The following is a 56,215-nucleotide window of genomic DNA, read 5'->3' on the forward strand; positions in this document are numbered from 1 at the left end:
CAAGCCCGCTTGTGTCTTGATCTGGGAATAAACTCTGAGGTGAGAGGGGTGGATGGCAAGCTGTAAGTCCGCAGTGCTAGAAGCACGAGTGGGAGCAAAGCTGCCATCCACCTTTCCACTCTGGCCCATAAGCCCGAACAGTTGAACGAGCGCCACTCGAATCACAAGCGTGGGCTAAGCCAGAGTGCTCTCACTCCTGAGTGTAAGAGGGTTTTGCCATGATTTCCTGGGTCGGCATCGATATATCCAAATCAAATCTTGTTGTCTGGGTTCAACCTCAGGGCGAAGGATTTGAGGTTTCAAACCTTTCTGAAGGCTTTGCTGAACTGATCAAACGCTTAAATATCCAAATCAAATCTTGTTGTCTGGGTTCAACCTCAGGGCGAAGGATTTGAGGTTTCAAACCTTTCTGAAGGCTTTGCTGAACTGATCAAACGCTTAGGATGCTTCGAGGTTGGCCGGGTGTTGCTTGAGGCTACGGGAGGCTATGAGCGCCAGGTTATGGCAGCGCTTCAGGAGGCAAATTTCAACGTACTCCGGANGGGTGTTGCTTGAGGCTACGGGAGGCTATGAGCGCCAGGTTATGGCAGCGCTTCAGGAGGCAAATTTCAACGTACTCCGGATCAATCCTCGCCGGGCCAGAGCCTTTGCCGTGGCAATGGGCAAGACGGCTAAAACTGATCCGATTGATGCGGCTGTTCTGGCCGATTTCGCCGAAGTTCTTCATAGCCAGAGCCTTTGCCGTGGCAATGGGCAAGACGGCTAAAACTGATCCGATTGATGCGGCTGTTCTGGCCGATTTCGCCGAAGTTCTTCATGGGTCTCGTGAAAAACGCATTTCGCCTGAGCGTGAGGCGCTGCGTGAACTGATTCAGTTGCGCGAGCACTTCGTTCAGCAGCGCGACGATAACAAGCGTCGGCTTCAGCAAGCCCAGTTGCCAGCGGTTGTCACGGCCACCCAAGACCATATTCGCTACCTAAAAACGCAGATTAAGGCACTTGAAAAATACATCACTCACAGCATGCTTGAGCTCGACGCGGAAAAAGCCAACCGACTTATGTCTGTGAAAGGCATTGGCATGGTGGCTGCTGCCAGTTTGCTGGTTTACCTGCCGGAGCTCGGTGAGCTTGATCGCAGGGAAGTTGCGGCCCTGGCGGGAATCGCGCCGTATAACGACGACAGTGGAAATCACAACGGAAAACGGCAAATTTACGGAGGAAGAGGCCGCGTACGACATGCGTTGTACATGTCTAGCTGGGTTGTGATCCGCTATCAAGCTGACTTCAAAACACGGCAAATTTACGGAGGAAGAGGCCGCGTACGACATGCGTTGTACATGTCTAGCTGGGTTGTGATCCGCTATCAAGCTGACTTCAAAACTCGCTACGAGGCTCTGCGCGAGAGAGGCAAGAGCGCGAAAGTCGCGCTCATTGCCTGCATGCGGATACTGCTTATCAGACTGAATGCCATGCTGCGTGACGGCACCGAATGGAGGATTGCCTGCATGCGGATACTGCTTATCAGACTGAATGCCATGCTGCGTGACGGCACCGAATGGAGGTGACGAATGGCATGTTGAAGACAGTTGCTCCCACATTTTTATCCGGTTTCGTCAGCCAGCTGCGGGGCAGAGCCGATCCGGGTCGTGGTCCGTATCCGCCCTTCCAGCCTACGCTTCAACCCCCGCGCCTCGATCACCAGCGTCGAGCCCTTGGCCGCATTGGCCCGCCCCCATTCCTCCAGCAACTCCAGGCACGAATGATCCACGTAACTCAGGTTATTGAGCGGCACATGCACCGTGGTCCCCGCCGGCACGCTCGCCAGCACCTGGGTCAAGGCAGGCACCTTGAGAAACGTCGCGGCACCAATCAGGCGCAACTCCATTTCACCGTCCTGGGGCAGGTCGATCAGGCTGACTTTCAAGCGTGAAGCCTTCCACGCCAGTTTCACCAGGGTCAGCCCGAAACCTACCAGTACGCCCGTCAGCAAGTCGGTCAAGATGATCGCCAGGGCCGTGGCCGCGTAGGTGAACATCGGCATCCGGCCATAACGCGCCAGGCCACGGAATGCCTTGAGGTCCACCAACTTGATCCCGGTGTATACCAGCACCCCCGCCAGGCTCGCCACCGGAATGCTTTGCAGCACGCTCGACAGCAACAGCACAAAGGCCAGCAGCCAGAGGCCATGGAACATCGCCGACAAGCGCGTGGTCGCCCCGGCCTGGACGTTGGCCGAACTGCGTACGATCACCCCGGTCATGGGCAACGCCCCCACCAGGCCGCAGAGCATGTTGCCTACACCCTGGGCGGACAATTCCTTGTCGAAGTCCGAGCGCTGGCCGTTGTGCATGCGGTCCACCGCCGCCGCCGAGAGCAACGTTTCGGCACTGGCGATAAAGGCCACCGCGAAGGCGGCGATCAACAGGCTGGGATCGGCCAGGTTCAGCAGGTCGCTGGGACGCAGCCAATCAATGGCATCGGCCAGGTTTTCCGGCACTTCCACACGCTTGACCTGCAAGGCCAACACCAGGCTGGTCACGGTCGCCAGGCCCACGCCCAGCAGCGCGCCCGGGACAAAGCGCAGTGTTTGCGGGCGGAACTTATCCCACAACCACATAACCAGAATCGTCGCCAACCCGAGCAGGCCGGCTTGCCAACCGAGCCCGCCACCCAGGCCGGGAATGGCCTGGGCCAGCGCAGCGGGGAAGGCCGCGAGGTTATCCAGCCCCGAGGGTTTGGGCACCCCATCGAGCATCACATGCACTTGCGACAGGACAATCAACACCCCAATCCCCGCCAACATGCCATAGACCACTGCCGGCGCCGTCACCCGGAACCAGCAGCCCAGGCGCAGGCGCCCGGCCACCAGTTGCAGAAAGCCCGCCAACAGCAGGATCGGCCCAAGCATCAGCATGCCGTGCTGGCGCACCAGCTCGAACACCAGCACCGCCAGGCCGGCCGCCGGGCCGCTGACTTGCAGGGGCGAGCCGGCCAGCCAGCCCACCACCAGGCCACCAATGATCCCGGTGATCAGGCCCTTGGCCGGTGGCATGCCCGAGGCAATGGCGATTCCCATGCATAGGGGCAGGGCCACCAGAAACACCACCACCGAAGCCAACAGCTCCCGTGGCAGCACTGTTTTTAATTGAGCTGCACGCATAATGACTCTCCCGAGGCATTCGCCGGGCGTGGCAAGGCCTGGCTGCATCCATGGCAGCCATCGCGTTACCCGGCAGGGAATGTTTTAGAAGCGCGCTTTTGGCGTCGCCGAAGGGATCGGTAGCGAACCGTTCAACGGCAGGAACGTAGCCTGGTCCGCATCGTAGGCTTTGATCTCGCTGGTCTCGATGTTGTAGATCCAGCCATGGATAAACAGTTGACCATTGGCCATGCGCGAAGCCACAGAAGGGTGGGTGCGCAAGTGTTGCAACTGGGCGATGACGTTTTCTTCGGTCAGCACCTGCATGCTTTCGCCTTCGTTGGCGCAATCACAGTTGTCCTGGACCATGGTCTTGGCGACCTCGGCGTGGCGCAGCCAGGCTTTGACCGTGGGCATTTTTTCCAGGCTCTGGGGGTTGAGCACCGCCCGCATCGCACCACAATCGGAGTGGCCACAGACAATAATGTGCTGCACGCCCAGGGCCAGCACCGCGTACTCGATGGCCGTGGACACACCACCGTTCATCTGCCCATAGGGCGGCACGACGTTACCCACGTTACGGGTGACGAACAGATCGCCCGGGGAGCTTTGGGTAATCAGTTCGGGAACAATGCGCGAGTCGGCACAGGTGATAAACATCGCCCGTGGGCTCTGGGCCGTGGCGAGCTTTTTGAAGAGTTCTTCCTGCTGGGGAAAGATCTCGTTATGGAAATGCAAAAAACCATCAACAATGTGTTGCAGCGCTGCATCGGCGGACTCCGCCTCGTGGGGGGCTGAAGCCGACGCAGCCAACGGCTGTTTATCCTTGTCACTCATGATTCATCCTCGCGGGGAGTTTTGCAGTTCAGGTCGACGCGCATAGCAGGGGAAACCACACAAAAAAGTGTCCCGCCTGCACCGCCGCCCCATCAGTCACTCGATGAACAAAGTACCTGCCGAAACTTAACTCAAACTGAATGAACCGCTCTATTTCGCGGGTTTCAGTGATGTCAAATCGCGACCACCCTGACAAGGCAACGCATATATTTGTGTCAGTCTACAACAAAGCCAGTTGCCTGCCGGGCGGGCAGAATGCACTGCAATCAAGATTGAACCCCTCCCGATGCTTGAGCCCCAAGCGCTTGATCGCTTTGGCAAATCGTTGTGCCAGCAAATCGGCAAACGGCCCCTCACCGCGCATACGTACACCAAAGCGGCTGTCATAGACTTCGCCACCGCGCACCTGACGCACCAGGCTCATCACATGGGCCGCCCGTTGCGGGTAATGGGCCGCCAGCCACTCCTCGAACAGCGGCGCCACCTCAAGGGGCAGGCGCAGCATCATATAGGCCGCGCTCTGCGCCCCGGCAGCATGGGCTTCGGCCAGCAGGCTTTCCAGTTCGCTGTCGTTGATCATCGGAATCATCGGCGAACACAGCACGCCCACCGGGATACCCGCCCCGCGCATCACCCGGATCGCCCGCAGCCGCGCCTTGGGCGCCGCCGTCCGGGGCTCCAGGATGCGCTTGAGCTCATCGTCCAGGCTGGTGAGGCTGATCATCACCGCCACCAGCCGCTGGCGGGCCAGCGCCGTGAGCAGGTCAAGGTCACGCAGGATCAGCGAGCCCTTGGTCACGATGGTCACCGGGTGGCGATAGCGCAGCAGCACTTCCAGGATCTGCCGGGTGATCGTGTATTCACGTTCGATGGGTTGGTAGGGGTCCGTGTTGGAACCCAGGTTGATCGGCGCGCACACATAGCCGGGCTTGGACAGTTGTTGCTCCAGCACCTGGGCGGCGTTGCTCTTGGCGATCAGTCTGGTTTCAAAGTCCAGGCCCGGGGACATGTCCCAATAGGCATGGCTGGGCCGCGCATAACAATAAATGCACCTGTGCTACGCTATAAGACACTCGAAAGCTCGGAGCGTCTAAAATGCAACGCAAATGCTACTCATACATACGTTTCAGTCATAAAAAGCAAGAGCTAGGCACTAGCTTCGCTAGACAGAGCGATATTCAGCATTTTGTTGATAAGCACAATCTTGTAGTAGATACGACCTTGGAAGATTTGGGCGTTTCAGCTTTTCGGGGTAAAAACTCTAAACAAGGTCAATTGGGTGATTTTATTGACTTGGTGGAGCAAGGGTTAATCGACCAAAATTCAATCCTACTAATTGAAAATTTCGACCGACTTTCAAGACAAAAAGTAATTAAATCAACACAGATTTTTCTTAACTTATTAAATAGAGGTATAGATATTGCTGTATTAGACACGGGAAAAATCTACTCAAAAGATACGCTTTTATCATCTGATTTTTTTATTGCAATAATTGAATTTGAACGAGCTAACGCAGAATCATCACGGAAAAGCGATTTTACAAGTTCTGCTTGGAATATTCATCGTGATGAAATGCGCAAGACCAAGGCTGTTAAAACCAAAAAAACACCATCTTGGATAGGTGTTTCCGGCGTCGTTAAAGCTCGACCAGGTGATGAACCAGCAAAGTTCTTTGTCATAGAAAATGAAGCTCGGAAAATTAGAAAAATTTTCGATTTAGCTTTATCAAAAGGTTTAAGCGAAACAGCAAGAACCGTTAATGATTGGCTTGGACCTGACGAAAAAAAATACTCAATCCATCAAATACAGTATTTACTAAAAAACAGAAAGGTTATTGGCGAACATCAACCCATGAAATTTCACGAAAGTGAAATGGGACAGATGAAGCTAATGCCAGAAGGTCCAACAATTCAAGACTATTACCCCTCAATTGTAGATAAAGCTATTTTTGAAGAAGTTCAAGAAAAAATATTGGGAAGAAAACCTTTCTCTGGACGATTCAATAAATCACGTTTGAATATTTTCCAAGGATTTATTACTTGTTATCATTGCGGCGGAACTGTTCGATTTATGGATAAATCAGGAACAAGCAGAGAAAACAAACAATACCTTGTTTGTACTAACAGCAAGACAGGAAAATGCACACTAGGTAAACGCCTCACCTACAACGCAAGTCAAGCAATGCAGTTTTTCTTTGAAAAAACGGACAGGCTAAATTTGTCCGAAATTTTTGAAAATGATGAAAATATTTTGCGTCTCAACAACTCAATCAAAGATGCTGAAAGAGCCTTAAAAAATACGAACCATCAGCTTGAACAGTTAAAGAAGCAAATCAGAGAAATGCTTCGCACTGGCAAACATATATCTGACACACTGAACGAAATGCTTATCGAGTTTGAAACGTTACAGCGTGAACAAACCAACACGCTCAAAAAGCTAAAAAATGAAAAAGAAACGTCAGTAGCACAGATTGAAGCATCTAAAAATTTCAACCAGGAAAATATTTTAGAGCTTCTCAATGACAAGAGTGATGAAGCAACACGAAAAAGAATTAATATTAACAATCATCTGAAACAGCTAATTGAGAATATCCAATTTTTTTGCCGTGGTTATTCAAAGAAAAACTCTATTACTGGCGTTGAAGATAAACGCTCCACTTTAACCCCCACAATGATAGTAAGATTTAAAAATGGAGCGGTGAGGGTTATTGTAGAAAGTGAGTTAATTAAGGACGTAGGTGAACAGTCAGGTGGTGCAGAACTTTATCTCCAAATCTTAGAAGATATGCATCAAAAAATGATTCTGAAATAGATACAGTGAGTCCTTTTAGTTGGACAATTGAAAATTGTCTAACCAAAAGGACTTCGATTCGAAAATGTTTCACGTGGAACTATTAAGCTTGTAACGTCTGCGATATGTAGGTCTTGTTACTTCCAAACCCTCTTTTTCAAGCTCTGAAACTTCTGCATCAATCATATTATCAACAAGCAGAATATTACTTTCATCAGCTTTATCACTTTCAACAATACGATTTGCTTTTTCCTCAACGTCTTGCCTGTTAATCAAAACATCAAGAGTCGAATCATTTCTTATGCTGTTCACCCAACAAATTAAACTCGATTTAAAATCATTAAACGCTTTTACGATGAAATTTAGTTTCGCTTTTTCAAGCATTATTTGAGATTTTTTATTGTCCAATTCAATCTCTTTAATCTCTAATTCTTTCAATTTTGTCTCTGCTTCTTTCTGTGCAAGAACCGCCACAGTCGTTACGTTCTGCGCTTCTAAAACGAGTTTTGAAGCGTTTTTAGCTTCTTCTTTTGCTTTGTCATACTCGTAACGTTGTGCAGTCTTACGTCTACCAATATTGACTCTCAAAGGCTTGTGGTGTGTATGATCGATATTACAATGCTTCAACACTGATTGATTAAACTGTAATTTCAATTTCGCTAAAACGTTCTTTCTATCTAAATCAGCCAATCTCTCCCCGGCAAAAATACGAGGTACAAGAAGGTTTAAGTGAGGATTTGCCTGGTCGTGTATATTCAAAAAACACGCTCGACCAAAACGATTCACGTCTTCTTTAATCTCTAATTCTTTGTGAATTGTATTGACCAAATCTTTTGATATTCTTGTCCATTGTTCAGCCGTAGGCTGATGGGGTGGCGGTAATATGAAATTAAAAGATTGAGCAAAAGACTCAACTTTTCTACCGCCTTTTTTATTTTTTGCGTCAAATGTAATCGTTTCTTGAATAGTGTTATTAAGAAACGTATTTACGTCAGAGTTAAACAGTGCGTAGATAGTCGTGTTTTTATGATTCTTGTGCTTCGCACTTGCTAAATAACTAGCATATTCAGACAATCCAACATCTTTGTTTTTGACACGCTCGGTAGTTACAGTCCAGTTTTTAATACTCATATCGAACCTTCAAATCTTGTTCGACATGTCTTACAAACAATTGAAAATCTTGGAACTTCAAAGTCTATTTCTACATGCCATAGTAAACCATGCTTTGTTTTTTTCTTACAGCTTGTACAGGGTAAATATAGGTTATTCATTTTAGTTTAAAGTTGTTATGCTTTTATAATAACATATCGTAACAACGAAATTTCATAGTTGTTCATCCGAATAAATCGAGTTCAAGATAGGACAACCCTAGCGGGTTGACGGCTAGCGCCTTCCTACTTGCCGGGGATACCCCGGACCCAAAAGCAAAAACAAAGGCAAAGGCAAAGGCAAAGGCAAAGGCAAAGGCAAAGGCATAGAATCAAAATCGTCTAAAAGATTTATCTCTATGTGTTTTTAAAATCCGCTGTTTTTCAACAGTCGATTTTAAAGCCACTTTACGAGAAAAAAATAGACGTACAACGTCGTTCACAATAAAAACCAAAGCAAGACGTTCAGACATATTGCTACGTTCTTGACCAAGAAAAATTACTTTCTTAATTATTTCTTGCTCTTTATTTTTCGAACTTGATTTATATGTTTCGACAAGTTCAATCAGCAAAAGTAGTTGCTGAATATCATTTGCATTATTCAACAATACTTGAAATGCGCTGATAACTTTCAAGTCTCTAATCGAGCTAATGAGACTTTCTGCTTTTGCTCTAACTTCTATTTCATTCATAGTAATTTGTATTTTCTATTATTATACAATTACGATGCTCTAACTTACCTTTTAACCCCCCTTGCGGGGGGAAGGGGGGAGAAGGTAAATAACGGCAGTACCTGCCGCAAACGAAAACAATCTAAAATCTGTATGTCTGAACATCAACAGCCTTTTTTTCAGTTTCAGAATCAGAGATATAGAAAAAATCTTCATTACCCTGCCCAACAATTTTACGTTTTGATATTGATTCTTTGCAAACAGCTACGTCTTTTTCAACCCACAAAAAATCATAGTAATGCGTTATCTTGATTGGCGCGCCTTTCCCACCCTCGATGTATTTTCTATCTCTACAATCAGCTTCTGCATTTGCAATTGCTTGTTTTTTAGCAATTGCTGCTTTTGCATAAGCTTCTTTTTGTGCTTTTTGCTGTGCAAGCTCTACTTGTCGCTTTTGAATCTCTTGTACATTAACTTTTCTATCTTCGCCGGACTGGTGCAAAAAGATAAAGACCAAACACAGTATGACGAAAACCCCAAATCCATTATCGCCGTTCATAGATTCAACATCTTCTTTATATTTTCATCAGAAACATTACTACGCTTTAGATTCTCAATTCTTTCTTTATCTAATGAGCTTGATAAGCCCTTTGTGCAAAAATTGGAATTAAAATAAATATGCCCGTTGTCTATAAGTACTTTTTTAGCAATAAGAACTTTCCACGCTCTATTAACAGCGCTTTTATCAAGTTTTAAATCTTTTGCAATTGTTGATTGTTTAAGACTTACTAAATTTCCATAATCCATCATTTTGAGAATATAAATTACGACTTTGAATTCAGTGGGTTTTAAATCAAGCTGTAAAAGATTTTCTGCAAAAACTATAAAGAACTGCCCCAAAATCACTTTTGGTTTATTTTTCTTCACATTTACATTGACACTAATATCGGCTTGCTCTTCGCTTAACAAGTCATTAACTGCTTCTAATGTTTTATCATTCAACTCTTTCTTTAAAAGCTCTTTTTGTAAAGCGCCGATACTTCCATCATCATCATTTTCTATTTCTAAACCGCCCATCGAATCATTCATTAATGCACCATATATTATGTTTATATAAATAGAGTAACATTTGAATTAATAAAAAGTAGACGTAAGTGAGAAATAATTGTTTTTTTTGAGAAAACTCTCTCAAAGCTTTATTTCTAGGTGAAATAGCCATTTTTAATAGTTGATTAAATCGTCAACTCTGGTTGATTAAATCGTCAACTTGCAGTTGATTAAAAAATCAACTTCGGTTGATTAAATCATCAACTTATATTTCTTGTAAGTATTGATTTTATTGGCATTGAGAGGTTCTTAAGATGTAAGACTTTAATAAGACCTTTAAGAGATGGGGTAATTTACTATGCAAATTGGATATAAAAGTGCTTTAACTAAACAGTAGCATTTTATTTTTTAAATTTTAATTGAATTGAAAATATCTTGAATTTTTTAGTTGTTTCCTATGCGGCAGGTACTGCCGTTATTTACTTTTATGTTTTGTGAAATCCCCCCCAAACCCCCCGGTTGGGGGCCAAAAGCCTTAAAAGCGATAAAAGCTATTCGGCTAGCCCTGCTGGATGATTCACCCATCTCTATGACCGTCGTGGTAAGCCCTACGGGCGACGGTCAAGGGGCAACCCGTGCCCAGACAGCGCCCACGACTACGCGTCGCTTGGGCGTGGGTCTTATCGCAGAATATATACAACCGTGCTCACAGCCCCGGTAAGGGTTGATGGAGCGGTCGAATGGCAGGTCCGGCGAGGTGTTGCGGGTGATGATGGTCTTCGCCGTCTCGATACGCACTTCGGTGCCCTGGGTTGGCGGTACTTCCTGATACCAGCCGTCGTCCTCGGCCACACTGACCGTGGGCGCGAAACGATTGTGCAGGTTGGTGGCGGTGCCTCGCCCGCGTGGTGGCATGGTGATAGACATGAAGATAGCCCCAATACTGTATATAAAAACAGTATTCGAGATTTCGCAGTGTGTACAGGGCCAACAGACGATTGGCGTGCGACCTTGGATATATATCCACCTGTCATCTCTGACAGTAGAAGCCATTGGCTCGCCAACGTACGGTAATCACGTCAGCCCACATCCGAGGCGTGAAACCATCATGACCCCCCATGAAATAACCAAAAGCATCATGGTCACCATTAACAAAGATGCGGCCGTGATTGAGTTCATAACCACAACGATGAACCCAGAAACGTTCTTACCGCAAATCCAGAGCTCATATGGCGTGCGTGTCTCGAAGAACCCTGCAACAGGGGAGTTCACAAAAGTCTCTGCCCATGGCGATATTGATCAAGACAACGACGTTGATGCTCAAGACAAAGCGCTGCTTATCGAACTTGCTACTGCCGCCTCAAAAATCAAACTGGATATGAGCAACTGAAACAGGCCCTGCGGGACGGCATTGGCACTGCCTGGCACCAATGCCGCCACCTGACTATGGCGCCTGCTTGCGCAGGTCGGCCACATCACCGGCCTTCACCGGCGCGCCCTGGTTACCCCAACTGCCACGGATGAAACTGACCACATCCGCCACTTCCTGATCCGACAGCCGCCAGGCAAAGGCCGGCATGGTGAAGGTAGAAGGCGCAGCGTGAGTGGCCGGCAGGGTGCCGCCATTCAACACAATGTTGATCAACGATGTGGCATCCGCCGTCTGCACCACCGGGTTGCCCGCCAGCGCCGGGAACACCCGGGTGTAGCCATGGCCATCGGTACGATGGCAGGCCGCGCAGTTATCGATGTACACCGCCGCGCCCGGCTGGCGGTCATCGCCTTTCCACAGCGCCTCGGCCACTTGCTTGTCGTATTGGTGCGGCTGATCCTTGGGGTCCACCGCCGGCAGGCTCTTGAGGTAGCGGGCGATAGCGTTCAGGTCGTCTTCAGACATGTACTGCATGCTGTGTACGACAACATCGCTCATACCGCCAAACACTGCGCTGCGATCACTGCGACCGGTCTTGAGAAACTGCACCAGTTGCTCTTCGCTCCAACTGCCCAGGCCATCCTTGTGGTCGCCGCGCAGGCTTTTGGCGATCCAGCCTTCCAGGGGCGTACTGCCGGACAGGAACGCCGCACCTTGCGACGCGCTCAAGGCCTTTTCCTGCATGGTCAGGGCCCGCGGGGTGTGGCAGGCGCCACAGTGGCCGAGGCCCTCCACCAGGTAGGCGCCCCGGCTGATCACCGGGTCGGCCCCGGCCGGGGCCTGATAGCCCGCCACCTCGGGCGCGAACAGCCAGCGCCATGCCGCCAAGGGCCAGCGCATGCTCAAGGGCCAGGGAATATCACTGTCCTGGTTCGCCTGGGCGACCGGTTCCACGCCGTTCATAAAGTAGGCATACAGCGCCTGCATATCGGTTTCGCTGACGCGTGCGTAAGACGGGTAGGGCATCGCCGGGTAAAGGGTACTACCGCTTTTGGCGACACCATGGCGCACGGCCTTATCGAAGTCTGCAAAGCTGTAGTCCCCCAGGCCGGTTTTGTCCGGGGTGATGTTGGTGGAGTAGATCACGCCGATCGGGGTTTCCATCGCCAGGCCACCGGCAAACGGCTTGCCGCCCTTGGCGGTATGGCAGGCCACGCAGTCACCGGCGCGGGCCAGGTATTCGCCCTGTTTGATCAGATCCGTTTGCGCGGCGCTCACCGAGCAACTGCTGAACAGGGCCAGGGTCGCGATAACAAATGCTTTCATGCTCGTCGCTCCTTATGCCTGAACCAGCGGGCCGGGATTTTTCAGGTACTGCTCGCGAATCGCCCGGGCCGACCAATAGGTCAGTGCCGCCACCAGGCCCGTAGGGTTGTAACCCAGGCCTTGTGGGAAAGCAGACGCCCCTGGGACAAACACGTTGTGCACATCCCAGCACTGCAGGTAGCGGTTCAATGCGCTGGTCTTCGGGTCGGTGCCCATGATCGCGCCACCGTTGAGGTGGGTGGTCTGGTAGGACGCGGTGTTGAAGTGCTCGCCGACTTTTTTGCCGAGCACGGCAATCGCCTTGGGGTTCATCGCTTCGGCGATCTTGCCCATTTTCTCGACCATGAAGCGGTTCATCTTGATGTCGTTTTCCTGCCAGTCGAAGGTCATGCGCAGCAGCGGCAAGCCGTAGGCATCGCGGTAAACCGGGTCCAGGTCGAGGTAGTTGCCCCGGTAGGATTGATGGGCACCGTGGGCATCCATCGACACCTGGTGGGTGTAGTAATCGGCCGTGGCGCGCTTCCACGCACTGCCCCAGGCCGGCGTGCCCGGTGGGTTGGAGGTGCCGGCAATCGGCCGGCTGCCCGCCTGGTTGACCCACATCGGCGAGCCGCCAACGAAGCCATGAGGACCATGGTCGAAGTTATCGGCGTTGAAGTCGTCCACCGCCACGCCATTGCCGCCGGCGCCGATAAAGTTGTTGGTGTGCACGTCTTTATCGAAGTAGGCCTTGATGGTGGCCATGTTCTGGTAGGCGAAGTTCTTGCCCACCACCCCTTCGCCGCTGATCGGGTCATAGGGTTTGCCGATGCCCGAGAGCAGCATCAGGCGCACGTTGTGGAACTGGAAGGCGCCGAGAATCACCAGGTCCGCCGGTTGCTCGATCTCGCGGCCCTGGGCGTCGATATAGGTCACGCCGGTGGCTTTGCGCTTGCTGCTGTCGAGATTGACCTTGAGCACGTGGGAATTTGGCCGCAGCTCAAAGTTCGGCACCTGGCGCAGGGCCGGCAGGATGTTCACGTTGGGCGAGGCCTTGGAGTACATGTAGCAGACATACCCACTGCAAAACCCGCAGAAGTTGCACGGGCCCATCTGCGCGCCATAGGGGTTGGTGTAGGGCCCCGAGGTATTGGCCGAAGGCAGGTTGTAGGGTTTGTAGCCCACGGCAGTGGCGGCCTGCTGAAACAGCTGCGCCGAGTAGGTATTTTTCTGCGACTCCAGTGGGAAATGGCTGGAACGATCCGGCGCATAAGGGTTGCCGCCCTTGCCTTCACCCACCAGTTGGCCCTTCACGGTCCAGGCCTGGCCAGAGGTGCCGAAGACCTTTTCGGCATAGTCAAAGAACGGTTCCAGTTCTTCGTAGCTGACGCCGAAGTCCTGGATGGTCATGTCCTTGGGAATGAAGTGTTTGCCGTAGCGCTCTTCGTAGTGGCTGCGCATGCGCAATTCGATGGGGTCCACCCGAAAATGCACGCCCGACCAATGCAGGCCCGCGCCGCCCACGCCATTGCCCGGCAGGAAGGCACCCAACTGCCGGTTGGGCAAGGCAATGTCATTCATGCTATGGCGAATGGTCACGGTTTCTTTGGAAATGTCCTGGAACAGCTTTTTGCGCACGCTGTAGGTCAGTTCATCGATCACTTGTGGGTAATTGCCGTCCGGGTAGGTGTCCTGCATCGGGCCGCGCTCCAGCGCTACCACGTGCAAGCCGGCTTCCGTCAGCTCTTTGGCCATGATCGCGCCAGTCCAGCCAAAGCCAACGATGACTGCATCGACTTTCTTCATGATGGTCGCCACGTTTATGCCCTCTCGCCACGGATGGAAACAGCCGGGAAGGGGTATTGCTCGTTGCGTTCCACCCAATCCATAAAATCGGCGCGGGCGCCGGGGAAGCCGATCATGGTCCAGCCAACCATGCCTTTGTTGCCGCCGTGGATCGGGTCGCAGAAGAACCCTTCCTTGGTGTTTTGCAGCAACAGGTTGAAGAAAATCTTCGGTGGAACCGCCGCGAAATGCTCGCCGGTTTCAGCACCGCCTGCCTCCAGGCGGCGCAGCAGATCATCCTGGGTAGCGCTGTCTTGCCCAGCAAATGCTTTACCGTTGAACGCTTTCGACCAGGCATCCGTGGCGGCAATACCCAGGCGATAGATCTCCTTGGGCACCAGTTTGCTCTGCCAGCCCATCTCGGGCGGAGCGTCGGCATTGAACGGGCCTTGCATAAACCACAGGGCGCCACTGGCGTAGGGGGTGTTCATCTGCCGGTCGATGTATTCCGGCGCGCCGGCTTCCAGGGCACCTGGGCCTTGGGCATCGGCGGGGATCAAGCGCGCGACGGCGGCGTTGATAAACGCCCACTCCTCAGTGGTGAAGTAACTGGGCTCGTAGGCCTTTTCGCTAGCAGGCGCCTTGGCCGGGCTGGCCTGGGCAGGTTCGGGCGTGGCCATCAGCATCGAGCCGCCAAGGCCGGTGCTGGCAACCGTGACCACCGGGATCAAGGTCAAGGATTTGCGCAAAAAGTCACGCCGGGGGTTGTCTCGATCTTGATCAGACATGGTGGCACCTCATCATGTGGTCACGGGCTTGAGCAGTCGCTTCATGGAGCGGCTTGTCGTTGTGGATGTAATCAATGGTTACAAATGATAGCAGGCTAAGGAACGGGAGAATCGTTTCAGCCAGGAAATTCGAGAAATGCGCGCAAAAAAATGTAGGAGCGAACCTGTGTGGGAGCGGGCTTGCTCGCGAATGCGGTGTGTCAGCTAACAAAAATGTCGACTGATACAGCGCTATCGCGAGCAAGCCCGCTCCCACACAAGCTCGCTCCTACAGTGGTTAGCGTCGCTTCTTTAGTCTTTTTTCAGCTTCGGATTAGGGAAGAACTGCACCGCCTGCACCTTGGGGTCGGCCGCTGCTTTCAACGCCGAGGTATTGACCCGCGTGCCCAATTCCTTGGGCACCGACAACCCCTGGTCATTAAGCGTGTCGGTATAACCACAGGCCACGCACTCGCGATGCGGCACGCTATCTTCGGTCCACATCTTCAGCTTGTCCGGCTCGCTGCACGCCGGGCACACGGCGCCGGCGATAAATTGCTTTTTGGTGATCACAGGCACGTCACTCATGCTGCCGCGTCCTCACTCAGGCCGCTGTGGCGCAAGAGTGCGTCAATCGACGGTGCGCGTCCGCGGAAGTCGACGAACAGCACCATCGGTGCCTGGGAACCGCCACGGGCCAGGATCGCCTCGCGGAAGGCCCGGCCAGTTTGGGCATTGAGCACGCCGTCTTCTTCAAACTTGGAGAAGGCATCCGCCGACAGTACTTCAGCCCACTTGTAGCTGTAGTACCCCGCCGCGTAACCCCCGGCGAAAATATGCGCGAAGCTGTTGGGGAAGCGGTTGTAGGCCGGCGGGCGCATCACCGAGACTTCGTCGCGCACGCCTTCGAGCACCTGCGCCACGCTGCGGCCATCGCCGTGGGTGGCGTGCAACTCAAAGTCGAACAGCGAGAATTCCAGCTGGCGCACCATCATCAGGCCGGACTGGAAGTTCTTCGCCGCGAGCATTTTTTCCAGCAGGTCCTGGGGCAGGGCTTCGCCACTTTCGTAGTGACCGGAAATCAGCGCCAGGCCTTCCGGCTCCCAGCACCAGTTCTCCATGAACTGGCTCGGCAACTCCACCGCATCCCAGGCCACGCCGTTGATGCCGGATACACCGGCGTGTTCGACGCGGGTCAGCAGGTGGTGCAGGCCGTGGCCGAACTCATGGAACAGGGTGGTGACTTCATCGTGGGTCAGCAGGGCAGGCTTGCCGCTGTCGGCCGGGGTGAAGTTGCACACCAGGTTGGCCACCGGGCTTTGCAGCACGCCTTCGGCGGTGCGCCGGCGGTCACGGGCACCGTCCATCCAGGCGCCGCCACGCTTGTTGGCGCGGGCATACAGGTCGAAGAAGAAGCGGCCGACGTGCTGGCCGTTTTCCTTGATTTCAAACAGGCGAACATCCGGGTGCCAGGTGTCGAAGCCTTTCTGCTCGGCGATCTCGATGCCGTACAGGCGCTGGACGATAGCAAACAGGCCGCCGAGCACTTTGTCGATTGGGAAGTAGGCGCGCAGGGCTTCCTGGGACACGCTGTAGCGCTGTTCGCGCAGCTTTTCGCCGTAGAAACCACTGTCCCAGCTTTGCAGGTCGGCACAGCCTTGTTCGGCGGCGTAGGCCTTGAGCTGTTGCAGGTCCTGGGCGGCAAACGGTTTGCTGCGCTTGGCCAGGTCACGTAGGAAACCAAGTACCTGGTCGCTGGATTCGGCCATTTTGGTGGCCAGGCTCAGTTCGGAGAAGGAGGCGAAACCGAGCAGTTGGGCCAATTCCTGGCGCAGGTCGAGGATCTGTTCCATCACCGGGCCGTTATCGTTCTGACCGGCATTCGGGCCCTGGTCCGACGCACGGGTGCAGTAGGCCGCGTAGACTTCTTCGCGCAGGGCACGGTCGTGGGCGTAGGTCATCACCGCGTAGTAGCTGGGGAATTCCAGGCTGATCAACCAGCCGTCGAGGCCTTTGGCCTGGGCCGCAGCGGCCATTTGCGCCTTGGCCGAGTCGGTCAGGCCGGCGAGGGCGGCTTCGTCGGTGACGTGCTTGGTCCAGGCCTGGGTGGCGTCGAGCAGTTGGTTGGAGAACTTGCTGCCCAATTCGGAGAGTTTGCTCTGCACTTCGGCATAGCGCTTCTGCTGCTCGGGCGGCAGGTCGATGCCCGACAGACGGAAATCGCGCAGTGCGTGCTCCAGAATGGTTTTTTGCGCCACGTCGAAACCGGCCGCTTGCGGGCTGTTGGCCAGGGCCTCGAAGGCCTGGAACAGCTCGCGGTTCTGGCCCATCTCGGTGGAATAGGCGCTCAATGCCGGCAGGCAGGCCTCGTAGGCTTCGCGCAGTTCAGCGCTGTTGCACACGGCATTGAGGTGGCTGACCGGGCTCCAGGCGGCGCCCAGGCGGTCGTTGAGCTCGTCCATGGCCAGGACCAGGCCGGCCCATGTCGGATTTTTTCCCTGGCTTTGCAGGATACCTTCGATGGCGACGCGGTTGTCGGCCAGGATCTGTTCGATGGCTGGTTGGACGTGCTCGGCACGGATCGCCGAGAACGGCGGCAGGTCGTAGGACTGCAAAAGAGGGTTGTTCGCGCTCACGGTTGGCACCTTGGCTGAAGAAACAGGTAAGACAAAGATGGGGCCATCTTAATTACAATCAACGTCCACCGCAGCTATCAACCAAACAGAGAGAGGCTATCGTGACCCTTCGCACCTATCAGAATCACACGCCAACCCTCGGCGCCGGGGCTTTCGTCGATGCTTCGGCGGTGGTGATCGGCGATGTTCAAATCGGCGCCGACAGCTCGGTCTGGCCGCTGACGGTGATTCGCGGCGACATGCACCGTATCCGCATCGGTGCGCGCACCAGCGTGCAGGACGGCTGCGTGCTGCACATTACCCACGCCGGGCCGTTCAATCCTGACGGTTTCCCGCTGCTGATCGGCGACGATGTAACCATCGCCCATAAAGTCATGCTGCATGGCTGCACCGTGGGCAACCGCATCCTGATCGGCATGGGCAGCATTGTGATGGACGGCGCGGTGGTTGAGGACGATGTGATCATCGGTGCCGGCAGCCTGGTGCCGCCGGGCAAGAAACTTGAAAGCGGCTTTTTGTATGTGGGCAGCCCGGTTAAACAAATTCGTGCACTTTCTGACAAGGAACGCGCCTTTTTCACCTACAGCGCCGCGAACTACGTGAAGCTCAAGGACCTGCACCTGGCAGAGGGGTTCGCCCAATGACCCTGGATTACCAGACGGTCCTGTTTGACCTGGACGGCACCCTGACCGACCCACGGGAAGGCATCACCCGCTCGATCCAGTACGCCCTGGCCAAGCTGGGCATCGATGAGCCGGACCTGACCAAGCTTGAACACTTTATCGGCCCGCCGTTGCTGCAGGCCTTTATGCAGTTCTACGACTTCGACGAGGCGCGGGCCTGGGAAGCGGTGAACTTCTATCGCGAGCGCTTCAAGGTCACCGGGCTCTATGAAAACCGGGTATTCGACGGGGTCATACCCTTGCTGGAAGCGTTGAACGGCCAGGGGCGCCAGCTGTATGTGGCCACCTCCAAGCCGTGGGAATTTGCCCGGGAGATCGCCCGGCATTTCGATTTCGCCAAGCACTTCAAGGTGATCTACGGCAGCGAGCTGGACGGCACGCGCACCAACAAAGTCGAGTTGATCGCCCATTTGATGCGTAAGGAAGGCATGGACCCGGCCACCACCTTGATGATCGGCGACCGCAAGCACGACCTGATCGGCGCACGCAGCAATGGCCTGGATGCGGCGGCAGTGGGGTATGGGTTTGGCAGCTTTGCAGAGTTGAGTGCCGAAGCGCCGCGCTGGCATTTTGAGACACTGGAGGAGATGCATCAGGCGTTTTTGCGGCGGGCTTGAGATGGCTATCGCTGGCAAGCCCGCTCCCACATTTTGATGTGTAAACACCGACCAATGTGGGAGCTGGCTTGCCAGCGATGAGACCCTAAAGGTCGCCACCGACCAACTGCCGCAACGCCAGTTTGCGCTGCTCCACAGGCAGCCTTCCCAATTGCTCCACGGCACCGTAGAACTTCAGCCAATCCCCGCCCTCCCGGTGAAACAATGCCGCAAACGCCGGCACCCACTGGTCATACAAACCAAATGGCAGCAAGCGCGCATTGTTCATCGGCTGATTGATCCAGGCGTCATAACGCGGGTCACCGGCCCACTGGCTGTCACGCAAGTGCCGATAATCACGGCGCAAGCGCTCGAACTCGGCCGCCTTGGCCTGGCGCATGGCATCTGCGGCCAACGGCTGCGCATACAGGCGCTCCAGGCGGCTGCGGGTGTCGAGGATCAGTTGGATAAATTGGTCGCGCTGCTTCAAGGTCGACTCGCTCGCAGGCGCAAGACCGCGGACCGCGCGCCATTGTCGGGTGCCTTCCTGTTCGACAAAGGTGGCAAACGACTCATTGAACTCGGTGTCGTCCTTCACATAAAAGCGCTGGTGCGCCAGCTCGTGAAAAATCACCGTGGCCAGGCGCTCTTCACCCCAGCGCATCATCGAACTCATGATCGGATCATTGAACCAGCCCAGGGTGGAATAAGCCTCGACCCCGCCAATCGACACATCCATGCCACGCCGTTGCAACAGCGCGGCCTCGCCCCGTGCCGCACCTTGAGTGTAATAACCGCGGTAGGCCACGCACCCGGCGATCGGAAAGCAATGGTTCTGGGGCAGCAAGGAAAATTCCGATGTAGCGAAGACATTCCAGACGACGTATGGCCGGCCGATATCGGCGTACAGGCGATAGCTCTGGTTGTCGGGCAGGTGCAGTTGTTGACTGGCGAAGGTGCGCGCTTTCTGGGATTGCGCCAGGTGATCGCGCAACACTTGCGGCCGCGCCGGATCGGCAATCACTGCGGCCACCGGTTCCCGCGCTCGCAGCAACTGCCATTGGCCGCTGGCCAGTTGGCTGTAATAGCTGACACTGGAGCAACCGCCGAGCAGCAGACACGTCAGCCCCGCCAATAAACGCCACATCATTTCAAACCGCTCCACCGTCATCGGCCTGCCAGACTAACTGCCTGGCAGGGGTTATGCTCATACCATTCCTACGGTTGAGTACCCGTTATGCGTCAGCTCCTGCTTCCCCTCGCGGCGATATTTCTCAGCGCCTGCGCCTCCACACCGATCCCGCCGGCAGACCCGCAACAGGCCTGGGTCGATTTCGCCACCCCGACGCCGGGCGCCAAACTGGTCATGGCGCAGCGCCTGGACGGTAAGGCCCTCGACGATGGGCGCTACTTCCAGGTGCCACCGGGCAGCCATGAGTTGATGGTGCGTTTTGACTTTGAAGTGTATGCCGGCGCCGGCCTGGGTGGCGGGCTGAACCAGCCCCAGGAGCGCACCTGTTTTATCACCCTGCAATACGACCAGTTCCAGGCCGGCCAACGCTACCGCCTGGAAGGGCGCTCGCTGGGCTTCACCCCGAATATCCGCCTGTATAACGCCCAGCGTCAGTTGCTGGCCGAGGAACGCAGCGTCAACTGCATTCCCTGATCAGTCATCGTTGCGCTGGTAGATGATGCGCTTGGTGCCGTTTTCGCAAGAGCCGACGATCATGGCTTCGTCATGATTCTTGGCTTCTTCGGCGGTGATGATTTCCAGGGTGTAGGAGGGGATTGCCTTGGCCTGCAGGCCGACTTCAATCTCTTTCCTGAGCTCTTCACAGTCTTTCGGCGCGGCCAGGGCCGATGTGGCCAAAGCACTGCAAATAATCGCCAAGGCAAAACGTTTCATGGGTGACGCTCCCTAAATGCATCGCGCACGGGTGTGCGCTCACGTTGCAATCGACTATTCGACCACATTTGCACAAGGCGAGTTCTGATTTAATGCCCTTGGCTCACGACTTCCCTGTGCAGGCTCATTGGCCTTTCAAACAACATTTTCGATTTTGTAGGCCGTACGCAAGGGTTCGCCCATCTCCTCACGAAGGCCGTTCTCCGTGAAAGGCTTTGGATTGGTGAATGTAGGCGGCGTAGATGGGTCTCTGTCGAAATCGAATGACTCGTTTGTCTGTAGCCCGACGGCTTGACGCTCCATATTGTCCTCCAAGCCAGTGGCGCTATCATTTACCCTGGTTTGGCCTTCTAACTTACTTTTGTTTACCCAATTAAAACCGTGCGACAGTTCATGCTGTAAAACACTGATTGGAAATGACTGATGCACGGTATCTATAAAGGAAGGATTAAAGCCCAGTTCCCGGGAAAAGAAGTTCCCGTTATCCGTCTCTAGCTCCTTGATCTTAATGATCTGATTTTCCGGCTGCCGCCTGTTTTTCTCTTTGTTGGTTTCAACCCCCTCCGAATCGAGCTTGGGCATGGTGTTACGTTGGAAAGCCGCATCCAATTCCGCTAACAGTTGTTGCCCGATCGGTGAAAGCCGGAGCAACTCAAGATCATCTTCGACCCGCTGTCTGAATTCAGGGCGCCCCGTAACCTTCAACCCCTCATGCCCTACATCGGAATAGCTGACGCCTACCAACTTAGATCCAGGGTCGCGCTGTACAACATCCTCTTTCTTGGCAAATATAGTATCTGCATCATTGAGTGAGACAACCCTATTATTGCCTTTGCCGGTATAAATATGGCTACCGCCATAACTTGTCATCGCATTATCACCCATACCGCCGTGCATGATAGTGCGCCCGCTTATTGCGTACATTTCATCATCACCACGGCCGCCATCCATGTAGGTTTTTTGAGTATTGGCAAAGTAGCCTGCAAACATTTTATCGTTGCCATTATTACCGTACATCGCACTCATACCGCTGCCGCCAATCAGTACGTCATCGCCTTCACCGCCCTCGACATAACCAAAGCCGCTTCCCAGCGCCACGGTATCGTTGCCGGCACCGGCAAACACCCGCGTATTGCCGGCCCCAGCCCTCACATGGTCCGCACCGTCCCCGGTCTCAATCAGCATGTGCTCGCCGACATCAGGATCGACCCATACGCGGTCGTCACCGCCGAGGGTTTTAATATGAATCTGCGGAATTTTCTGCTCAGGTTGATGGCTGTCTATATGGTAAGCCCGATCATTGACGACAATATCAAGACCGCCATTTTTTGCGCGCTTAACATGAACAGTATCCGCCTGGTTTGTAGTTTCTATCACCAAGCTATCTTTTGCGACTTCAACCCCATCTTCCTTTTCGACCCACTTCAGCTCACGGGAAACCGTTACATTGCAATCACTCAAAAGGGAGTACTTTTTTGACAACCCATCTTCGGCAGAAAGCAGTGAAGCGTCCGGCTTCTTTATTTCAGATACGGTTATCGTATTGGAAAAGTCCCGACGCGGCTTTCCAGGCTCATCAAACAAACCGTTAGCGGATGATTCCGAATATTGTGCAGCAAGAGAAAAACTGGCAGGTGATCTATCGGTTAATTTCATAATAATGCCTCTGACTCACTTTAATCTCATCACTACCAACCTGGCGCATTCGTTAATGCTTACGCAAAGTACGCAGTTATAGTTGACTTGATAATATACGTGGCGTCACCGGCAATACGGTTCCAAGACAATTGAGCAATTCAAATCTCGCAACCATTTTCAGTCTAAACAGCAGGGCATATAAGAAGAGGGTGATGAGAGTCCCCCCTCATCACCTCACCCGGAATCAAACAGACAGCAGCGTACCGTCCAGCGTGATGGTGGCATTCAGGACCTTGGATACCGGGCATCCTTCCTTGGCCTTTTTGCTCAGCTCATCGAACTGCGCCTGGCTCGCGCCGGGGATCTTGGCCTTGAGGATCAGGTGGACTGCGGTGATCGCAAAACCACCGTCCACCTGATCCAGGGTCACTTCGGCCTGGGTGTCGATGCTGTCGGCCTTGAGCCCGGCCTCGCCCAGGATCATCGAAAAGGCCATGGAGAAACAGCCGGCATGGGCCGCGCCGATCAGTTCTTCAGGGTTGGTGCCCTTGCCACCTTCAAAACGTGCCTTGAAGCCGTAGGGGGCTTCGCGCAGCACGCCGGTTTCGGTCGAGATAGAACCCAGGCCGGTTTTCAGGTCGCCTTCCCAGTGGGCGGAGGCTTTTTTCACGATACTCATGGCAATCTCCCAAGCAGTGGTTGTGCATCAGTAAGGTTCTGAGGATAGAAGCTCTGGCAAAGTTCATCCCCACTGGAAAAACCAAGCAGCCAAGTAGGAAATTTCACAGCGGCTATTGAATCTCGGGTATATGCCCTCATTGCATAGGACATGCACATGCAGCGGCAGGTATTGGTTCGTCACAAGCCTGCGCCCCTATGGAGAAGCAGGCTTATGAAACCACTGTCCGATGTGAAGTTCTCGACCCTCGACCTGGTGCCGGTGCGCGCCAATGGCAGCCCCGCGCAGTCGCTGCGTAATTCCCTGGACCTGGCCCAGCATGTGGAAAAATTCGGCTACACCCGTTTCTGGGTGGCCGAGCACCACAATATGGATGGCATCGCCAGCTCCGCAACCTCGGTGCTGCTGGGCTACCTGGCCGGTGGCACCTCGAGCATCCGCGTCGGATCCGGCGGCGTGATGCTGCCCAACCACGCGCCACTGGTGATCGCCGAGCAGTTCGGCACCCTGGAAAGCCTGTACCCCGGCCGGATCGACCTGGGCCTGGGCCGTGCGCCCGGCTCCGACCAGATGACCGCCCGCGCCCTGCGCCGCGAGCGCTCCGGCAGTGCCGACGACTTCCCCGAGGATGTGGCCGAGTTGATGGCCTACCTGGGCCCACGCACGCCCGAGCAACGGGTGATCGCCGTCCCGGGCACCAACACCAACGTCCCGGTGTGGCTGCTGGGCTCCAGCCTGTTCAGCGCCCAATTGGCCGGTGAACGCGGGTTGCCCTACGCCTTCGCCTCCCATTTCGCACCGCGCATGATGCATGAGGCGATTCGCGTCTATCGCAATCACTTCAAGCCTTCAGCCGTGCTCGACAAGCCCTACGTGATGCTCGGCGTGCCGCTGGTGGCCGCGGATACCGATGAGCAGGCCGATTACCTGGCCACCTCGGTCTACCAACGAATCCTCGCGCTGATGCGCGGGCAGAGCCTGGTACAGCGCCCGCCGGTCGACAGCATGGACGGCTTGTGGCAGCCTCATGAAAAAGAAGCGGTCGGCAATTTCCTGGGCCTGGCGATGGTGGGGAGCCCGGCGAAGATTCGCGCCAAACTGGAGGTGTTGATCGAGCAGACCGGTGCCGATGAGCTGATCTTTACCTGCGACCTGTACGAGCATGCTGATCGGATTCATTCCTACGAGCTGCTGGCCCAGGTGATGAAGGGCTGACCCACACAAATAAAAAAACCGACGCCCTGGCGTCGGTTTTTACGTCTGCCGCACAGGATCACCCGCGGTTGTAGACGATTTCCTTGGTACCACCTTCGCAACTGCCGACGACGTCGCCATTGGTTGCGCTGCCTTTATCGACAATTTCCAGGGTGTACCCGGAAGCGCCATTGGCCTGGATCTTGGCGTCGATTTCGCTTTTCAGCTCGTCACACGGCTTGCCCGCCGCCAGGGCCGTACCCGCCAGGCTCAACAAACCTACCGCTAACAGAAACTTTTTCATCCGTTACTTTCCTTGCGCTGATCAAAAAGTGCGCGCCGACGCAGAGGGCATCGGCGCCCAAAGGGTGTCGCGCAGGTTATGGCAATCAGCCAGCGTGCAAAGTTCAACCAAGCCTATCAACTATTGGCAATACGAAAGCCCACCTTGAGCGTCACCTGGAAGTGCGCGGCCTTGCCGTCCTTGATGTGGCCACGGGTTTCGGTCACCTCGAACCACTCCAGATGCTTGATGCTCTTGCTGGCCTCGGCCAGGGCATTGTTGATGGCGTCCTCGATGCTGGTTGGGGACGAACCCACCAGTTCGACTTTCTTGTAGGTGTGATGATCAGACATGAGCGTTCTCCTGGGTCGTTGAATAAAGCCTAGCAGTGATTCTTCGTACTGCTTCTGGCGCCCCTTCTCACTTGAAAGTTCAGATTTACTGCACTTTCTGCACCCCCCGCAGTCGGAACCAACAATGCCACTCAATCACTCCAGGAGAGCCCACATGGCCAACACCTCTTTACGCAAAGCGTCATTGGAAAGCATGGAAGCCGAGATTTCGAGCCTGCTCAAATCCCTTGAGAGCCTCAAGGACGATGCGTCTGACGAGTCGCGCAAAACCCTCAAGGCCCTCAAAAGCAATGCCGAGAATGCCCTCAAGCACTCCCGCCACCTGATCAGCGACGCCTACGAAGAAGGCAAAGTGAAAATCCGCGAAACCGGGGCGGCCACCCGTGACTATGCCCAGGAGCACCCTTGGACCACCGCCGGCGTTGCCGTTGGCGCCCTGGGCCTGCTGGCGGCCTACCTGCTGTGCAAGCGCGGTGACTAAGCCGGCTGGCGCGCCAGCTCAGCCTTGAGCCACTGCGCCAGCTGCCGGGCGCGCCCATCTGCGGCGCGCTTGGGTAACCACAACGCCAGGTGCGCCGGGGTTTGGCTAAAGCCCCACGGCGCCACCAGGCGACCGGCGCGCACGTCCTCCGCCACCAGCGGTTGCGGGGCGATCGCCACCCCCAGGCCAGCCACGGCCGCCTCCAGCAAATAATACAAATGCTCAAAACCCTGGCCGTACTGCAACGCGCCGGCCTCGATGCCATGGTGCTGCGCCCAGTTGGGCCAGGCTTGCGGACGCGAGGTGGTGTGCAACAGGGCTTCGCCCAGCAGGGCCTGGGCGGGCGCCTCGCGCAGGGCCTGGTAGTGGGCAAAGTGCGGGCTCATCACCGGGCCGATCCGCTCGCCAGCCAGTTCGTACACCTGCATATCCGCAGGCCATGGCGGTTCGGCAAACACCAGTAGTGCATCCAGGCCCGGCCGCCTGGGGTCAAGGTCGCCTTCGCCCGCCGACAGATGCAGGCGCAAATCCGGCAAGTCGGCATTCAGGCGCCCCAGCCGTGGAATAAACCAGCGCGCCAGCAAACTTCCGGAACAGCCAAGCACAAAGGGCGCGTCGGCGCTGCTCTGGGTCAACGCCCCGCACACATCCCGCAGGCGCTCGAACGCCTCGACGCTGGCATCGCGCAGCCGCACGCCGGCATTTGTGAGTTTAATGCCGCGCCCATCCTTGACGAAAAGACTCACGCCAAGGTGTTCTTCCAACACTTTCAGTTGTCGGCTGACGGCACCGTGGGTCACGTGCAATTGTTCGGCAGCCTGGCTGACGCTGTTGAGGCGGGCGGTGGCTTCAAATGCGCGCAAGGCGTTAAGCGGGGGAAGGTCTCGGCTCATCTGTGAGTTTTCCTGACAGGTTGCGGCGATCTTATCGGTTTTCACCGTACCGCGTCAGGGGGTAGAGTGGCCGTCATTGCCTCTCCCCTCTCTTCTTCCTGGAGCGCACCATGACCCAGTCCCAGACCGATTTACGCAACGGCCCTGACGCCAACGGCCTGTTTGGCGCATTCGGTGGCCGCTACGTGGCGGAAACCCTGATGCCGTTGATCCTCGACCTGGCCCGCGAATACGAAGCGGCCAAGATCGATCCGGCCTTCAACGAAGAACTGGCCTACTTCCAGCGCGATTACGTCGGACGCCCAAGCCCGCTGTATTTCGCCGAACGCCTGACCGAGTTCTGCGGCGGCGCCAAGATCTACCTCAAGCGCGAAGAGCTGAACCACACCGGCGCACACAAAATCAACAACTGCATCGGCCAGATCCTGCTGGCGCGGCGCATGGGCAAGAAACGTATCATCGCCGAGACCGGCGCCGGCATGCACGGCGTGGCCACCGCCACCGTCGCCGCGCGGTTTGGCCTGCAATGTGTGATCTACATGGGCACCACCGATATCGAGCGCCAGCAGGCCAACGTGTTCCGCATGAAGCTTTTGGGCGCCGAAGTGATCCCGGTGGTCGCCGGCACCGGCACCCTCAAGGACGCGATGAACGAAGCCCTGCGCGACTGGGTGACCAACGTCGACAGCACCTTCTACCTGATCGGCACCGTGGCTGGCCCGCACCCTTACCCTGCAATGGTGCGCGACTTCCAGGCGGTGATCGGCAAGGAAACCCGCACCCAGTTGCAAGCCCAGGAAGGCCGCCTGCCGGACAGCCTGGTGGCGTGCATCGGCGGTGGCTCCAACGCCATGGGCCTGTTCCACCCGTTTCTCGATGACACCAGTGTCGAGATCATTGGCGTCGAAGCCGCGGGCTACGGCATCGAGACCGGCAAGCACGCCGCCAGCCTCAACGGCGGCGTACCGGGCGTGCTGCACGGCAACCGTACCTTCCTGTTGCAGGACGACGATGGCCAGATCATCGACGCCCACTCGATTTCCGCCGGCCTGGATTACCCCGGCATCGGCCCTGAGCATGCGTGGTTGCACGACATCGGCCGCGTCCAGTACACCTCGGTAACTGACGACGAAGCCCTCGACGCCTTTCACAAATGCTGCCGCCTGGAAGGGATTATTCCTGCACTGGAAAGCGCCCACGCCCTGGCTGAAGTGTTCAAGCGCGCACCGACCCTGCCCAAGGATCACCTGATGGTGGTCAACCTGTCGGGCCGTGGCGACAAAGACATGCAGACCGTGATGCACCATATGGAACAGTCTCAGCAGGAGAAACACTAAATGAGCCGCCTGCAAACCCGCTTTGCGCAACTCAAGGAACAAAACCGCGCCGCCCTGGTGACCTTCATTACCGCCGGCGACCCGGGGTATGACACCTCCCTGGCGATCCTCAAGGGCTTGCCGGCAGCCGGTGCCGATGTGATCGAGTTGGGCATGCCCTTCACCGATCCGATGGCCGACGGCCCGGCGATCCAACTGGCCAATATCCGCGCGTTGGGCGCCAAGCAGAACCTGGCGAAAACCCTGCAGATGGTGCGCGAGTTCCGCCAGGGCAATAGCGACACGCCACTGGTGTTGATGGGCTACTTCAACCCGATCCATATGTACGGCGTGCCGCGCTTTATCAGTGATGCCAAAGAGGCCGGCGTCGATGGCCTGATCGTGGTCGATATGCCGCCGGAACATAACAGCGAACTGTGCGACCCGGCCCAGGCCGCCGGCATCGACTTTATCCGCCTGACCACGCCCACCACCGACGATGTGCGCCTGCCCACGGTGCTCAACGGCAGCTCCGGGTTTGTGTACTACGTGTCGGTGGCCGGTGTGACCGGTGCCGGTGCCGCCACCCTGGAACACGTGGAAGAGGCCGTCGGCCGCCTGCGCCGGCATACCGACCTGCCAATCAGCATCGGCTTCGGCATCCGCACCCCGGAACAGGCCGCCGCCATCGCCCGCCTGGCGGACGGTGTGGTGGTGGGGTCGGCGCTGATCGACCATATCGCCAATGCCAGCCACGACCAGCAAGCGATCGATGGGGTGTTGAGCCTGTGTGCCGCGCTGTCGGAAGGTGTACGTAACGCCCGTAAGTAACGGTGGGCGGGCTTGCTCGCGAGGGTCGTTAACGATGACGCAGGATGCCTGACACCTTGCGGCTTTTTATCTGACACCATCGCAGGCAAGCCGGCACCTGCATTTTTGGACTAGGCTGAAGCGGGCAGGCTACCTGCCTTCACTCACCGTACTTCATGCCTATTGCCGTCTAACCGCCTCGGCACTCTGCAGTTCTTGCCTTCCCGGTCGTTAAGTTAGCCGCATCAGAAGTCATTCTGTCTCTTTGGAGCACAACATGGCATTTGATCTCGTCACCTCCTCGGACCGCCGTCATTCCACGTTGCAAAAGGGTTTCAACCTGCGTTGGCCGTTGGGCAATGTGCAGGGTGAGTCGTCGCCCAATGGCGCCAGCCGGATCTACATCTGCTACAGCGAACAAGACATTATCGACGCCGCCGCCCAGGCCCTGGCGCTCGCCGATGGGCGCATTACAGTGCGCAGCGGCGGCCATTGCTATGAAGGTTTTGTCTCCAACCGGATGCCCGGCCACCCCAACGAAACCCTGTCGATCCTCGATATAGGCCGGCTCAAGACCCTGGCGTATCAAGCCGACGGGCAACTGCGCTCGGTGCTGGTGCCCGAGGCGCCCTATGGCTACCAATTCCGCGTGGCGGCCGGCTGCCAGAACTGGGACACCTATGTGGCGCTGTACACGGCCGCCGGCAAGACCCTGCCCGGTGGCTCCTGTTATTCCGTGGGCGCCGGGGGGCATATCTGCGGTGGCGGCTATGGCTTCCTGTCACGCAAGTACGGCCTGACCTGCGACTGGTTGTCCGGCGTCGATATCCTGGTGCCCAACCCCCAGGGCACGGGGCTGCTGGCCACCCATGTGTCCCGTGAAAGCAGCGACGCCGATGAACTGGACCTGTTCGCCGCCTGCTGTGGCGGCGGGGGCGGGCAGTTCGGCATCATTACCAGCTATTACTTCAAGGCACTGCCACAAGCGCCAAAGGAGGTGTATTGGCTGGTGCTGGAATGGGATTGGGCCGACCTCACGCAAGCGGCCCTGGAGCGTCTGCTTGAGACCTACCAGGCCTGGTTTGCGAACAATCAGGCGAATGCCAATACCTGGGGCCTGGCGACAAAACTGGAAATGCGCCATCAGAACACCGGCAACGTGACCCTGGGTATTCATTACGTGGACAAGGATGGCTTGCTCGATGACCTGGCGCCTTTCGAGGATTTTGTCGCCACGATGCTCGCCGCCGTCGCCGTACGCGCCACCGAGTCGATCCCGCCGTTTTATGTGGTCCACCTGCCGCGCAGCAGCCAGGCCGGGCGCACGATCGACTCACTGTCCAGCGCGCACCAGGCCGCCAGGCGCATGGATTGGCTACCGTTCAGTCAATCGGTCAACGGTTCCGGCGATAACCAGCGGGGTCGTTACAAGTCGGCCTATCAAAAGGGCGTGTTCACCCCCCAGGTGCTGTCGGCCATCTGGGCAACCCTCACCCGGCCAGACCCGGATAAATACCTGACCCAAAGCCTGATCCAGATCCAGTCGTTTGGCGGGTGTATCAATCAGCCCGATGGACCCACACGGGCACAAAGCTCGGTGGCCCAGCGCTCGTCGTATCTCAAGTGGCAGCCGCAATGCTACTGGCGCGATGCCAGTGCCGAGGCCGACCAGGCCCATGCCGACTGGATTCAAGGCCTGTATTTCCAGGCCTTCGCTGACAGCCAGGGCGTGCCGCTCAATGATCAGTTCGAGGGGTGCTACATCAACTACCCGGACCTGGACATGACCTACCTGGGCGGGAACCCGGCCAATGGGAAAAATACCCAGTGGTACCGGATCTTTTTCCCGAACACCATTATCGAAAGCCGCCTGCGCCGTACCAAAAAGCGCTGGGACCCGTTGAATATCTTCCGTAACGAGATGTCGGTGCCGACCACGCCGTAGCCGGGGTAGAACGGGCGACCCCGGGTCGCTCGTCACTCCTTGAGTTCGATGCGCTCGACCTTGCCCACCAGCAATATGTAGGACAGCGCACCGAGCAACGCCAGAACGGCAATATAGGTGATCGCCGGCGCAAACGAATCGCCGGTGGCCAGAAAGCCGATGACGATCGGCGTGGTGATCGCCGCCAAATTGCCGATGAAATTGAACACCCCGCCGGTCAGCCCCAACAGCCGTGCCGGCGCCAGGGTCGACACCAGCGACCAGGTGATCGAGGCCAGGCCGTTGCCGAAAAACGCCACGGCCAGGAACGCAATCACCCACGGCGTCGAGTCGACGAAGTTGGCGCCGATGATCGCCGTGGAGATCAGCAGGCCGCTGATGATCGGCAACTTACGGGCAAAGCCTACCGAGGCGCCACGGCGGATCAGCCAATCGGAAAACAGCCCGGAACACAACACCCCGACAAAGGCGGCGAGGAACGGCAGCGAGGCGAGCAGGCCGGACTTGATGAAGTCCATGCCGCGATATTTCACCAGGTAGGTCGGGAACCATGTCAGGAAAAACCACAGGGTCGAGTTCAGGCAGAACTGGCCCAGGTAGATGCCCCACAGCTTGCGTTTGCTCAAGACGATGCCCAGGTCGACCCAACTGAAGGGGGCCTTGCGCTTGGCGGTTTGCGCCTCCAGGTCTACCAGCCCGCCGCCGGCGCGGATCAGCTCGATTTCTGCGCTGTTGACCCCTTTGAAATCCCGTGGCTCGCGGTACACCGCGTACCAGACCACCGCCCAGAGAATGCCCACCGCACCGGTGCTGATAAACACCATGTGCCAGCCATAATGGTGCTGCAACCAGGCCAGCACCGGGGTCAGGAACGCCAGCCCGACGAACTGCCCGGACGTGTAGAAGCCAATGGCCGTGGCGCGCTCACGCTCGGGAAACCAACTGGTGACCACCCGGCTGTTGATCGGATAGGCCGGCGCTTCCAGGGCGCCTACGGCCATGCGCAACACGAACAGGGCAATAAAGCTTGCGGCAAACCCCAGCATTACCGTGGCAATCGACCACAGCAGCAGGGCCGCGGTGTACAGAATGCGCGGCGGCACCCGGTCCACCAGCCAGCCGCCGGGGATTTGCATGGCGGCGTAGGTCCAGCCGAACGCCGAGAAAATCAGCCCGACGTGCACCGGGTCGATCCCCAGGTCACTGGTCAGGGCCGGCGCGGCAATCGACAGGTTGCTGCGGTCCAGGTAGTTGATCACCACCGTGATAAACAGCAGGACCATGATGAAGTAACGCTTGCGGCTGGGCGTGACAAGGGACGCCTGCCCGGTGAGGGTTTCAGGATGCATGAGGGGAGCCTCTTATTATGTTTATTGAGGTCTGAAAAAATTGACTGAAGAAACCGTACTCAGTGTGGGAGCGGGCTTGCTCGCGATAGCGGTGTGTCAGTGCCTGATAAGTTGGCTGATTTACCGCAATCGCGAGCAAGCCCGCTCCCACATTGACCGCGCTCTTTCAGGCAGGGCTTACCACTCGGCAAAACTGCCATCGGCATGCCGCCAGATCGGGTTGCGCCAGCGGTGACCAATGGCCGCGCGCTCGATCACGTATTGCTCGTTGATCTCAATCCCCAGGCCCGGCCCGTTGGGGATCTTCACAAAGCCCTGGTCGTAGTCGAAAACACCCGGGTCGCGTACGTAATCGAGCAGGTCGTTGCTCTCGTTGTAGTGAATGCCCAGGCTTTGCTCCTGGATAAACGCGTTGTAGCAAACCGCATCCAGTTGCAGGCACGCCGCCAGGGCGATCGGCCCCAGCGGGCAGTGCAGGGCCAGGGCCACGTCGTAGGCTTCGGCCATGTTGGCGATCTTGCGGGTTTCGGTGATGCCGCCGGCGTGGGACGCATCCGGCTGGATGATGTCGACGTAGCCTTCGCTGAGCACGCGTTTGAAATCCCAGCGCGAAAACAGCCGCTCGCCCAGGGCAATCGGGGTGCTGGTCAGGGGCGCCAGTTCCTTGAGCGCTTCGTAGTTTTCGCTCAGCACCGGCTCTTCGATAAACATCAGCTTGTACGGGTCCAGCTCTTTCATCAGCACCTTGGCCATGGGCTTGTGCACCCGGCCATGGAAGTCCACGCCGATACCGACATTCGGGCCGACCGCATCGCGCACAGCGGCAACATTGGCCAGGGCCTGGTCAACCTTGTCGAAGGTGTCGAGAAATTGCAGCTCCTCGGTGCCGTTCATCTTCACCGCCGTAAAGCCACGGGCCACGGCTTCCTTGGCCGCACGGGCGGTGTCGGCCGGGCGGTCGCCGCCGATCCACGAATACACGCGGATCTTGTCCCGCACCTGGCCGCCCAGCAGGTCGCTGACCGACACGCCGAGGGCCTTGCCCTTGATGTCCCACAACGCCTGGTCGATACCGGCCAGGGCGCTCATATGGATCGCGCCGCCCCGGTAGAAGCCGCCGCGATAGAGCACGGTCCAGATATCTTCGATATTGCGTGGGTCTTTGCCGATCAAGTAGTCGGACAGTTCTTCGACCGCCGCCGCCACGGTATGGGCGCGGCCTTCAACCACGGGCTCGCCCCAACCGGTTACGCCGGCGTCGGTTTCCACTTTGAGGAAGCACCAGCGCGGCGGCACGATAAAGGTGGTCAGTTTGGTGATTTTCATCTGCTTGTCTCTCTTGTCGGATGCAGCGCCGGGGCGCCAGGCACACTCAGTTCAAGGCGTTCCAGGCAGCGACATACGCCTGGGCACGGCCCGCCACCTGCTCGACACTCATACCGGGCTTGAACAGCCCGGAGCCCAGGCCAAAGCCCTTGACCCCCGCGTCGACGAACACCTGCATGTTGTCCGGGGTAATCCCGCCCACCGGCAGCAACACCGTGCCGGCCGGCAACACCGCCAGCCAGGCCTTGACCACCGCCGGGCCCATTTGCTCGGCCGGGAACAGCTTCAGCACATCAGCGCCTTCGGCCAGGGCGGCGAAGGCTTCGGTGGGCGTCGCGACCCCGGGCGACAGGTACAGGCCCGCGGCTTTGGCGGCGCGCAGCACCTTGGCATCGCTGTGGGGCATGACGATGACCTGGCCACCGGCCGCCTTCACCTGTTGCACCTGCGCCGCGGTCAACACCGTGCCGGCACCGATCAGGCAATCGGCCGGCAACGTCTCACGCAGGGTGCGGATGCTGGTGTAGGGATCGGGCGAGTTGAGCGGCACTTCGATCACCCGGAACCCGGCCTGGTACAGCACCTGGCCGACAGCGGCGGCCTCGTCCGGGCGCAGGCCGCGCAGGATGGCGATCAAACCGTTTTGTGTGAGTGCTTGCTTGAGCATGTCAGGCCTCGATGGCAGGTTGAGTGAGCCCGGCGGCCAGCGCCAGTTGCCACAGGCCACGTTCGCTCGCTGCTTGCGCAAGGCTGACGTGGCTGAAACCACACCGGGCGAGGGCGCGTTGGTAGCGGGCACAGAGGGCAGCGGCACCCACCAGGATGATCGGCGTGGTGCGTGCACGGTCGGGCAAGCCGGCCAGTTCATGGCCGATCAGCAGGCCGGACAGGTAGTCCGGCTGCTGCTCGGCAGTCAATTCGGCGGTCAGTCCCAGGGTGCGCGCACTGAACAGCGTCGACAGCACACCGCGCCGGCCATCCCCTGAACGTGCCACTTGCACGCCCCGGTCAAAGGCCTCTGCCTGGAACTGCCCGGCGCTCTTTTGCGTACGCCCGAGCAGGCTGTGCTTGCTCAGCACCGCAAACAGTTCGCCGGTCATGAAGGTGTCGAAGTGGGTGATGCAGCCATCGACCACCTCGACCCATTTGGAATGGCTGCCAGGCAGGCCGATCAATAATTCACCGCCGGCAGGCAGGCTTTGCAGCACGCCGAGCACCTGGGTTTCTTCGCCGCGCATCACATTGGGCAAGCCGACCTGCTCGATCACCCCGGGCACGATATGCACCTCGACACCGCGCAGGCTGCGTACCTTATGCAGCGCCTGGCCCAGGCCTGCGACATCGACCGGCGTATTGCGGTAAGGCGCCTGACCCCACCCCTGGGCGCTGCCGACCATGCCGCAGGCGATCACCGGCAGATGGGGCTGGGCCTCCAGCCAGTCGCCACAGGCGCTATCAAACGCCAGTTCAAAACCATCGCTGCAGTGAACGCCGGCAATCAACCGCGGTTCGCTGGGCAAATGCATGATCCCCGACGCCAGCGAGCGCTGTTCGAGGACCTGGCCACCGGGGCCGAGTTTATAAGCACGAAGGGAACTGGTTCCCCAATCGAGCGCGATCAATTGCGCCGGCATCGCTTCACCTGGAATGTGGGTGCTGAAAAAGCAGATGGCCGAATATAAACCCAAGGTTTGAAACATCTCAATATATAAATATCAATCCCATATATTGGAACAATGAAAAGAAAATCCCTACGCAATCGTGCTTTTTATCGCACGCAAACGTAAGGATTCAGCTGACTGTAACCGGTTAAAAAATCGACAGATCCAACGGACGCATGGCCCCCATCCAGATCGCGTAGTCGGTGTGGTCCTTCAGGTCATCACCGGTCTCGGGATGCAAGAACACCACCAAGCCATTGCGATTGAGCGCCAGCCACGGCAGTGCCACACCAATGTACTGGGGGTCGAACGCCAATTGGCAGCTCCAGTCCGGGTGGGGCCCCACCGGCCGCTCATGCATGCGCCCCCTGTGCAGCGGGAAGATGGCCGCCGCGTCCTCACAGAGCTTGCGCGCCTGCTCGATCGTGCTGGCGTCGAAGTAGATATGGGCGTGATAGCCCTTGATACATGGCATGACAGGCTCCGGGCTCGTTGATCGGCCGATCCTAGACCGCAATCGACGGCAGGGCCAGCCCGGCCAGGGACTGCACACTGCCGGCCTGCTCGGCCATCAGCCACTCGACAAACCGCTCGATCAACGGCCCACGCCGTTTGCGCTGGGGCAACACCACGTAATACCCAAAGCGCGAGATCACCGTGCCGTCAATCGGCCGGCACAGCCACTGCTGCTCCAGCAGGTTATCCACCAGGTGACGCCAGCCAATGGCCACGCCCTGGCCGGCAATCGCCGCCTGGATCAGCAGGGTGTAGTTGTCAAACCGCAGCGGCCCCGGGGTCGGCGCGGCAGTGATCCCCAGTTCGCGAAACAGCCCGTTCCAATCGAACCACTGGCTGTGGCTTTCCTGGCGCAGGTGCAGCAACGGTAACGCCTGCAGGCTCTGCAGCGACAGCGGCGTGGTGCGGCCCTTGAGCAGTTGCGGGCTGCACACCGGGAACACTTCCTCGTTGAACAACCACTGGCTGTGGCCCTGGCGAAAACGCCCATCGCCAAACAGCACGGCCACATCGATGTCACTGCGCAGGGTCGCGTGGTTACGCTCACTGGTGACCAGGCTCACATCCACCTGCGGGTTGGCTTCATGAAAGCGATGCAGGCGCGGCATCAGCCAGTAGGCGGCGAACGCGAAGTCGGTCGCCACTTGCAACACTTCGTGCTGGTCCTGTTGCGTGATCAGCCCCAGGCCAGCCTCCATGCTCTGCAACCCGGCCTGGACGTGCTCGAACAACAGCCTGCCGGCGTCAGTCAATTCGATGCCGCGGTAGATGCGATCGAACAAGCGTACGGCCAACTGCTCTTCCAGGCGCTTGATCTGCTGGCTGACGGCCGGCTGGGTGGTGCCCAGCTCCATCGCCGCCGCCGTGAAGCTGCGATGACGGGCGGCGGCTTCAAAGGCGCGCAACAGGTCCAGCGACAGGTTACCCAGGGCTTTATACATAAGCAGTACTTATCCTAGACATTGCTCTCTATGGGCTTTACCACGTATTCCATGGCCCCCATGCTCAATCGCATAAATATTGACTATGGAATGCCGAGAGACCATGAAGCGCAAGAACATTCTTTTCATCATGGCCGATCAAATGGCCGCACCGTTGCTTCCGTTCTACGGTCCTTCGCCGATCAAACTGCCCAACCTCAGCCGCCTGGCCGCCCAGGGCGTGGTGTTCGACGCCGCGTACTGCAACAGCCCGCTGTGTGCGCCGTCGCGTTTCACCCTGGTTAGTGGCCAGTTGCCGAGCAAGATCGGCGCCTACGACAACGCGGCGGATTTCCCCGCCGATATACCGACCTACGCCCACTACCTGCGCCGCCTCGGCTACCGCACGGCGCTGTCGGGCAAGATGCATTTCTGCGGGCCGGACCAGTTGCACGGCTATGAAGAGCGCCTCACCAGCGATATCTACCCCGCCGACTATGGCTGGGCGGTGAACTGGGACGAGCCCGACGTGCGCCCCACCTGGTATCACAATATGTCGTCGGTGCTGCAAGCCGGCCCGTGTGTGCGCACCAACCAGCTGGACTTCGACGAAGAGGTGGTGTTCAAGGCCCAGCAGTACCTGTTCGACCATATTCGCGAGGACGGTGACCAGCCGTTCTGCCTCACGGTCTCCATGACCCACCCCCACGACCCGTACACCATTCCCAAGCCGTTCTGGGATCTGTACGACGACAATGACATCCCAATGCCTACAACCCCGCCCCAGGCCGACCTGGACCCCCATTCCCAGCGCCTGCTCAAGGTCTACGACCTGTGGGACAAGCCACTGCCTGTGGATAAGATCCGCGATGCACGGCGCGCCTACTTCGGGGCGTGCAGCTACATCGACAGCAATGTCGGCAAACTCCTGCAAACCCTGCAGGACACCGGCCTGGCCGAGGACACCATCATCGTGTTCTCCGGCGACCACGGCGACATGCTCGGCGAGCGTGGGCTCTGGTACAAAATGCACTGGTTTGAAATGGCCGCGCGGGTGCCGCTGCTGGTCAGCGCGCCGGGGCAATTCCAGGCTGGGCGGGTGAGTGCGGCGGTGTCCACCGCGGACCTGTTACCGACCCTGGTGGAGTTGGCCGGCGGCGAACCGGACCGCCGATTGCCCCTTGATGGCCGCTCACTGGTCCCTCACTTGCTGGGGCAGGGCGGGCATGACGAAGTGTTCGGCGAGTACATGGCCGAAGGCACCATTGGCCCGCTGATGATGATTCGCCGGGGCGCCTACAAATTCATCTACAGCGAGGATGATCCCTGCCTGCTGTTCGATGTGCATAACGACCCCCGTGAACAGCAAGAACTCAGCCAGTCGCCGGCCCACCGCACGCTGTTCGACGCGTTCCTGGCCGAGGCGCGAGCCAAATGGGACATGCCCGCGATCCACCAGCAAGTGCTCGCCAGCCAGCGCCGCCGGCGCCTGGTATACGAGGCGCTGACACTGGGCAAACTCAAGAGCTGGGATCACCAGCCGCTGGTAGACGCCAGCCAGCAGTACATGCGCAACCATATCGACCTCGACGATCTGGAGCGCAAGGCACGTTATCCACAACCCTGCCAAAACCAATAAATCCAGTAAGGGGAAGGCCATGCAAACGTTATCCACAGTCGTGAGTGCCGTGCTGTTGTTGAGTGCGACCCAGGTGTATGCCGACGCCCGTTGCGAGACGGTAAAGATGGCCGACCCCGGCTGGAGCGACATTGCCGCCACCAACGCCATTACCGGCTTTCTACTGAGCGGCATGGGTTACAAGGCCAAGGTCGATACCCTGGCGGTGCCGATCACCTTTGGCGGGCTCAAGGACGGCCAGGTGGATGTGTTTATGGGCAACTGGATGCCCGCGCAGCAGGGTTTCTATGACAAGTTCGTGGCCAATGGCGACGTGGTGCAACTGGCGAAAAACCTCGAGGGCACCGAGTTCACCCTCGCGGTGCCGGACTATGTGTGGGAGGCCGGTGTGCGTGACTTTGCCGACCTGGATAAATTTGCCGACAAGTTCGACAAGAAAATCTACGGCATCGGCTCCGGCGCGCCGGCCAACCTTTCGCTGCACGAGATCATCAAGAAGAACGACTTTAACCTCGGCCAGTGGAAGCTGATCGAGTCCAGCGAACAGGCGATGCTCGCCGAAGTGTCCAGGGCGGTGAAGCGCGAGCGTTTCGTCACCTTCCTCGGCTGGACACCGCACCCGATGAACGTGCAGTTTAAGATGCGTTACCTCAAGGGCGGCGAAAAATACTTCGGCGACACCGGCAGCGTGTACACCCTGACCCGCAAGGGTTATGCACAGGCCTGCCCGAATGTGGCCAGGCTGCTGACCAACCTTAAATTTACCCAGGACATGGAGAACAGCATCATGGCCGAGGTGGTGAACAACAAGGTCAGCCATGCCGACGCGGCGAAGGCATGGATCAGGGCCAACCCAGCGGTGCTGGAGCAGTGGCTGGAGGAGGTCAAAACCCTGGATGGCCAGGAGGCGTTGGCGGCGGTCAAGGCCAGGCTTTAATAGTGCCACCCTGTGGGACCTGGCTTGTGTTTGTGCTGATACCCTGACTCAAACCTTTCGACCTGAGCTGCCCAATGCCCCGGCCCCATACACTCTTCCCATTCCTGCGCTGGCTGCCACGCCAGACCCGCGCCAGTGTCGGCCGGGATGCACTGGTGGGCCTCAGCGGCGCGGTGCTGGCGTTGCCACAATCCATCGCCTACGCCCTGATCGCCGGCCTGCCTCCCGAATACGGCCTGTATGCGGCGATCATCCCGGTGCTGATTGCCTGCCTGTGGGGTTCGTCCTGGCATTTGATCTGCGGCCCGACGGCGGCGATTTCCATCGTGCTCTACACCAGCATCAGCCCGCTGGCAGTGCCGGGCTCCCAGGACTACATCACCCTGATCCTGTTGCTGACCTTGCTCGCCGGCGTCTTCCAATGGCTGTTGGGCCTGCTGCGCTTTGGCGCGCTGGTCAATTTCGTCTCCCATTCCGTGGTCCTCGGCTTCACCCTCGGCGCAGCGGTGGTCATCGCCCTGGGCCAGTTGCCCAACCTGCTGGGGCTCGACCTGCCCAGCCAGGCCACCGCCATCAACAGCCTGCTGGCGCTGATCGACCACGGCGGCGAGTGGGATCGCCCGTCACTGGCCCTCGGGCTCGGCACTTTGCTGGTGGGCGTACTGCTCAAATACTGGGTGCCGCGTTGGCCGAGCCTGTTGATTGCCCTGACCGTGGGCAGCCTGATGGCGTGGGCATGGCCGGCGATGTTCGGGCAAGTGGCGCGGGTCAGCTCGTTTATCGGCCAACTGCCGCCGTTCAGCCCGTTGCCGCTGGACCTGGACATGATCCTGCGCCTGCTGCCCAGCGCCGTGGCGGTGGGCATGTTGGGGCTGGTCACCAGCCTGTCGATTGCCCGCTCGCTGTCGGCACGTTCGCAACAACTGCTTGATGCCAACCAGGAAGTGCGCGCCCAGGGTTTATCCAATATCGTCGGCGGATTTTTCTCCGGCTACCTGTCGGCCGGTTCCTTCACCCGCTCGGGCCTGAGTTACGAAGCGGGGGCCTGTTCGCCGCTGGCGGGGGTGTTTTCTGCGCTGTGGGTCGCGCTGTTTGCGCTGTTCGGCGCGGGGTTGATTGCGCACATCCCGATCCCGAGCATGGCCGCCAGCATCCTGCTGATCTGCTGGGGCCTGGTGGATCATCGCGGCATCCGCGCGCTGTGGCGGGTCAGCCGTGCAGAATTTGTGGTAATGGGCCTGACCTGCCTGGCCACCTTGCTGCTGGAGCTGCAGACGGCGATCTATGCCGGGGTGCTGGCGTCGCTGTTTTTCTACCTCAAGCGCACCTCGCAGCCACGGGTGCAGCAATGGCGCGATGGGGAAGACGATGTGTTGCGGGTCGGCGGGTCGATCTTCTTTGGCGCCAGCCACTACCTGCAGGTGCGCTTGCAACGCCTGCAAGGCCAGCGAGTGGTGATCGAGGCGCAGCAGATCAACTTTATCGACTATTCCGGGGTGGAGATGCTGCATCAGGAAGCGCGGCGGTTGCAGGGGTTGGGACGCAGCCTGACGTTACGCCGGGCGCGACCGCAGGTGGTCGAAGAATTGAAAAAACTGGAAGGGGCCGACAAGTGCCCGATCCTTTTTGAAGACTGAACACGCTCAAAAATTGTAGGAGCTGGCTTGCCTGCGAGAGCGGTGTATCAGTTGGCACATCCGGCGCTGACCCAGCGCTATCGCAGGCAAGCCAGCTCCCACATTAGAATTAGTTAGCCGCCAGTTGTTTACGCAGCTCGGCCAACACCGGCGCCGAATCTGGCCGCACCCCGCGCCACAGGTAGAAGGCTTCCGCCGCCTGCTCCACCAGCATGCCCAAGCCATCCATTGCCAGTGCCGCGCCGTGTTCAGTGGCCCAGCGGCAGAAGGCGGTCGGTTCCTTGGCGTACATCATGTCGTAGCAAAAGGTCTTGCCCGGCTCGACCAGGCTGCCGGCAATCGGCGGTACATCGCCTGACAGGCTGGCGGAGGTGGCGTTGATGATCAGGTCCACCGGCTCACTCAGCCAATCGAAACCGCTGGCGGAGACCGGCCCCAGGTCATCGAACAGTTCGGCCAGCCGCTCGGCCTTTTCCACGGTGCGGTTGGCGATGATCAACGAGGCAGGTTGTTGCGCCAGCAGTGGCTCCAGTGCGCCGCGCACCGCGCCGCCGGCACCCAGCAGCAGGATGCGCTTGCCCGCCAGGCGCAAGCCGGCGTTGACAGTCAAGTCGCGCACCAGGCCGGCGCCGTCGGTGTTATCGCCCAGCAGGCTGCCATCGGCCAGCTTGCTCAGGGTGTTCACCGCGCCTGCGCGTTGTGCACGCTCGGTCAGGGCGTTGGCCAGGCGATAGGCCTCTTCCTTGAACGGCACGGTGACATTGGCACCGCGCCCATGCAGGAAAAACTCCCGGGCGCAGCCGGTGAAATCCTCAAGTGGCGCCAGCAGAGTGCTGTAGTCCAGCGCCTCGCCCGTCTGCTCGGCAAACAGGCGATGAATCAGCGGCGACTTGCTGTGGCCGATGGGGTTGCCGAACACCACATAACGATCCATCAACTGGCCGCCTGGGGCGCAGCAAGGCCGAGCCAGTCACGGTCTTGCAGGAAATAGTCGGTCAGGCGCGCTTCTTCGCTGCCGGCGGCGGCCTTCCAGTCATAGCTCCAGCGCACTTGCGGGGGCAGCGACATCAGGATCGACTCGGTACGCCCGCCCGATTGCAGGCCGAACAGTGTGCCACGGTCGTAGACCAGGTTGAATTCCACGTAGCGCCCACGACGGAACTCCTGGAACTGCCGCTGCTGCTCGGTATAGGCCATGGCCTGGCGACGTTGCACGATCGGCAGGTAGGCGTCGATGTAGGCGTCGCCAATAGCGCGGATAAAGGCAAAGCAGGTGTCGAAGTCCCACTCGTTCAAATCATCGAAGAACAGACCGCCAATACCCCGGGGCTCGTTGCGATGCTTGATGTGGAAGTAGCTGTCGCACCAGGCCTTGTAGCGTGAGTAGACGTCCGCGCCAAACGGCGCGCAGGCCTGCTCGGCCACGCGGTGCCAGTGGATGCAGTCTTCTTCGTTGGCGTAGTAGGGCGTCAGGTCAAAGCCGCCACCAAACCACCACACCGGCTCTTCGCCTTCTTTCTCGGCGATGAAAAATCGCACATTGGCGTGGGACGTCGGCACATGAGGGTTATGCGGGTGGATCACCAACGACACACCGAGGGCTTCAAAACCACGACCGGCGAGTTCCGGGCGGTGGGCACTGGCGGACGGTGGCAGGCCGCTGCCGAAGACGTGGGAAAAGTTGACGCCGCCTTTTTCGATCACGCTCCCGTTCTCGATCACCCGCGTGCGGCCACCGCCACCGGCTGGGCGGGTCCAGGCGTCTTCGATAAAGCGCGTGTCCGCCTCGAAGGTTTCCAGGGCGCTGCAAATGCGGTCTTGCAGGTCGAGCAGGTAGGCTTTTACAGCCTCGGTGCGGGTAGTCATGGCATCACCTTGAATCGGGCAAAGCTACGCGAGGCCATTGGGCGTCGGCGGCAAAGGGGCGCACAGGATACCACCGCACCGGGCGCTGCCACAGTTGACGAAGATCAAGCATAGGAGTCCGATAGGAGCCTTTCGCGAAACAGACTTGAGGACAGTGCAGATGGCCAAACGTATCCAGTTCAGCGCCCATGGCGGCCCCGAAGTACTTGAGTATGTGGACTACACACCAGCGCAGCCCGGCCCACAGCAGGTTCGGGTACGGAACAAGGCCATTGGCTTGAATTTTATCGACACGTATTTTCGCAGTGGCTTGTACGCACCACCGGCCCTGCCCTCGGGCCTGGGCGCGGAAGGGGCTGGCGTGGTCGATGCGGTGGGCAGCGAAGTCACTCAATTCAAGGTCGGCGACCGCGTGGCCTACGGCAGCGGCCCTCTGGGGGCCTACAGCGAGTTGCACGTGTTGCCGGCGGCCAACCTGGTGCATCTGCCGGACGCAATCAGCTTTGAACAAGCCGCTGGCGCCATGCTCAAGGGCCTGACCGTGCAGTACCTGCTGCGCCAGACCTATGAGTTGCAAGGCGGTGAAACCATCCTATTCCACGCCGCTGCCGGTGGCGTCGGCTCCCTGGCCTGCCAGTGGGCCAAGGCCCTGGGTGTGAAGCTGATCGGCACGGTCAGCTCGCCGGAAAAAGCCGCCCTGGCCAAATCCCTTGGCGCCTGGGAAACCATCGACTACAGCAGGGAAAATGTCCCACAGCGGGTGATGGAACTGACCGACGGCAAGAAATGCCCAGTGGTGTACGACGGCGTCGGCAAGGACACCTGGCTCGCCTCGCTGGACAGCGTCGCGCCCCGTGGCCTGCTGGTGAGTTTCGGCAATGCGTCGGGCGCGGTGGACGGGGTGAACCTGGGGATTCTGGCAGCGAAAGGCTCGCTGTACGTGACCCGGCCGACGCTGGCGACCTACGCCAACAATCCGCAGAACCTGCAGGCCATGGCCGATGACCTGTTTGGCATGATCGCAAGCGGCAAGGTGCGCATTGATATCAACCAGCGCTTTTCGTTGGCGGATGCGGCGAAGGCGCAGGTGGAGTTGTCGGGGCGGCGGACCACTGGGTCGACCATTTTTTTGCCATAGGATCTCGGTTGTTTGGCAGACCGCTATCGCGGGCAAGCCGCTCCCACATTCGACCGATTTCCAGCATGGGAATGCGCTCGAATGTGGGAGCGGGCTTGCTCGCGATGGCCACGCCTCGGTCTCAGGACGGGCGGCGAACCTCGCCCGTCGCCAGATCCCGAATCAAACTAGGGTTCTTGCGCCCACCCAGGCTACCGCCCAGCACCAAATCCACCTGCCCACGGAAATACTGCTCCACCCGGATCCGCGTGCGCGCCGCCGGCCGGCCTTGGGGGTTGGCCGAGGTGGAGATCAACGGGCCCACCAGCGAACACAAGTCCCGCACCAGCGGATGATCGCTGACCCGCAACGCCACGGTGTCGTGCTGACCGGTAATCCATGCAGGCAGCAGGTCCTGATGGGGCACCAGCCAGGTATTGGGCCCCGGCCAGGTACTGGCCATGCGGTCGATCCAGGTGTCGGGGAAATCCTCGAAAAGAAAGTCGAATTGCCGGATATTGTCAGCGATCAGGATCAACCCCTTGTCCACCGAGCGGCCCTTGATCGCCAGCAAGCGCTCCACCGCGTCCTCGTTCCACGGGTCGCAGCCCAGGCCCCACACTGCCTCGGTCGGATAGGCAATCACCGCGCCTGCGCGAATCTCTCGTGCGGCTTCTTGCACACGCCACCTGTTGACCATTACTTACTCTCCAGACCAAAGCTCTGCGCAGTTTACCGATCTTCGTTACAAAACCTAACTGCGCGCAAGCCAGCGGCCATTTTCGCAGATCACCCGGCCCTCCAGCTCCAGTTCGGTAAGGCTCGCCAATACCCGGGACAGGCTCTGCCCGCTGGCGGCGGCCAAGCCTTCACTGGTGTAGGGGGCCGCGTGCAACAGCGCCACCAGCGGGTGGGTCACCGCCACCGGCGCAGGCCGCGCCAACGCCTGCCAGCCGCGCAACCCTTCGAGGATGTGCTCGATGGTTTCCACCAGCACCGCCCCCTCACGGATCAGTTGATGACAGCCCCTGGCCCCCGGATGATGAATCGACCCCGGGATGGCATACACCTCGCGCCCCTGCTCAGCCGCCAGCCGCGCGGTAATCAGCGAGCCGCTGGCGACGCTGGCTTCCACCACCAGCACCCCCAGGGACAGGCCGCTGATAATGCGGTTGCGCCGTGGAAAATTACCAGCCTGGGGCCCGGCGTCCAGTGGAAACTCGGAAACCACTGCGCTGCCCTGGGCAATCATCGCCTCGGCGAGCCGGCGGTGGCGCTGTGGATAAAAATTTTCCAGGCCGGTGCCCAGCACCCCGATAGTCTGCCCCCCGACATCTAATGCCGCCTGGTGCGCCGCCCCATCGATGCCCAGGGCCAGGCCACTGGTGATGACAAAACCGGCGCTTGCCAGGCTGCGGGAAAAGGCCGCCGCCGTATCCATCCCGGGCCGCGAGGCGCGTCGGCTACCGACCATGGCCAACTGCGGTTTTTCCAGGATGGCGGGGGTTCCGGCCACGAATAACAACGGCGGCGCATCGTCCAACTCGGCCAGCAAGGCGGGGTAGTCGGGCTGGTCCCACATCAACAAATGCTGGGCCGGACGCTCTAGCCAGGCCAAGGCGACGCTGGCGCCATCGCGCACTTGCGGGCTGCGCCGGGCCTCGGCACAGGCCGCCGGCAACCCCAGGGAACGCCAGGCGCTGGCCGGGGCGCCGATGGCCTTCGAGGCACAACCAAAGGCCTCGATCAAGGTCTTGAAACGCCTGGGCCCCAGCTCCGGCATGCGATGCAAACGCAGGCGGGCTTCCAGCTCGGCAGGGGAAATATCCGCGGTATGGATTACTGACATGTGATCATCCTTGATCAGGAACAAGCTGTGGATAACTCTGTTGGTAACTTCTGTAGCAGGCTAATTATTGCAACTGGTTATTGCCGCCCAGCCTGGCGGCCTGTTTTGAAGACGAGTAGCGATTTCCTCATGGGGGCAATCTCCTTTATTATGTGGGCTCGCGTGAAATGCCTTGGCCTTCGCGGCCTGCGCGCGTTTCACACCGGCCGTGCGGGGTAGCCCGACGCCGATTTGCCTTTACCTCACATGTGCAGCAATTACGCTTATGGCTATTTTGAACATCCTCGAATTCCCGGACTCGCGCCTGCGCACTATCGCCAAACCAGTGGCCGTAGTGGACGACAAGGTTCGTCAGTTGGTCGATGACATGTTTGAAACAATGTATGAAGCCCCGGGCATTGGCCTCGCCGCGACCCAGGTCAACGTGCACCTGCGTGTGGTGGTCATGGACCTGTCCGAAGACCGCAGCGCACCGATGGTGTACATCAACCCGGAGTTCGAGCCGCTGACCGACGAGATGGGCGAATACCAGGAAGGCTGCCTGTCGGTGCCGGAGTTCTACGAGAACGTCGAACGCCCGCTACGCGTCAAGATCAAGGCCCTGGACCGCGACGGCAAACCCTTCGAGCTGATTGCCGAAGGCCTGCTGGCGGTGTGCATCCAGCATGAGTGCGACCACCTCAACGGCAAGCTGTTTGTCGATTACCTGTCCACGCTCAAACGCGACCGGATCAAGAAGAAACTGGAAAAGAAGCATCGCCAGCAAGCTTGATTCCCTTCTTTTGAAGGCTTGCTCCGGCAAGCCTTTTTCTTTTGTGAGACGTTTCCCATGACCGAGCCACTGCGCATCGTTTTTGCCGGCACCCCTGAATTTGCCGCCGAACACCTCAAGGCCCTGCTTGCCAGCCCTTATGAAATCGTCGCGGTGTACACCCAGCCGGATCGGCCGGCCGGCCGTGGGCAAAAACTGATGCCCAGCCCGGTCAAGCAACTGGCGCTGGAAAACGGCATCGCCGTGCTGCAACCGCCGACCCTGCGCAATGCCGAGGCCCAGGCTGAACTGGCCGCCCTGAAACCGGACCTGCTGGTAGTGGTGGCCTACGGCCTGATCCTCCCGCAAGCCGTGCTGGATATCCCGCGCCTGGGTTGCATCAACAGCCACGCTTCGCTGCTGCCGCGCTGGCGCGGTGCGGCGCCGATCCAGCGCGCGGTGCAAGCCGGTGACGCACAAAGCGGCGTGACCGTGATGCGCATGGAAGCCGGCCTGGACACCGGGCCGATGCTGCTCAAGGTCACCACCCCCATCACCGCACAGGACACCGGCGGCAGCCTGCACGACCGCCTGGCCGAAATGGGCCCGCCCGCAGTGGTGCAGGCCATTGCCGGCCTTGCCGCTGGCACCTTGCAGGGTGAAGTACAGGACGACAGCCTCGCCACCTACGCCCACAAGCTGAACAAGGACGAAGCGCGCATCGACTGGAGCCGCCCGGCCGTGGAGCTGGAGCGCCTGGTACGCGCCTTCAACCCGTGGCCGATCTGCCACAGCACCCTGAATGGCGAAGCCTTGAAAATCCTCGCCGCCAGCCTGGCCGACGGCAGCGGCGCGCCTGGTGAAATCATCGGCGCCAGCAAGGAAGGCCTACTGGTGGCCTGCGGCGAACAGGCTTTGTGTCTGACCCGTCTGCAATTGCCCGGCGGCAAGGCGCTGAACTTCAGCGATTTGTTCAACAGCCGTCGTGAGAAATTTGCCCCTGGCATCATCCTTGGAGTGGACGCTTGATGAACCCGCGTTTGGCCGCCGCCAAGGCCCTGGCCGCCGTGCTCAATGGCAAGGCTTCCCTGAACAGCTCGTTGCCGGTGCAATTGGATAAAGTCGACGACCGTGATCGCGGCTTCACCCAGGACCTGGCCTTTGGCACCGCCCGCTGGCAGCCGCGTTTGTCGGCGCTGGCGGCCAAGTTGCTGCAAAAGCCGTTCAAGGCCGCCGATGCCGATGTCGAGGCGCTGCTGCTGGTGGGGTTGTACCAGTTGCTCTACAGCCGCGTGCCGGCCCACGCCGCCATCGGCGAAACCGTGGGCTGCGCCGACAAGCTGAAAAAGCCCTGGGCCAAGGCCTTGCTCAACGCCGTACTGCGCCGCGCCCAGCGCGAAAGCGAGGGGTTGCTGGCCGAGCTGGAACACGACCCGGTCGTGCGCACTGCGCACCCACGCTGGCTGCAAAAATCCCTCAAGGCGTTCTGGCCAGAGCAGTGGGAAGCCATCTGCGCCGCCAACAACGCGCACCCGCCGATGATTCTGCGGGTCAATCGCCGCCATCACCGCCGCGATGCCTACCTCACATTACTGGCAGAGGCCGGCATCAATGCCAGCGCCTGTGTGTACAGCCAGGACGGGATCGTGCTGGAGACCGCAGGCGATGTGCGCAGCCTGCCAGGCTTTGCCGAAGGCTGGATCAGCGTGCAGGACGAAGCCGCGCAACTGGCGGCCGACCTGCTTGACCTGGCGCCGGGCCAACGGGTGCTGGACGCCTGCTGCGCCCCGGGCGGCAAGACCTGCCATATCATGGAAGTCGAGCCGGGCCTGGCCGGGGTCGTCGCCGTAGACCTGGAGGCCAAGCGCCTGGTGCGCGTGCGGGAAAACCTCGCGCGCCTGGGCCTGGACGCCGAACTGATCGCCGCCGACGGGCGCGACACTGCCACTTGGTGGGATGGCAAGCCGTTCCAGCGCATCCTGCTGGACGCGCCATGTTCCGCTACCGGCGTGATCCGCCGCCACCCGGATATCAAGCTGACCCGCCAACCCGACGACATCGCCGCCCTGGCCGTGCTGCAAGGCGAGTTGCTGGACGCGCTGTGGCCGACGCTGGAGGTCGGTGGCATCCTGCTCTACGCCACCTGCTCGACCTTGCCCACCGAGAACACCGAGGTGATCGAAGCCTTCCTTGCCCGCACCAGCGGCGCACGGGAGCTGGATATCGCCACGGCGGCCGGGATCAAGCAACCCCATGGCCGCCAGTTGCTCGCACAGGACGGCGGACATGATGGTTTCTACTACGCAAAGCTGATCAAGATTGCCGCTGCACGCGGTTGAATGGTTTTTAAGGGAGTGACCGGATGAAGATCATCATCCTTGGCGCAGGGCAGGTCGGCGGTACGCTGGCCGAGCATTTGGCCAGTGAAGCCAACGACATTACCGTGGTCGATACCGATGCCGAACGCCTGCGCGGCCTGGGCGACCGCCTGGATATCCGCACGGTCCAGGGCCGTGCCTCGTTCCCCACCGTGCTGCGCCAGGCCGGCGCCGACGATGCCGACATGCTGGTGGCCGTGACCAACAGCGACGAGACCAACATGGTCGCCTGCCAGGTCGCCCATACCCTGTTCCACACCCCGACCAAGATCGCCCGGGTGCGTGAAGCGGCCTACCTGACCCGCGCCGGCCTGTTCGACAACGACGCGATTCCGGTGGACGTGCTGATCAGCCCGGAGCAGGTGGTCACCCACTACATCAAGCGCCTGATCGAAATCCCCGGCGCGTTGCAGGTGATCGACTTTGCCGAAGGCAAGGCGCAACTGGTAGCGGTCAAGGCCTACTACGGCGGGCCGCTGGTGGGCCAGCAACTGCGCCAGCTGCGCGAACATATGCCGAATGTGGAAACCCGCGTGGCCGCGATTTTCCGCCGCGACCGGCCGATCCTGCCCCAGGGCGACACCGTGATCGAAGCCGACGACGAAGTCTTCTTCATCGCCGCCAAGGCCAATATCCGTGCGGTGATGAGCGAAATGCGCCGGCTCGACGAGAGCTACAAACGCATCGTCATCGCCGGCGGCGGGCAGATTGGCGAGCGTCTGGCCGAGGCCATCGAAAGCCGCTACCAGGTGAAGATCATCGAGATGAATCCGGCACGCTGCCGGCATTTGTCCGACACCCTCGACAGCACCGTGGTCCTGCAAGGCAGCGCCTCGGACCGCGACCTGCTGATGGAAGAAAACATCGCCGACGCCGATATCTTCCTGGCCCTGACCAACGACGACGAGGCCAATATCATGTCGTCGCTGCTGGCCAAGCGGCTGGGGGCGAAGAAGGTGATGACCATCATCAACAACCCGGCCTATGTGGACCTGATCCAGGGCGGCGATATCGACATTGCCATCAGCCCGCAGTTGGCCACCATCGGCACCTTGCTGACCCATGTGCGCCGCGGCGATATCGTCAGCGTGCACTCATTGCGCCGCGGCGCGGCGGAAGCCATCGAGGCGATTGCCCATGGCGACTCCAAATCCAGCAAGGTGATCGGTCGGGCAATTCGCGATATCGGCTTGCCACCGGGCACCACCATTGGCGCGATCATTCGCGATGAAGAAGTGATCATCGCCCATGACGACACGGTGATTGCCGCCGGGGACCATGTGATTCTGTTCCTGGTGGATAAAAAACATATCCGCGATGTGGAGAAGTTGTTCCACGTGGGGTTGAGCTTTTTCTGATGTGACGGAGAGACCGACATGCTCGAATCCCTGGAAAAAATGCTCGCCAAGGGTGTGGATAACTCGCTGCTGCGCTTTGGCTTGGGCAAGGGTTACCTGGATTTGAAGGACAATGCCAAGGCGGCCGAGCATCTGCACCAGTGTGTGGTGTTTGATCCGAAGTACTCGGCGGCGTGGAAGCTGTTGGGCAAGGCACACGCGGCGCTGGGCGATAAAAATGCAGCACGCCAGGCATGGGAGCAGGGGATTGCAGCGGCCCAGGCCCATGGCGACAAGCAGGCCGAGAAAGAGATGACGGTGTTCCTGAAAAAACTCGATCGCCAGGGTTGAGGCGACCCCTGTGGGAGCTGGCTTGCCTGCGATGCAGGCGACTGAAATCTTTCAGTGACACCGAGGCGATGCCATCGCAGGCAAGCCAGCTCCCACATTTGATCTTCGTTGCTTGTAAAACTGGGGGTATCAGTACCAGCGCGCCTCACCCGGCGGGCGTTTCTTGAAGCGCTTCATGCTCCACATGTACTGGCTGGGGTAGGCGCCGACATAACGCTCCACCACCTTGCTCATCGCCGCGCAGGACGTGGCCGTGTCGGTGCTGTACATGTCCTCAGGCGCCGCCTCCAGGATCACTTTGTAGCCCGAACCGTCCGGCAGCCGCAGGGCATGCAGGAACACCCCCACCGCCTTGCCGCCCGCCAGCATGTTTGGCACGAACTTGCTGGTCAGCGCCTGGGTGGCGAAGAACGGTACGAAGATCCCGGCCGACTCTGCCGGCTCCGGGTCAGCGGGAATCCCCACCTGGCCACCCTTGCGCACTTCCTTGATCACACTGAGGATGCCTTCCTTGGTCGACGCCGCCACCCGGTTGCCCAGTTGCACGCGTTGCTTGCGCAGCAGGTCATCCACCGCCTTGAGCTTGGGCGGGCGGTAGAAAATGATCGGTTTGCACTGGCTGCAATAGAAGTGATTGAGCACTTCCCAGTTGCCCAGGTGGCTGGTGATGCCGACCACGCCTTTGCCCGAGGCCAGGGCTTGCTGCAGCACCTCCAGGCCTTCGACTTCACGCACCAGGTCGATGGAACGCTGGGCCGGCCAGATCCAGGCACAGGCGCTTTCGGTCAGGGACTTGCCGATGTCCATCAGGCTCTGGCCCACCAGGCGCTCGCGCTCGGCCGGGTCCATGTCCGGGAAACACTTGGAGAGGTTGATCCGCACCGTGTCGCGGGAGCGGTTGGGGGTTTTCCACATGATCCAGCCAATCGCCGAACCCACGGCTTGCACGGCGCGCCAGGGCAGCAGGGCAAACAATCGCAGAGCGCCTACCAGCAAGGCGCCTTTTAACTTTTCCACAGGTCACTCCTGATCGTGTGTGGTGCGCAAAGCGGCCATTCTACCCGGCGTTGACCAAGTCCGCGTAACGGTCGCAGTCCTGGGTGTGGTCCATGACCATCCCCGAGGCCTGCATGAACGCGTAGCAGATGGTCGGCCCGACGAAGGTGAAACCGGCTTTCTTGAGGGCTTTGCTCATGGCCTCGGCCTGCGGCGTAATCGCCGGGACCTGGCTGCGATCCTTGAAATGGTTGACCCTGGGCACGCCGCCGACAAACGACCAGAGCAGCCCCACCGGGTCCTCCAGCGCCAGCCAGGCCGCGGCATTGCGCCGGGTGGCATTGAGTTTCAAGCGGTTGCGCACAATGCCTGGATCGAGCATCAACTGCTCGATCTCGGCATCGCTCAACTGCGCCAGGCGCTGGGCATCAAAGCCGAACAAGACCTTTCGATAATGCTCGCGTTTGCGTAAAACGGTGATCCAGGACAGGCCCGCCTGGAACCCTTCGAGCAAAAGCAGTTCAAACAAACCCTGCGCATCGTGCAGCGGCGTGCCCCACTCCTGATCGTGATAAGCCATGTACAACGGATCTTCAGAACACCAAAAGCAGCGTGGCATAAGGCTCCAGGGAGTGGTGACAGGGCCGAATCGGGTATACTGCCGCCCTTTAAATCGCAGCCCAAGTAACAGGTGAATTTTGTGAGCCAGCCTACGCCAGCCGTGCGTACCTTCCAAGACTTGATCCTCGCCCTCCAGCAATACTGGGCCGAGCAAGGTTGTGTGGTACTTCAGCCCTACGATATGGAAGTAGGCGCCGGCACTTTCCACACCGCCACATTCCTGCGGGCCATCGGCCCGGAAACCTGGAACGCCGCTTATGTGCAGCCCAGTCGTCGCCCGACTGACGGCCGCTACGGCGAAAACCCCAACCGCCTGCAGCACTACTACCAGTTCCAGGTGGTATTGAAGCCCAACCCGGACAACTTCCAGGAGCTGTACCTGGGCTCGCTGAAACATGTCGGCCTGGACCCGCTGGTCCACGATATCCGTTTCGTCGAAGACAACTGGGAATCGCCCACCCTCGGCGCCTGGGGCCTGGGCTGGGAAGTCTGGCTCAACGGCATGGAAGTCACGCAGTTCACTTACTTCCAGCAAGCGGGCGGCATCGAGTGCTACCCGGTGACCGGCGAGATCACCTACGGCCTGGAGCGCCTGGCCATGTACCTGCAGGGCGTGGACTCGGTCTACGACCTGGTGTGGGCAGACGGTCCATTCGGCAAGGTCACCTATGGCGATGTGTTCCACCAGAACGAAGTGGAGCAGTCGACCTACAACTTTGAACACGCCAACGTCGAGAAGCTGTTCGAGCTGTTCGACTTCTACGAAAGCGAAGCCAAGCGCCTGATCGAACTGGATCAGCCGCTGCCGTTGCCAAGCTACGAAATGGTCCTGAAGGCATCCCACACCTTCAACCTGCTGGACGCCCGCCGTGCCATCTCGGTAACCGCGCGCCAGCAATACATCCTGCGTGTGCGCACCCTGGCGCGTTCCGTCGCCCAAGCCTACCTGCTGGCCCGCGCCAAGCTGGGCTTCCCGATGGCAACCCCGGATTTGCGTGATGAAGTGTTGGCTAAGCTGGAGGCTGCACAATGAGTGCTCAAGATTTCCTGGTTGAACTGGGCACCGAAGAGCTGCCACCCAAGGCCCTGAACACCCTGGCCGATGCCTTTCTGGCCGGTATCGAGAAAGGCCTGCAGACCGCCGGCCTGAAATTTCAAGCCAAGAAGGTCTACGCCGCGCCACGTCGCCTGGCGGTCTTGCTGACCGTGCTAGAAACCCAGCAGCCGGACCGCAATATCAACCTCGACGGCCCGCCACGCCAGGCTGCTTTCGATGCCGAAGGCAACCCGACCCAGGCCGCCCTGGGTTTTGCCAAGAAGTGTGGCGTCGAGCTGAGCGAGATCGACCAGAGCGGCCCGAAACTGCGTTTCAGCCAGGTCATCAAAGGCAAGCCGACTGCCAGCCTGCTGCCGACCATCGTTGAAGACTCCCTCAACGACCTGCCGATCCCCAAGCGCATGCGCTGGGGTGCGCGCAAGGAAGAATTCGTACGCCCGACCCAATGGTTGGTGATGCTGCTCGGTGATCAAGTCATCGACTGCACTATCCTGGCCCAGAAGGCCGGCCGCGACTCCCGTGGTCACCGCTTCCACCATCCTGAAGCCGTGCGCATCACCTCGCCGGCCAACTACGCCACTGACCTGCGTGCCGCCTATGTGCTGGCGGATGCCAACGAGCGCCGCGAACTGATCAGCAAGCGTACCGAAGAGCTGGCCCGTTTGCAGGAAGGCACCGCCATCGTGCCGCCAAGCCTGCTCGACGAAGTGACCGCGCTGGTGGAATGGCCGGTGCCGCTGGTGTGCTCGTTCGAGGAGCGCTTCCTCGATGTGCCGCAAGAAGCCCTGATCACCACCATGCAGGACAACCAGAAGTATTTCTGCCTGCTGGATGTGGATGGCAAGTTGCTGCCGCGTTTTATCACCGTGGCCAACATCGAGAGCAAGGACCCGCAGCAGATCATCGCCGGTAACGAAAAAGTCGTGCGCCCGCGCCTGACCGACGCCGAGTTCTTCTTCAAGCAAGACAAGAAGCAAAAACTCGAAGACTTCAACCTGCGCCTGCAGAACGTGGTGTTCCAGGAAAAACTGGGCAGCGTCTACGACAAGGCTGTGCGGGTTTCCAAGCTGGCGGCCTACATCGCCCCGCGCATTGGCGGCGATGCGGCCCTGGCCGCCCGCGCGGGCCTGCTGTGCAAGTGCGACCTGGCCACCGAGATGGTCGGCGAGTTCCCGGAAATGCAAGGTGTTGCCGGTTACTACTACGCGCTCAATGACGGCGAGCCTGAAGACGTCGCCCTGGCCTTGAACGAGCAATACATGCCGCGCGGTGCTGGCGCCGAGCTGCCGACCACCCTGACCGGGGCGGCCGTGGCCATCGCTGACAAGCTGGATACCCTGGTCGGTATCTTCGGCATCGGCATGTTGCCGACCGGCAGCAAAGACCCGTATGCCCTGCGCCGTGCGGCCCTGGGCGTGCTGCGTATCCTGATCGACAAGAAGCTGGACCTCGACCTGACCCAGGCCGTGGTGTTCGCGGTGGGTCAGTTCGGTGGCAAGGTCAAGCAAGCCGGTTTGGCCGAGCAAGTGCTGGAGTTCGTGTTCGACCGCCTGCGTGCGCGCTACGAAGACGAAGGCGTGGACGTTTCCGTCTACCTGTCGGTACGTGCCCTGCAACCCGGCTCGGCACTGGACTTCGACCAGCGTGTGCAAGCCGTACAGGCCTTCCGCAAGCTGCCGGAAGCCGACGCCCTGGCCGCCGTGAACAAGCGCGTGTCGAACCTGCTGAGCAAGGCTGAAGGCCTGGGCAATGCGGATGTCGACCCTGGCTTGTTTGCCGATGCCAAGGAGTTCTCGCTGAACTCGGCCATCGCCAAGGCAGAAAACGCAGTGAAGCCGCTGATAGCCGAACGCAACTACGCCGAAGCACTGGCGCGCCTGGCCACCTTGCGTGAGCCGGTGGATGCGTTCTTTGAAGCGGTGATGATCAATGCCGAAGATGCCGGCGTGCGGAAAAACCGCTACGCCATGCTGGCGCGTCTGCGCGGCTTGTTCGTCAACATCGCCGACATTTCGACGCTGAGCTGATCATGTTGAAACTGCTGATTCTCGATCGGGACGGGGTGATCAATTACGACTCCGACGCCTACATCAAGTCGGTGGAGGAGTGGATCCCGCTGCCCGGCTCGATCGAAGCCATCGCGCAGTTGAGCAAGGCCGGCTGGACGGTAGCCATTGCTACCAACCAGTCCGGCCTTGCCCGCGGCTACTATGACATCGCCACCCTGGACGCCATGCATGCGCGCCTGCGCGCATTGGTGGCCGAACAGGGCGGTGAGGTGGGGCTGGTGGTGTACTGCCCTCACGGGCCGGATGAGGGCTGCGATTGCCGCAAACCCAAGCCTGGCATGTTGAAAATCATTTCAGAACATTACAAGGTGCCCCTGGCTGGGATATGGTTCGTCGGGGACAGTCTCGGTGACCTGGAGGCGGCCAAAGCCGTCGACTCTCAGCCAGTTTTGGTAAAGACCGGAAAAGGCGAGAAGACCCAGGCGAAAAACCTGCCGGTCGGCACCTTGATTTTTGACGATCTGGCGGCGGTTGCCGCAGAACTTATCAACAACTAGTCGCCCTCGACTTCCTGACCAGGGATTGTTCGGGAGTGCACTTTTAACAGGCGGGCGTTGTCCCGCAACGGTAAATGCTGCCATGTCGATTTTGCAGGCCATCAGAACCTTCTTCTTTTACCTGCTGCTGGGCACCAGTTCGTTTCTCTGGTGCACCCTGAGCTTTTTTATTGCGCCCTTTTTGCCATTCAAGGTGCGCTATCGCTTTATCAATGTCTATTGGTGCCGCTGCGCGTTGTGGCTGACCAAGGTGTTCCTGGGCATCCGCTTCGAGGTCAAGGGCGCCGAAAACGTCCCGGACCAGCCCTGCGTGATCCTGTCGAACCACCAGAGCACCTGGGAGACGTTCTTCCTTTCCGCGTATTTCTCGCCCCTGAGCCAGGTGCTCAAGCGTGAGTTGCTGTTCGTCCCGTTCTTTGGCTGGGCCATGGCCATGCTGCGCCCGATCGCCATCGACCGCGACAACCCCAAGGCCGCGCTCAAGCATGTGGCGAAGAAGGGTGACGAGTTGCTCAAGGATGGGGTGTGGGTACTGATTTTCCCGGAAGGCACCCGCGTGCCCTTTGGCACTGTCGGCAAGTTCTCCCGAGGCGGTACGGCATTGGCGGTCAACGCCAACCTGCCGGTACTGCCGATTGCCCACAATGCCGGCAAGTTCTGGCCCAAGGAAGGCTGGGCCAAGCGCGAGGGCACCATCACCGTGGTGATCGGCGAGCCGATGTATGCGCAAGGGGAAGGACCGCGTGCAATTGCAGCGCTCAATGACCGCGCTGCGGCCTGGAATGAAGCGCAGCAACGGGCCATGGGTTCACTGCCGCCACTGCCGGTTGCAGCAGACCAGGCGGTGATCTGACGTTCTGTGGATAACCTGTGTACGCTTTGTTGGCTAAATGCCGTTTTTAGCTTGTAGGCTGATGATTTAATTACATATTTCTTAAGCTAATAAAACACCGAAAAACGTGCATAAGTTTTTTCGACACATGAAGACCGGCCCTTGCGGCCGGTTTTTTATGCACAGCTGTTTATTCTTCCCACAACGGCAACTGCAGGCTGAAAACCGTGCCTTG

57 protein-coding genes and 2 pseudogenes (1 of these 59 cut by a window edge) are annotated in these 56,215 nt (G+C 58.8%); 26 read left to right on the top strand and 33 right to left on the bottom strand.

Features of this window, described 5'->3' with window-relative positions; all coding sequences use genetic code 11:
- Positions 1-218: 218 nt before the first annotated feature.
- From AO268_RS31235 to AO268_RS31245, 3 genes are all read left to right on the top strand, one after another.
- Entirely contained in the window at positions 219-395 is a 177-nt protein-coding gene (locus tag AO268_RS31235) for a hypothetical protein (RefSeq protein WP_176561432.1), read from the top strand.
- 188 nt (positions 396-583) lie between these two features.
- Positions 584-766: an IS110 family transposase gene (locus tag AO268_RS33460; RefSeq protein WP_257154494.1), complete on the top strand. Its 183-nt coding sequence runs from the start codon at positions 584-586 to the stop codon at positions 764-766.
- Positions 690-1,565, top strand: coding sequence for a transposase (locus AO268_RS31245; RefSeq protein WP_099170826.1), 876 nt, complete (start codon positions 690-692; stop codon positions 1,563-1,565). Before AO268_RS33460 ends, AO268_RS31245 begins: the two co-directional genes overlap by 77 nt.
- Before the next feature lie 35 nt (positions 1,566-1,600).
- Here AO268_RS31245 and AO268_RS31250 read toward each other — a convergent pair whose 3' ends face one another.
- From AO268_RS31250 to AO268_RS31260, 3 genes and pseudogenes are all read right to left on the bottom strand, one after another.
- On the bottom strand, positions 1,601-3,160 hold the full coding sequence (locus AO268_RS31250; protein WP_099170827.1) for a SulP family inorganic anion transporter: 1,560 nt from the start codon (positions 3,158-3,160) through the stop codon (positions 1,601-1,603).
- Positions 3,161-3,244: 84 nt separating this feature from the next.
- Positions 3,245-3,976 (bottom strand): carbonic anhydrase, encoded by a 732-nt coding sequence (locus tag AO268_RS31255; RefSeq protein ID WP_076963351.1) that lies wholly within the window; start codon positions 3,974-3,976, stop codon positions 3,245-3,247.
- A 220-nt stretch (positions 3,977-4,196) separates the two neighbouring features.
- Positions 4,197-5,033 (bottom strand): annotated as a pseudogene (locus tag AO268_RS31260) (PA0069 family radical SAM protein); the annotation flags it as partial.
- A gap of 38 nt (positions 5,034-5,071) precedes the next feature.
- Between AO268_RS31260 and AO268_RS31265 the strand changes: the two are divergent.
- Complete coding sequence (locus AO268_RS31265; protein WP_099170828.1) at positions 5,072-6,787, top strand: recombinase family protein; 1,716 nt, start codon at positions 5,072-5,074, stop codon at positions 6,785-6,787.
- 69 nt (positions 6,788-6,856) lie between these two features.
- On the opposite strand, the gene AO268_RS31270 is transcribed toward AO268_RS31265, so the two are convergent.
- The 5 genes and pseudogenes from AO268_RS31270 to AO268_RS31285 all read right to left on the bottom strand — a co-directional run.
- A complete protein-coding gene (locus AO268_RS31270; RefSeq protein ID WP_141562873.1) occupies positions 6,857-7,897 on the bottom strand; it encodes a hypothetical protein in 1,041 nt (346 codons plus the stop codon).
- Between the two features lie 349 nt (positions 7,898-8,246).
- Positions 8,247-8,606 (bottom strand): hypothetical protein, encoded by a 360-nt coding sequence (locus AO268_RS32595; protein WP_141562874.1) that lies wholly within the window; start codon positions 8,604-8,606, stop codon positions 8,247-8,249.
- A 121-nt stretch (positions 8,607-8,727) separates the two neighbouring features.
- Positions 8,728-9,144 (bottom strand): hypothetical protein, encoded by a 417-nt coding sequence (locus tag AO268_RS31275; protein WP_099170830.1) that lies wholly within the window; start codon positions 9,142-9,144, stop codon positions 8,728-8,730.
- A complete protein-coding gene (locus AO268_RS31280) occupies positions 9,141-9,674 on the bottom strand; it encodes a hypothetical protein (protein WP_141562875.1) in 534 nt (177 codons plus the stop codon). The genes AO268_RS31275 and AO268_RS31280 overlap by 4 nt, the downstream gene beginning before the upstream one ends.
- 630 nt (positions 9,675-10,304) lie before the next feature.
- Positions 10,305-10,559 (bottom strand): annotated as a pseudogene (locus AO268_RS31285) (PA0069 family radical SAM protein); the annotation flags it as partial.
- Here AO268_RS31285 and AO268_RS31290 point away from each other — a divergent pair.
- Positions 10,558-11,022 carry a hypothetical protein gene (locus tag AO268_RS31290; RefSeq protein ID WP_099170832.1) on the top strand — a complete coding sequence of 155 codons (465 nt, stop codon included), beginning with the start codon at positions 10,558-10,560 and terminating at the stop codon, positions 11,020-11,022. The pseudogene AO268_RS31285 and the gene AO268_RS31290 sit on opposite strands and share 2 nt — an antisense overlap.
- Before the next feature lie 54 nt (positions 11,023-11,076).
- Here the strand turns inward: AO268_RS31290 and AO268_RS31295 are convergent, their stop codons facing one another.
- The 5 genes from AO268_RS31295 to prlC all read right to left on the bottom strand — a co-directional run bounded on the left by AO268_RS31295 (position 11,077) and on the right by prlC (position 17,497).
- Complete coding sequence (locus AO268_RS31295) at positions 11,077-12,330, bottom strand: c-type cytochrome (protein WP_099170833.1); 1,254 nt, start codon at positions 12,328-12,330, stop codon at positions 11,077-11,079.
- Positions 12,331-12,342: 12 nt separating this feature from the next.
- On the bottom strand, positions 12,343-14,127 hold the full coding sequence (locus AO268_RS31300; RefSeq protein WP_099170834.1) for a GMC family oxidoreductase: 1,785 nt from the start codon (positions 14,125-14,127) through the stop codon (positions 12,343-12,345).
- A gap of 2 nt (positions 14,128-14,129) precedes the next feature.
- Complete coding sequence (locus AO268_RS31305) at positions 14,130-14,882, bottom strand: gluconate 2-dehydrogenase subunit 3 family protein (RefSeq protein ID WP_099170835.1); 753 nt, start codon at positions 14,880-14,882, stop codon at positions 14,130-14,132.
- A gap of 291 nt (positions 14,883-15,173) precedes the next feature.
- Positions 15,174-15,449, bottom strand: coding sequence for a YheV family putative zinc ribbon protein (locus tag AO268_RS31315; protein WP_099170836.1), 276 nt, complete (start codon positions 15,447-15,449; stop codon positions 15,174-15,176).
- The gene (gene prlC, locus AO268_RS31320) at positions 15,446-17,497 is read right to left on the bottom strand and encodes an oligopeptidase A (RefSeq protein ID WP_076963344.1); all 2,052 of its coding nucleotides are present in this window, start codon (positions 17,495-17,497) and stop codon (positions 15,446-15,448) included. The genes AO268_RS31315 and prlC overlap by 4 nt, the downstream gene beginning before the upstream one ends.
- 101 nt (positions 17,498-17,598) lie before the next feature.
- On the opposite strand from prlC, the gene AO268_RS31325 reads away from it, so the two are divergent.
- Together AO268_RS31325 and AO268_RS31330 are read left to right on the top strand one after the other, a co-directional pair.
- The gene (locus AO268_RS31325; protein ID WP_076963343.1) at positions 17,599-18,141 is read left to right on the top strand and encodes a gamma carbonic anhydrase family protein; all 543 of its coding nucleotides are present in this window, start codon (positions 17,599-17,601) and stop codon (positions 18,139-18,141) included.
- On the top strand, positions 18,138-18,797 hold the full coding sequence (locus AO268_RS31330) for an HAD family hydrolase (RefSeq protein ID WP_099170837.1): 660 nt from the start codon (positions 18,138-18,140) through the stop codon (positions 18,795-18,797). The genes AO268_RS31325 and AO268_RS31330 overlap by 4 nt, the downstream gene beginning before the upstream one ends.
- A gap of 85 nt (positions 18,798-18,882) precedes the next feature.
- Here the strand turns inward: AO268_RS31330 and AO268_RS31335 are convergent, their stop codons facing one another.
- Complete coding sequence (locus AO268_RS31335; protein ID WP_076963405.1) at positions 18,883-19,926, bottom strand: aminopeptidase; 1,044 nt, start codon at positions 19,924-19,926, stop codon at positions 18,883-18,885.
- An 87-nt stretch (positions 19,927-20,013) separates the two neighbouring features.
- Here AO268_RS31335 and AO268_RS31340 point away from each other — a divergent pair, with 87 nt between their 5' ends.
- Entirely contained in the window at positions 20,014-20,442 is a 429-nt protein-coding gene (locus AO268_RS31340; protein WP_099170838.1) for a PA0061/PA0062 family lipoprotein, read from the top strand.
- On the opposite strand, the gene AO268_RS31345 is transcribed toward AO268_RS31340, so the two are convergent.
- From AO268_RS31345 to AO268_RS31355, 3 genes are all read right to left on the bottom strand, one after another.
- On the bottom strand, positions 20,443-20,682 hold the full coding sequence (locus AO268_RS31345) for a DUF1161 domain-containing protein (protein WP_076963340.1): 240 nt from the start codon (positions 20,680-20,682) through the stop codon (positions 20,443-20,445).
- Positions 20,683-20,817: 135 nt separating this feature from the next.
- Positions 20,818-22,338, bottom strand: a complete 1,521-nt coding sequence (locus AO268_RS31350; RefSeq protein WP_099170839.1) for a M91 family zinc metallopeptidase — start codon at positions 22,336-22,338, stop codon at positions 20,818-20,820.
- A 226-nt stretch (positions 22,339-22,564) separates the two neighbouring features.
- On the bottom strand, positions 22,565-22,999 hold the full coding sequence (locus tag AO268_RS31355) for an OsmC family protein (RefSeq protein ID WP_076963339.1): 435 nt from the start codon (positions 22,997-22,999) through the stop codon (positions 22,565-22,567).
- Positions 23,000-23,212: 213 nt separating this feature from the next.
- Between AO268_RS31355 and AO268_RS31360 the strand changes: the two genes are divergently transcribed.
- Positions 23,213-24,214, top strand: coding sequence for an LLM class flavin-dependent oxidoreductase (locus tag AO268_RS31360; RefSeq protein WP_099170840.1), 1,002 nt, complete (start codon positions 23,213-23,215; stop codon positions 24,212-24,214).
- A 58-nt stretch (positions 24,215-24,272) separates the two neighbouring features.
- Here AO268_RS31360 and AO268_RS31365 read toward each other — a convergent pair whose 3' ends face one another.
- Together AO268_RS31365 and AO268_RS31370 are read right to left on the bottom strand one after the other, a co-directional pair.
- Complete coding sequence (locus AO268_RS31365; protein WP_099170841.1) at positions 24,273-24,497, bottom strand: DUF1161 domain-containing protein; 225 nt, start codon at positions 24,495-24,497, stop codon at positions 24,273-24,275.
- 116 nt (positions 24,498-24,613) lie between these two features.
- Entirely contained in the window at positions 24,614-24,829 is a 216-nt protein-coding gene (locus tag AO268_RS31370; protein WP_032857113.1) for a dodecin, read from the bottom strand.
- Between the two features lie 154 nt (positions 24,830-24,983).
- Between AO268_RS31370 and AO268_RS31375 the strand changes: the two genes are divergently transcribed.
- A complete protein-coding gene (locus AO268_RS31375; protein WP_076963336.1) occupies positions 24,984-25,310 on the top strand; it encodes a DUF883 family protein in 327 nt (108 codons plus the stop codon).
- Here AO268_RS31375 and AO268_RS31380 read toward each other — a convergent pair.
- Entirely contained in the window at positions 25,307-26,203 is an 897-nt protein-coding gene (locus AO268_RS31380) for a LysR family transcriptional regulator (RefSeq protein WP_076963335.1), read from the bottom strand. The two genes, AO268_RS31375 and AO268_RS31380, sit on opposite strands and share 4 nt — an antisense overlap.
- 110 nt (positions 26,204-26,313) lie before the next feature.
- Here AO268_RS31380 and trpB point away from each other — a divergent pair, with 110 nt between their 5' ends.
- The 3 genes from trpB (at position 26,314) to AO268_RS31395 (ending at position 30,274) form a co-directional block, all read left to right on the top strand.
- Positions 26,314-27,540 (top strand): tryptophan synthase subunit beta, encoded by a 1,227-nt coding sequence (trpB, locus tag AO268_RS31385; protein ID WP_099170842.1) that lies wholly within the window; start codon positions 26,314-26,316, stop codon positions 27,538-27,540.
- Complete coding sequence (gene trpA / locus AO268_RS31390; protein WP_076963333.1) at positions 27,541-28,350, top strand: tryptophan synthase subunit alpha; 810 nt, start codon at positions 27,541-27,543, stop codon at positions 28,348-28,350.
- Positions 28,351-28,606: 256 nt separating this feature from the next.
- Positions 28,607-30,274, top strand: coding sequence for a BBE domain-containing protein (locus tag AO268_RS31395; protein ID WP_099170843.1), 1,668 nt, complete (start codon positions 28,607-28,609; stop codon positions 30,272-30,274).
- Positions 30,275-30,306: 32 nt separating this feature from the next.
- Here AO268_RS31395 and AO268_RS31400 read toward each other — a convergent pair whose 3' ends face one another.
- The 6 genes from AO268_RS31400 to AO268_RS31425 form a co-directional block, all read right to left on the bottom strand.
- On the bottom strand, positions 30,307-31,623 hold the full coding sequence (locus AO268_RS31400; protein WP_076963331.1) for an MFS transporter: 1,317 nt from the start codon (positions 31,621-31,623) through the stop codon (positions 30,307-30,309).
- A 177-nt stretch (positions 31,624-31,800) separates the two neighbouring features.
- Positions 31,801-32,949 carry a galactonate dehydratase gene (dgoD, locus tag AO268_RS31405; protein ID WP_076963330.1) on the bottom strand — a complete coding sequence of 383 codons (1,149 nt, stop codon included), beginning with the start codon at positions 32,947-32,949 and terminating at the stop codon, positions 31,801-31,803.
- Positions 32,950-32,995: 46 nt separating this feature from the next.
- Entirely contained in the window at positions 32,996-33,616 is a 621-nt protein-coding gene (locus tag AO268_RS31410; protein ID WP_076963329.1) for a 2-dehydro-3-deoxy-6-phosphogalactonate aldolase, read from the bottom strand.
- A gap of 1 nt (position 33,617) precedes the next feature.
- Positions 33,618-34,583 carry a 2-dehydro-3-deoxygalactonokinase gene (locus tag AO268_RS31415; RefSeq protein WP_076963403.1) on the bottom strand — a complete coding sequence of 322 codons (966 nt, stop codon included), beginning with the start codon at positions 34,581-34,583 and terminating at the stop codon, positions 33,618-33,620.
- Positions 34,584-34,758: 175 nt separating this feature from the next.
- Positions 34,759-35,085, bottom strand: coding sequence for a DOPA 4,5-dioxygenase family protein (locus tag AO268_RS31420; RefSeq protein WP_076963328.1), 327 nt, complete (start codon positions 35,083-35,085; stop codon positions 34,759-34,761).
- Positions 35,086-35,116: 31 nt separating this feature from the next.
- Positions 35,117-36,067, bottom strand: coding sequence for a choline sulfate utilization transcriptional regulator (locus AO268_RS31425; protein WP_076963327.1), 951 nt, complete (start codon positions 36,065-36,067; stop codon positions 35,117-35,119).
- Between the two features lie 103 nt (positions 36,068-36,170).
- Between AO268_RS31425 and betC the strand changes: the two genes are divergently transcribed.
- From betC to AO268_RS31440, 3 genes are all read left to right on the top strand, one after another.
- The gene (betC, locus tag AO268_RS31430) at positions 36,171-37,685 is read left to right on the top strand and encodes a choline-sulfatase (RefSeq protein WP_099170844.1); all 1,515 of its coding nucleotides are present in this window, start codon (positions 36,171-36,173) and stop codon (positions 37,683-37,685) included.
- Between the two features lie 19 nt (positions 37,686-37,704).
- The gene (gene choX / locus AO268_RS31435) at positions 37,705-38,622 is read left to right on the top strand and encodes a choline ABC transporter substrate-binding protein (RefSeq protein ID WP_099170845.1); all 918 of its coding nucleotides are present in this window, start codon (positions 37,705-37,707) and stop codon (positions 38,620-38,622) included.
- A 74-nt stretch (positions 38,623-38,696) separates the two neighbouring features.
- Positions 38,697-40,259, top strand: a complete 1,563-nt coding sequence (locus AO268_RS31440) for a SulP family inorganic anion transporter (RefSeq protein WP_099170846.1) — start codon at positions 38,697-38,699, stop codon at positions 40,257-40,259.
- A 109-nt stretch (positions 40,260-40,368) separates the two neighbouring features.
- Here AO268_RS31440 and aroE read toward each other — a convergent pair whose 3' ends face one another.
- Positions 40,369-41,193 carry a shikimate dehydrogenase gene (gene aroE, locus AO268_RS31445; RefSeq protein WP_076963323.1) on the bottom strand — a complete coding sequence of 275 codons (825 nt, stop codon included), beginning with the start codon at positions 41,191-41,193 and terminating at the stop codon, positions 40,369-40,371.
- Positions 41,193-42,125, bottom strand: a complete 933-nt coding sequence (gene hemF, locus AO268_RS31450) for an oxygen-dependent coproporphyrinogen oxidase (protein WP_076963322.1) — start codon at positions 42,123-42,125, stop codon at positions 41,193-41,195. The genes aroE and hemF overlap by 1 nt, the downstream gene beginning before the upstream one ends.
- A 160-nt stretch (positions 42,126-42,285) precedes the next feature.
- On the opposite strand from hemF, the gene AO268_RS31455 reads away from it, so the two are divergent.
- Positions 42,286-43,263 carry an NADPH:quinone reductase gene (locus tag AO268_RS31455; protein ID WP_099170847.1) on the top strand — a complete coding sequence of 326 codons (978 nt, stop codon included), beginning with the start codon at positions 42,286-42,288 and terminating at the stop codon, positions 43,261-43,263.
- A 121-nt stretch (positions 43,264-43,384) separates the two neighbouring features.
- Here the strand turns inward: AO268_RS31455 and AO268_RS31460 are convergent, their stop codons facing one another.
- Positions 43,385-43,942 carry an L-threonylcarbamoyladenylate synthase gene (locus tag AO268_RS31460; protein ID WP_076964381.1) on the bottom strand — a complete coding sequence of 186 codons (558 nt, stop codon included), beginning with the start codon at positions 43,940-43,942 and terminating at the stop codon, positions 43,385-43,387.
- 54 nt (positions 43,943-43,996) lie between these two features.
- Positions 43,997-45,091: a DNA-processing protein DprA gene (gene dprA, locus AO268_RS31465; RefSeq protein WP_076964382.1), complete on the bottom strand. Its 1,095-nt coding sequence runs from the start codon at positions 45,089-45,091 to the stop codon at positions 43,997-43,999.
- A 265-nt stretch (positions 45,092-45,356) separates the two neighbouring features.
- Here dprA and def point away from each other — a divergent pair, with 265 nt between their 5' ends.
- Genes def through AO268_RS31490 form a run of 5 tightly spaced genes read left to right on the top strand, consistent with a single transcriptional unit; the run spans position 45,357 to position 49,908 of the window.
- Positions 45,357-45,863: a peptide deformylase gene (gene def, locus AO268_RS31470; RefSeq protein ID WP_099170848.1), complete on the top strand. Its 507-nt coding sequence runs from the start codon at positions 45,357-45,359 to the stop codon at positions 45,861-45,863.
- 57 nt (positions 45,864-45,920) lie between these two features.
- On the top strand, positions 45,921-46,871 hold the full coding sequence (gene fmt, locus AO268_RS31475) for a methionyl-tRNA formyltransferase (RefSeq protein ID WP_099170849.1): 951 nt from the start codon (positions 45,921-45,923) through the stop codon (positions 46,869-46,871).
- Positions 46,871-48,181, top strand: coding sequence for a 16S rRNA (cytosine(967)-C(5))-methyltransferase RsmB (rsmB, locus tag AO268_RS31480; RefSeq protein WP_099170850.1), 1,311 nt, complete (start codon positions 46,871-46,873; stop codon positions 48,179-48,181). Before fmt ends, rsmB begins: the two co-directional genes overlap by 1 nt.
- Positions 48,182-48,204: 23 nt before the next feature.
- The gene (trkA, locus tag AO268_RS31485; protein WP_076964386.1) at positions 48,205-49,578 is read left to right on the top strand and encodes a Trk system potassium transporter TrkA; all 1,374 of its coding nucleotides are present in this window, start codon (positions 48,205-48,207) and stop codon (positions 49,576-49,578) included.
- An 18-nt stretch (positions 49,579-49,596) separates the two neighbouring features.
- Positions 49,597-49,908 (top strand): hypothetical protein, encoded by a 312-nt coding sequence (locus AO268_RS31490; protein ID WP_076964387.1) that lies wholly within the window; start codon positions 49,597-49,599, stop codon positions 49,906-49,908.
- Between the two features lie 129 nt (positions 49,909-50,037).
- Here the strand turns inward: AO268_RS31490 and AO268_RS31495 are convergent, their stop codons facing one another.
- Positions 50,038-50,925 (bottom strand): lysophospholipid acyltransferase, encoded by an 888-nt coding sequence (locus tag AO268_RS31495; RefSeq protein ID WP_076964388.1) that lies wholly within the window; start codon positions 50,923-50,925, stop codon positions 50,038-50,040.
- 40 nt (positions 50,926-50,965) lie between these two features.
- The gene (locus AO268_RS31500) at positions 50,966-51,523 is read right to left on the bottom strand and encodes a DNA-3-methyladenine glycosylase I (protein ID WP_099170851.1); all 558 of its coding nucleotides are present in this window, start codon (positions 51,521-51,523) and stop codon (positions 50,966-50,968) included.
- Between the two features lie 81 nt (positions 51,524-51,604).
- Here AO268_RS31500 and glyQ point away from each other — a divergent pair, with 81 nt between their 5' ends.
- The 4 genes from glyQ to AO268_RS31520 all read left to right on the top strand — a co-directional run bounded on the left by glyQ (position 51,605) and on the right by AO268_RS31520 (position 56,001).
- Positions 51,605-52,558, top strand: coding sequence for a glycine--tRNA ligase subunit alpha (gene glyQ / locus AO268_RS31505; RefSeq protein WP_003213601.1), 954 nt, complete (start codon positions 51,605-51,607; stop codon positions 52,556-52,558).
- Positions 52,555-54,609, top strand: coding sequence for a glycine--tRNA ligase subunit beta (glyS, locus tag AO268_RS31510; protein WP_099170852.1), 2,055 nt, complete (start codon positions 52,555-52,557; stop codon positions 54,607-54,609). Before glyQ ends, glyS begins: the two co-directional genes overlap by 4 nt.
- Positions 54,609-55,148, top strand: coding sequence for a D-glycero-beta-D-manno-heptose 1,7-bisphosphate 7-phosphatase (gene gmhB, locus AO268_RS31515; protein WP_169865815.1), 540 nt, complete (start codon positions 54,609-54,611; stop codon positions 55,146-55,148). The genes glyS and gmhB overlap by 1 nt, the downstream gene beginning before the upstream one ends.
- An 82-nt stretch (positions 55,149-55,230) precedes the next feature.
- Positions 55,231-56,001: a lysophospholipid acyltransferase family protein gene (locus AO268_RS31520; RefSeq protein WP_099170853.1), complete on the top strand. Its 771-nt coding sequence runs from the start codon at positions 55,231-55,233 to the stop codon at positions 55,999-56,001.
- A 169-nt stretch (positions 56,002-56,170) separates the two neighbouring features.
- Here the strand turns inward: AO268_RS31520 and AO268_RS31525 are convergent, their stop codons facing one another.
- Positions 56,171-56,215 carry the 3' portion of a CHASE2 domain-containing protein gene (locus tag AO268_RS31525; protein ID WP_076964392.1) on the bottom strand. 2,259 nt of this gene lie beyond the right edge of the window, so only the last 45 of its 2,304 coding nucleotides appear in the window; the start codon falls outside the window, past its right edge — the gene reads right to left on this strand; it ends in the stop codon at positions 56,171-56,173.

The organism is Pseudomonas sp. ICMP 8385 (genome assembly GCF_002699915.1).
Classification (GTDB): domain Bacteria; phylum Pseudomonadota; class Gammaproteobacteria; order Pseudomonadales; family Pseudomonadaceae; genus Aquipseudomonas; species Aquipseudomonas gessardii.

Coding starts and splice junctions, on each gene's coding strand:
- AO268_RS31235 (WP_176561432.1), top strand. CDS start 219: ATGATTTCCTGGGTCGGCATCGATATATCCAAATCAAATCTTGTTGTC.
- AO268_RS33460 (WP_257154494.1), top strand. CDS start 584: ATGGCAGCGCTTCAGGAGGCAAATTTCAACGTACTCCGGATCAATCCT.
- AO268_RS31245 (WP_099170826.1), top strand. CDS start 690: ATGCGGCTGTTCTGGCCGATTTCGCCGAAGTTCTTCATAGCCAGAGCC.
- AO268_RS31250 (WP_099170827.1), bottom strand. CDS start 3,160: ATGCGTGCAGCTCAATTAAAAACAGTGCTGCCACGGGAGCTGTTGGCT.
- AO268_RS31255 (WP_076963351.1), bottom strand. CDS start 3,976: ATGAGTGACAAGGATAAACAGCCGTTGGCTGCGTCGGCTTCAGCCCCC.
- AO268_RS31265 (WP_099170828.1), top strand. CDS start 5,072: ATGCAACGCAAATGCTACTCATACATACGTTTCAGTCATAAAAAGCAA.
- AO268_RS31270 (WP_141562873.1), bottom strand. CDS start 7,897: ATGAGTATTAAAAACTGGACTGTAACTACCGAGCGTGTCAAAAACAAA.
- AO268_RS32595 (WP_141562874.1), bottom strand. CDS start 8,606: ATGAATGAAATAGAAGTTAGAGCAAAAGCAGAAAGTCTCATTAGCTCG.
- AO268_RS31275 (WP_099170830.1), bottom strand. CDS start 9,144: ATGAACGGCGATAATGGATTTGGGGTTTTCGTCATACTGTGTTTGGTC.
- AO268_RS31280 (WP_141562875.1), bottom strand. CDS start 9,674: ATGAATGATTCGATGGGCGGTTTAGAAATAGAAAATGATGATGATGGA.
- AO268_RS31290 (WP_099170832.1), top strand. CDS start 10,558: ATGAAGATAGCCCCAATACTGTATATAAAAACAGTATTCGAGATTTCG.
- AO268_RS31295 (WP_099170833.1), bottom strand. CDS start 12,330: ATGAAAGCATTTGTTATCGCGACCCTGGCCCTGTTCAGCAGTTGCTCG.
- AO268_RS31305 (WP_099170835.1), bottom strand. CDS start 14,882: ATGTCTGATCAAGATCGAGACAACCCCCGGCGTGACTTTTTGCGCAAA.
- AO268_RS31315 (WP_099170836.1), bottom strand. CDS start 15,449: ATGAGTGACGTGCCTGTGATCACCAAAAAGCAATTTATCGCCGGCGCC.
- AO268_RS31330 (WP_099170837.1), top strand. CDS start 18,138: ATGACCCTGGATTACCAGACGGTCCTGTTTGACCTGGACGGCACCCTG.
- AO268_RS31335 (WP_076963405.1), bottom strand. CDS start 19,926: ATGATGTGGCGTTTATTGGCGGGGCTGACGTGTCTGCTGCTCGGCGGT.
- AO268_RS31340 (WP_099170838.1), top strand. CDS start 20,014: ATGCGTCAGCTCCTGCTTCCCCTCGCGGCGATATTTCTCAGCGCCTGC.
- AO268_RS31345 (WP_076963340.1), bottom strand. CDS start 20,682: ATGAAACGTTTTGCCTTGGCGATTATTTGCAGTGCTTTGGCCACATCG.
- AO268_RS31350 (WP_099170839.1), bottom strand. CDS start 22,338: ATGAAATTAACCGATAGATCACCTGCCAGTTTTTCTCTTGCTGCACAA.
- AO268_RS31355 (WP_076963339.1), bottom strand. CDS start 22,999: ATGAGTATCGTGAAAAAAGCCTCCGCCCACTGGGAAGGCGACCTGAAA.
- AO268_RS31360 (WP_099170840.1), top strand. CDS start 23,213: ATGAAACCACTGTCCGATGTGAAGTTCTCGACCCTCGACCTGGTGCCG.
- AO268_RS31365 (WP_099170841.1), bottom strand. CDS start 24,497: ATGAAAAAGTTTCTGTTAGCGGTAGGTTTGTTGAGCCTGGCGGGTACG.
- AO268_RS31370 (WP_032857113.1), bottom strand. CDS start 24,829: ATGTCTGATCATCACACCTACAAGAAAGTCGAACTGGTGGGTTCGTCC.
- AO268_RS31375 (WP_076963336.1), top strand. CDS start 24,984: ATGGCCAACACCTCTTTACGCAAAGCGTCATTGGAAAGCATGGAAGCC.
- AO268_RS31380 (WP_076963335.1), bottom strand. CDS start 26,203: ATGAGCCGAGACCTTCCCCCGCTTAACGCCTTGCGCGCATTTGAAGCC.
- trpB (WP_099170842.1), top strand. CDS start 26,314: ATGACCCAGTCCCAGACCGATTTACGCAACGGCCCTGACGCCAACGGC.
- trpA (WP_076963333.1), top strand. CDS start 27,541: ATGAGCCGCCTGCAAACCCGCTTTGCGCAACTCAAGGAACAAAACCGC.
- AO268_RS31395 (WP_099170843.1), top strand. CDS start 28,607: ATGGCATTTGATCTCGTCACCTCCTCGGACCGCCGTCATTCCACGTTG.
- AO268_RS31400 (WP_076963331.1), bottom strand. CDS start 31,623: ATGCATCCTGAAACCCTCACCGGGCAGGCGTCCCTTGTCACGCCCAGC.
- dgoD (WP_076963330.1), bottom strand. CDS start 32,949: ATGAAAATCACCAAACTGACCACCTTTATCGTGCCGCCGCGCTGGTGC.
- AO268_RS31410 (WP_076963329.1), bottom strand. CDS start 33,616: ATGCTCAAGCAAGCACTCACACAAAACGGTTTGATCGCCATCCTGCGC.
- AO268_RS31415 (WP_076963403.1), bottom strand. CDS start 34,583: ATGCCGGCGCAATTGATCGCGCTCGATTGGGGAACCAGTTCCCTTCGT.
- AO268_RS31420 (WP_076963328.1), bottom strand. CDS start 35,085: ATGCCATGTATCAAGGGCTATCACGCCCATATCTACTTCGACGCCAGC.
- AO268_RS31425 (WP_076963327.1), bottom strand. CDS start 36,067: ATGTATAAAGCCCTGGGTAACCTGTCGCTGGACCTGTTGCGCGCCTTT.
- betC (WP_099170844.1), top strand. CDS start 36,171: ATGAAGCGCAAGAACATTCTTTTCATCATGGCCGATCAAATGGCCGCA.
- choX (WP_099170845.1), top strand. CDS start 37,705: ATGCAAACGTTATCCACAGTCGTGAGTGCCGTGCTGTTGTTGAGTGCG.
- AO268_RS31440 (WP_099170846.1), top strand. CDS start 38,697: ATGCCCCGGCCCCATACACTCTTCCCATTCCTGCGCTGGCTGCCACGC.
- aroE (WP_076963323.1), bottom strand. CDS start 41,193: ATGGATCGTTATGTGGTGTTCGGCAACCCCATCGGCCACAGCAAGTCG.
- hemF (WP_076963322.1), bottom strand. CDS start 42,125: ATGACTACCCGCACCGAGGCTGTAAAAGCCTACCTGCTCGACCTGCAA.
- AO268_RS31455 (WP_099170847.1), top strand. CDS start 42,286: ATGGCCAAACGTATCCAGTTCAGCGCCCATGGCGGCCCCGAAGTACTT.
- AO268_RS31460 (WP_076964381.1), bottom strand. CDS start 43,942: ATGGTCAACAGGTGGCGTGTGCAAGAAGCCGCACGAGAGATTCGCGCA.
- dprA (WP_076964382.1), bottom strand. CDS start 45,091: ATGTCAGTAATCCATACCGCGGATATTTCCCCTGCCGAGCTGGAAGCC.
- def (WP_099170848.1), top strand. CDS start 45,357: ATGGCTATTTTGAACATCCTCGAATTCCCGGACTCGCGCCTGCGCACT.
- fmt (WP_099170849.1), top strand. CDS start 45,921: ATGACCGAGCCACTGCGCATCGTTTTTGCCGGCACCCCTGAATTTGCC.
- rsmB (WP_099170850.1), top strand. CDS start 46,871: ATGAACCCGCGTTTGGCCGCCGCCAAGGCCCTGGCCGCCGTGCTCAAT.
- trkA (WP_076964386.1), top strand. CDS start 48,205: ATGAAGATCATCATCCTTGGCGCAGGGCAGGTCGGCGGTACGCTGGCC.
- AO268_RS31490 (WP_076964387.1), top strand. CDS start 49,597: ATGCTCGAATCCCTGGAAAAAATGCTCGCCAAGGGTGTGGATAACTCG.
- AO268_RS31500 (WP_099170851.1), bottom strand. CDS start 51,523: ATGCCACGCTGCTTTTGGTGTTCTGAAGATCCGTTGTACATGGCTTAT.
- glyS (WP_099170852.1), top strand. CDS start 52,555: ATGAGTGCTCAAGATTTCCTGGTTGAACTGGGCACCGAAGAGCTGCCA.
- AO268_RS31520 (WP_099170853.1), top strand. CDS start 55,231: ATGTCGATTTTGCAGGCCATCAGAACCTTCTTCTTTTACCTGCTGCTG.